The organism is Microbacterium sp. NPDC089321 (genome assembly GCF_040684935.1).
Lineage (GTDB): Bacteria > Actinomycetota > Actinomycetes > Actinomycetales > Microbacteriaceae > Microbacterium.
The window spans coordinates 906,116-961,552 of the sequence record NZ_JBFBGX010000001.1 but is presented as its reverse complement, the minus strand read 5'-3'; the positions used below and the strand labels follow the sequence as shown (position 1 = coordinate 961,552).

Here is a 55,437-nt window from a genome sequence, read left to right as displayed (position 1 = left end):
ATGCGCATCAACGAGTTCCGCCGCGTGGGGTACCCGACGCACCTGCGTGAATCCCGGTTCCGCTGGTTCGGCACCGAGGGCTCGTTCGAGCAGCTCGCACGCACCACGGTCTGGCAGACGCGCGACGGCATCGAGGACATCTCGCACCTCATCGACACCCACGCCTCGGCATCCGTCGACGATCCCGCCCTCGCCCACGTCGCGCCGGCTCTTCGCGACGCTTTCGTCTCGGGCTATGCCGCGATCCACGAGCACGAGCGCCGCCGCATCCCTGCCGAGCTGCAGTCTCTGCACAACGGCCACGAGGGCAGCCACCACTTCCTGGTCGACGACTTCGTGCGCGCGGTGACCGATCAGACGCTGCCGCCGGTCAACGCCTGGCAGGCCGCAAGGTTCACTCTTCCGGGCGTGATCGCGCACGCTTCGGCGCGCCGCGGGGGCGAGCGGCTTATGATTCCCGATATGGGCGAACCGAATGCACGCTGACCGCCGACCGCGGTCGGTGACCCGCGCAGACGTCGCGCGATACGCAGGCGTCAGCACGGCCGTCGTCAGCTACGTGCTCAACGACGGGCCGAAAGCCGTCGCGCCGCTGACCCGCGAGCGGGTGCTCGACGCCGTGCGCGTGCTCGGCTACCGGCCGAATGCCGCCGCTCGCGCGCTGTCGATGGGATCGGCCGACATGTTCGGTCTTCTCGTGCACGACAACCGCAGCCCGTTCTTCGCCCAGCTGTGCCATGCGCTGGATCAGGCGAGCGCCGACAGCGGCCGCTCGCTGCTGATCGTCAACTCCGACCGCGAGCAGGTTCCCACCGCCGAGCAGATCCGCGATCTCGTGTCGCGTCAGATCGGCGGGCTGATCATCGCCGACGTGCTGACCGCGCGCGAGCAGTCGCTGGTCGAGGCGCTGGGCATCCCGACGGTCGTGATCGGCCAGTTCGGCGAGACCGACGGGCTGCACAGCGTCGGCGTCGACTTCGCGATCGGTGCGAACGAGGCCACCGCGCATCTCGTCGGCCACGGCTACCGTGACATCGCCTTCGTCGGCAGCGCCGCGCGCTACGACGAGCGCGAGCGCGGGTGGCGCGAGGCGCTGACCGAAGCCGGCCTGCCGCTGGGCCCGCTGCTGCACGTGCCCTTCACCTACCAGGGCGGATACGAGGCCGCGGTGCAGCTCATGCAGGCCGCTCACCCGCCGCGCGCGGTGCTGGCGGCATCCGACCAGATCGCGATCGGCATGCTCGCGGCATTCGGTCAGCACGGCACGCGCGTGCCCGACGACATCGCGCTCGTCTCTTTCGACGGCACGGTCGCGGCCGACTTCGTCTGGCCGCGGCTGACGACGGCGGCCCAGCCGCTCGAGGCCATGGCGGAAGCCGCCGTGCGCATCCTGCTCGATGCCGGCGACGAGCGCGGACACCGGGCGTTCGCGACCCGGCTGCGCATCCGCGAGTCCTGCGGCTGCACGCCCGAGTGATTCTGCTCGATGCCCTGTGGGCGTCTCGCCGGTCGCCGAGTGCACCACATGTCGTCGAGTGCACCACCTGACGACGCCGGCAACCGGTGCACTCGGCGGGATCCGGTGGCCTCGAGGGCGAGGGGCGCTCAGATCAGCTGCTCGGCCGCCTCACGGGCGCCGCGGCCCCAGCGGAACGGCGACACGGTCGGGTCGCCGGTGATCCAGTAGCGCCAGGGGAAGGCATCCGTCCCCGCGATCCCCGCGACGCCGACGCGCGGCCCCGCCGACACGTCGGCGACCGGCTCGCCCCAGCTGAGCGTGGCGACAGCGCCGTTCTGCTCGGCTCCTGAGACGAAGTCGATGCCGTCGTGCAGCGCATGACGCAGCCCCAGGGCCTGCCCCAGACGACCCGGCCCTCGGGCGAGGTCGCGCAGGGCGGTGCGCGTCAGGGGCGTCACGGCGCCGCGGCGGTGCGCCGCGGCATCGACGCCGTCGATGATCGCGCCCGCGCGCAGCAGGATTCCCCCTGCCGTCCCCTCGGGCCCGCAGACGACGTTGATGCACGAATGGATGCCATGGCTGAGGTAGACGTACAGGTGGCCCGGCTCGCCCCACATGGTGGCGTTGCGGGCGGTTGGTCCCATGCGTGCGTGCGAGCCGGGGTCGGGAACGTCTCCGGTCCCTCGGCCGTGGTACGCCTCGACCTCGGTGATGCGCAGAGCCGTCTCGACGCCGTCGACCACGGTGCGCAGCTCAGCGCCCAGCAGCCGGGGCGCCACCTCGATCGGCAGGTCCAGCAGGTCGGCGCGCTCGATCGTCATCGCGGCGAGCCCGTCACGGCAGCGGGGCGGTGCGGCACCACGAGATGTCGAAGCCGCTCAGGGTGGGCAGCTCGCGATCGCCGACGAGGTCGATGAGGCGGGTGTGCATGGTCGTGGGCAGGGGCAGCAGCAGGTCGTCGTAGTCGTTGTTCGCCAGATCGGGGGCGATGGCGACGGCGACGTACTGGCCGCCGGGCGATGCGCAGGTCTGCAGGATCGAGTCCTCGCCGCTGACCTCGGCGATCACGGTCGCCGCGCCCTTCTCGTCGACCTTGACCACGGCCTGGCCCGTGGGCATGCCGAGCTCGTCGCGCTGGATGACATGACGCAGGGTGCCGCCGGGGAACGCCTCGATGCCCACGGCGTCTCCGTAGTCGGGATCCGATGCCGGCAGCGGCTCCTCGCCGCCACCGGTCAGGTCGAGCACGACCAGGCTGCCGTCGACGCGCTCGACCAGCGCGGTGTACGTGCCGCGGTTGACGCCGAGGATGCTGGCGGCCTTGCCCATGGCCTGCGCGCCGGCATCGCCGGTGGGATCCTCGACGCTCAGCGACCCGTCGAAGTCGATGAACAGCAGCGACGACGAGTCGGGCACGAACCGCCACTCGGCGATGTTCACGTCCTTGTCGCCGATCTGCACGACGCGCGGTTCTCCTGCGCCGCTCAGCGACTGGGTGACGAGCACGCTCGCGCGCCCCGACGTCTCGGTGAGCTCGCGGTCGGAGTAGCTGTATCCGACGAGGCCGCCGCGATCGGACACCTGCACCGAAGACACATAGCCCTCGCCCGGCAGCGGCAGTTCGCGCTCGCCCGTTCCGTCGCGATTCATCACGAGCAGCCGCGAGCCGTCTTCCTCCTCGACGGCGACGACGAGCACGTCTGTCGTCGCGCGGAAGTCGCTGATGCGCGGATGCTCGAACACCACCGCGGCCTTCTCGCCGCTGAGATCGGAGAGGAAGATCTTGTCGACGCCGTCGGCCGAGCGCTGCAGCAGCATGATGTTCGACGCCGGGGTGCGGAAGCTCGTCTCGAGGTCGGCGGCCTTGCCCCCGCCGGTGGCGGTGACGTCTGCGACCGAGACCCGGTAGGTCGTGTCGTCGCGCAGGGGCACGGTGAACCGGATGCCGACGCTGCGGCCGCCCGCATCGACCGTGAACGGCACCGCGGGCTCGACGGTGACCTGGTCGGCGTCGATGCCGTCGAGGCTCTGGTTGGCGGTGAGGATGAGGCGGCTTCCGGATGCCTCGATCGCCTGCGCGGGGTCGACCTGCACGTCGCTGAGTCGGGGCCCCTGCACGAGACTGACGACGGCGAGCACACCCGCGACGAGGGTCAGGATGCCGAGGACCGACAGCAGCGTGAGCGTGAACCGCCGGTCGCGCGGGGCGGCAGGGGTTCGCGCGGGCGCAGGCGCCTCGAGGGGCGTGGGCGCCTCCTCGAAGGTCAGGGCCTCGGACGCCGTCGCTGCCCTCACGGGCGCAGGCACAGCGGATGCAGGCTCGTCAGGTGACGGACGCTTCTCGGGCGCCGGGGCGACATCCGCAGCCTCGGCCACGGGCTCGGCTCTCGGCTCGACTGCGGGCTGAGCAGAGTCGTCTGCGGGCTCAGCAGCGTCGTCGGCGGGCTGAGCAGACTCGTCTGCGGCACGCAGCGCCCGCAGCTGGGCGCGGGTGAGAGGCTGCTCGCCGGATCCGTCAGTACTCATACGGATCCTTGGGCTCGTCGATCTTCTTCACCGTCGCCGATTCGATGCTCAGCTCGCCGGCGTCGCCCGCGCGCACCGTGCCCGTCACCTCGACCCACTGGCCGGTGGCGTAGTCACCGTCGAGTCCGCCGCCGCTGAGCGGAACGGATGCCGGCTGTGCGTCGATCACGCAGTGCGAGATGACCATGCGGGTCAGGTTCACGTCACCGTCCTGAGACGGCGTCACGAAGCCGGTGAGCGTGACGGCCGCGCCGTCGTACTTCTCGGGGCGGGTGGAGTTCGCGAACGCGACCGACCAGTCGCCCACCCCGAAGCTCGTCGTGTCGGCGACGCCGAGCGTCACATCGTCGGCGCCCGCGAACAGCGTCGGCGACTCGCCCGCCCGCGACAGCGCGAGCTGAGCCGAGAGGGATGCCGGCGGCAGAACGAGCCCGGCGATGACGACAGCCGAGGCGATGACGCCACCGCTCACCACCGCGGTGGTCTGCATGCGGTGTCGACGCCGCTGCTGGGCATCCGTCGCCGCAGGCGCATGCGTGTGGTCGTGCTCGCCCTCGGCACCGAGCGGAAGGGTGCACGACCAGACGGCGACGATGAGCGTCACCGCGGCGGCGGCCGCGGCGAACCAGACCGTCTCCGGGCTGATGTAGAGGGTCAGCCGCCCAGTGACGGCGAGCACGAGCGTGACCACCGAGATGACCGCGGCGAGGCCGACGCCCAGCCATCGGGTGGCGAGGGTGCGCAGACGCTCGCGACGGGCATCCGGTGCTGCGGAGGAATGATCAGCCAAGGACGTTCACCCCGATCCCGATCACGCAGGCCGACAGCACGACGACTCCCACGACCGCCGCGAGCACGCGGGCCGTGAAGGTCGTGCGCAGGAGCGCGAGCATCTTCACGTCGACCAGCGGGCCGACGATGAGGAAGGCGATGATCGCACCCGATGAGAACGTCGAGGCGAACGACAGGGCGAAGAACGCGTCGACGTTCGAGCAGATCGCCACGGTCATGGCGAGCGCCACCATCGCGATGATCGACAGCACCGGGTTCGATCCGATCGCCAGCAGCACGTCGCGCGGCACGAGCACCTGCACGGCGCCGGCGAGGGCGGATCCGATCACCAGCGCCGGCATGACGGCGCGCAGCTCGACGAGGAACTGCACGAGGCTGCGGCGGGTGGGGCTGCCCGGCTCGTGGGCGACGTGCTCGCAGGTCTCGACGAACCGCTCGGTCAGCAGCGCCTGCTGATCGCGCCGAAGGCTGAAGAGCCAGCCGAGGAGGTTGGCGATCACGAAGCCGCCGAGCAGGCGCGCGACGAGGATGCCGCCGTCCCACCCGAACGCGGCGTGCGTGGTGAGGATGACGATCGGGTTGACGATGGGAGCCGCGATGAGGAACGTCATGGCCTCGGCCGGCGCGAGACCGCGCATCATCAGACCTCGGGCGAACGGCACGTTGCCGCACTCGCAGACGGGGATGAACATGCCCAGCAGCGACAGCACACCGCGCCTGGCCCACGCATTGCGGGGCAGCCAGCGCTGCACGGCATCCGACGGAAGCCACACCTGCACGACGATCGACAGCACCACGCCCAGGATCACCCAGGGCAGCGCCTCGATCAGCACGCTCAGCGCGAGCGTCAGGCCGTCCTGCGCGCGGTCGGGCAGCGCCTTCGGGAAGAGCGCCGGGGCCAGCAGATCGATCAGCACGAGCACGGCGACGATCCCGGCGCCGATCGCGACGGCCGCTCCCGTCGGCAGCCGTCGCTGCGGCGGCCGGTGCGCGTGCGGCACCGACGCAGGCGCGGTCAGCGTCACTGCGCGGCCCCGGTCGCGGCATCCTGCCGGTTGGCGCACGACGCGCAGAGGCCGAAGATGTCGACGACGTGCTCGGCGTCGCGGAAGCCATGCAGGGATGCCGTGCGCTGAGCCCACTGCTCGACATCCTTCGCCTCGATCTCGACGGTCAGCCCGCACGAGCGGCAGATGAGGTGGTGGTGGTGTCCCTCGGTGGAGCAGGCGCGGTAGAGCGCCTCGCCCTCGGGGCTCTGCAGCGAGTCGGCCTCACCCGAGGCGGCGAGCCCCGCGAGAGCGCGGTAGACCGTGGCGAGACCGATCCCGGTGTTCGCCTGACGCAGGTCTGCGTGCAGCGACTGGGCGCTCACGAAGCCGCGTGCGTCGGCGAGCGCATCGCGCACGCGTTCGCGCTGCCAGGTGTTCCGCTGAGCCATGATCCGAGTCTAGGCCGGGTGCCTGAGCGGGCGGTCAGGACGCCGGACACCGGCGCCCCGACGATCGGCGCCGCCCGTCACACGGCCACCCGGCGCACCCGCCCGCGCATGCGCTGCACGACCCAGCAGGTCGCGTAGATGAGGAAGGAGATGGTGGTGATGTACGGGCTGACCGGAAGGCTCCCCGCGAGCGCCAGCAGGATGCCGCCGACAGCCGACACGAAGCCGAACAGGGCCGCGAGCAGCGGCACCGCGACCGGCCCTGCAGACAACCGCATCGCGGCGGCGGCGGGGGTCACGAGCAGGGCCATCACGAGCAGCGCGCCGATGATGTGCACGCTGACCGCGACGATCAGGCCGAGCAGCACCATGAACGGGAGGCTCACGATCCGGGTCGGCACGCCCCTCGCGGCAGCGGACTCGGGGTCGAGCGAGTCGAAGCGCAGGGGGTGCCACATCACCAGCATCCCGATCAGCACGACCGCGCAGATGCCGATCAGCCAGCTCAGATCCGGGCTCGACACCGACACGATCTGGCCGGTGAGCAGGCCGAACCGGTTGGCGGTCCTGCCCTCGACCAGCGACAGGAACAGGATGCCGAGCCCGAGGCCGAACGGCATCAGCACGCCCACTATGGAGTTGCGGTCGCGGGCTTTCGCTCCGAGCACGCCGATGAGGATCGCGGCGACCAGAGCACCACCGAGCGAGCCGGCCACCACGCTGCCGCCGAAGAGCAGCGCCGCCGCGGCGCCCGCGAATGACAGCTCGCTGACACCGTGCACGGCGAACGCGAGGTCGCGCTGCATGACGAAGACCCCGATGAGACCGCCGACGATGCCGAGGGCGGCGCCGGCGATGATCGAGTTCGACAGCAGGGCGAGCAGCTCGCCGTAGTCCTGGAACGAGAAGACGTCTCCCCAGTCGAGCAGCGGCCTCATGCGTGCGCTCCCGGGTGGCTCTCGTCGCCGGCGTGCTCGTGCGCATGGGTGCCCTCGGCATCCGGTGCGCCGACGACCACCAGCCGGTCACCGGCCCGCAGCACGAACACGGCGGTGCCGTACAGCTCGGTCAGGACGCGGCTCTGCAGCACCTCGTCGGGGGTGCCGAGCACGAACCGCCCGCCGGCGATGTACAGGATGCGATCGACGAGACCGAGGATCGGATTGACGTCGTGGGTGACGAACAGCACGCCGGCGCCCTGCTTGCGCTGCCTGTCGATGATGCCGGTGATGGCACGCTGATTCGCCAGGTCGAGACCCGAGAGGGGCTCGTCGCAGAGCAGCAGCGCGGGGTCGTCGGCGAGCGCCTGACCGACGCGCAGCCGCTGCTGCTCACCGCCCGAGAGCAGCCCGACGGGACGCTCGGCATAGTGCGCAGCGCCGACGCCCTCGAGCAGCGCGTCGACGCGCTCGCGATCGCCGCGGCGCGGGAGCGGAAGGCCGAAGCGCGTGCCGTTCACGCCGAGCGCGACGAGGTCGCGGGCGCGCATGCTCGTGTCGGGCGCCAGCGGACGCTGCTGCGGCACGTAGCCGATCCGGCGGTCGCCCCGCTGGGCGGCGCGGCCGTCGACCCGGATGCTGCCGGCCGAGAGCGGCTGCAGACCCAGGATGCTGCGCAGCAGCGTGGTCTTGCCCGAGCCGGACGGCCCGAGCACGGCCAGGAACTCGCCCTGGGCCACGTCGAGGTCGAGCCCCGACCACAGCTCGCGGTCGCCGCGCTGCAGCGCGGCCCCGCGGATCTCGAGGATGGATGCGCGTTCGGGCGCGTGCTGAGCGCGGCTCATCCGCCGAGAGCGGCGGCGAGGTCGGAGATCGCGGTGCGCATCCACTCAGCGTACGACTGGTCGGCCTCGAGCAGCTCATGGAAGGTGACGACCGGGATGCCGGCGGTCTTCGCCGCGTCCTCGATGCGGCTCGTCTCGCCCCCGCCCGTCTGCGCATTGGCGAGCACCGCCCGCACCTCGCCGTCTTCGACGAGCGAGAGGGCCTCGAGCAGGGTCGCGGGTGCGACCTCGTTGCCCTCTTCGACAGCCGAGGCGAAGCCGTCGGGTGCGACGTCGTCGAGACCGGCGGCCGCGGCGAGCGCGCCGGGCAGCGGCTCGGTGATGAACACGGGCGTGCCCTGGAGCTTCTCGTGCAGAGCGTGCAGCTCGCCCTCGATGCCTTCGAGGTCGGCGGCGAGCTTCTCGGCGGCGGCCGCGTACTCGGCCTTCGCTGCGGGATCGATCTCGGTGAGGTCTGCGGCGATCTGCTCGGCGACATGCGACACGGTGTGCGCGTCGAACCAGACGTGCTCGTTGAAGCCCTCGATATGCGAGTGGCCCTCATGCCCTGCGCCCTCGTCGGCGTGCTCGGTCCCTTCCGCGTGCTCATCACCGTGCTCGTCGGCGTGCTCGTCGTGGTCGTCGACGACGGCGTTCGGGTAGTCGTGAGAGAACTCCGCGGCTGTGATCACCACTGCATCCGATCCCTCGATCAGCTCCTGCATGAAGGCGTCGTAGCCGCCCCCGTTCTCGATGACGAGGTCGGCCTTCTGCACGGCGAGGCGGTCGCGAGCCGTGGCCTCGTAGCCGTGCGGGTCCTTCTCGGCGGAGTCGATGAGGCTGGTGACCTCGACGCGGTCGCCGCCGATCTGCGAAGCGAGCTGACCGTAGACGTTGGTCGACGCCACCACCTGAAGGGCTTCGTCATCGCCGGTGTCCGCGGCGGCTGAGCATCCGGTCAGGGCGAGAGCGGAGACGGCGGCGATGGCGAGGACGGAGAGGCGCTTCTGCATGCGTCCACTCTAAACGTTAATGATAACCGTTCTCAACTTGGTGGGGGACGGACTTATTTTCCGCTGTGTCGCACTTAGATTCTTGCTGCCAGAATCTAAGTCATCCGGCGCAGACGCCGGGGCACGATCAGAGGAGACCGACATGGCGAGCGCATCGCACTTCCTTCTCACTCACGCGCATCCCGACGACGAGAGCTGCGCGACGGGAGGCACGATCGCCCGCCTCGTCGCAGAAGGACACGGCGTGACGGTCGTCACATCCACGCGGGGCGAACAGGGACGGATCGCCGTACCCGAGCTGCAGCACCTGCACGCCGACCACGACGATGCGCTGGGCCCCGAGCGGGCGCGCGAGCTGGGCGCTGCGATAGCCGCCCTCGGAGTGACCGATCACCGCTACCTCGGCGGTGAGGGCCGCTACCGCGACTCCGGGCGGCTGGGCATCGACGCCAACGATCGGCCCGACGCCTTCTGGCAGGCCGACCTCGACGAGGCCGGACTGCTGATGGCCGCGATCATCCGCGAGACCCGCCCGCAGGTCGTGATCACCTACGACCCGAACGGCGGCTACGGGCATCCGGATCACATCCAGACGCACCGTGTGACCATGCGCGGCCTCGAGCTCGCCGCGGATCCGCACGCCGCGCTCGACGCGGAGCCGTGGGACGTGCCCCTCGTGTACTGGACCGCCGTGCCGCGTGATCTGATCGTCGAAGAGCTCACCGAGCTCGACACGCGCGCCGATCAGCTCGGGCTCTGGATCGACCCCGACCCCGCCGCGTACCCCGACGGCGTGCACGATGACGCCGTGATCGACGTCGAGTTCGACGTCTCGCAGCACCTCGCGGCGAAGACCGCCGCCCTCGCGTGCCATCGCACGCAGCTCACGGTGCGCGAGCCGTACTGGATTCTCGCCTCGGGCCGCGGTATGCGCATCCAGGACCGCGAATGGTTCATCAGGGTCAAGGGAGGGCACCGCAGCGGATCGCGGTACGAGACCAGCCTGCTCCCCCTCGCCGCTGAGCAGGACGGGATGCGCTGATGTCCCGTCCCACCCTCGCCCTCGCCGATCGGCGCACGCAGCGCGCGCGCGTCGTCGGAGCCCTGCACGAGCAGCGCAAGAGCCGCTCCGACCTGGTCGAGCAGTTCGGAGTGAGCTCGTCTCTGATCACGCGTCTCGTACGCGGGCTCATCGACGACGGCATCCTGCGCGAGGTCGGTGCGCAGGCTCAGGCCATCGGGCGACCGCCCGTGCGGCTCGAGGTGGTGAGGGATCACGGAGCGCTGCTCTCCGTCTCCTGCACCTCCGAGGGGCTGCGAGCCCGCTGCGTGAACCTGCACGGGGGCATCATCAGCGAGACGAGCGCCGACCCCGTCGACGGAGTGGTGAGCCCCGATTCGATCATCGAGACCATCGCCGCGCTCGTCGAGCGCACCCCGCGCGTGCTGGGCATCGGGGTGGCCGTGCCCGGCGTTGTCGATGCCGACACGGGCGACGTGAGCGCCGCGCCCGACCTCGGCTGGACGACGGAGGTGCCCCTGCGCTCTCTGCTGCGCGAGAGGTTCGGCGTCGTGGTCACGATCGACAACGACGTGAATCTCATGATGGCATCGGAACGCCGCAGCCTCGGCACCAGGGCGGGCCGCAATGCCGTCTACCTGTACCTCGGCGCCCGTGGCATCGGCGCCGGCATCGTGGCAGGCGGGCGCCTCATCGAGGGCGATCACGGCGCTGCGGGCGAGATCGGCCTGTCGCCGCTGAACGCCAACGACCGCACCGACTTCGAGGACACCACCTCGACCCGGGCGATCGCCGCGCGTCTCGAGGCCGCCGGCCACGAGGTCGCCGATCCCGCCATCGAGCGGCTGCTCGTGCTCGCCGACAACGGCGACGATGCGGCCCGGCGCATCAGGGCCGATGTCATCGCCGCGTTCTCGCACGCCATCGCCGTGATCACGGCCCTGCTCGATCCGCACGTGATCCTGCTCGGCGGACATGCGCGAGCGTTCCGCGACGTCGAGCACCGCGAGATGCTCGACCCGCTTCGCGGTGAGCTCCCGTTCCTCCCCGAGGTGCGCTCCGCGCAGCCGAAGCCGGATGCCGTTCTGGACTCCGCCCTCAACCGCTGCTGGCAGCAGCTCCTGGCGGGAGGTCTGTGAGCAGCATCCCATCCATCCGATCCCTCACCCACCAACCCGCGGCACCCGCCGCACGACTTCGACGAGGAAGAAAATGAAGGCATACACCACCCGTCGCCGCCTCCTGGGGCTCGCGACCTTCGCCACGGCCGGCGCACTGGTCCTGAGCGGCTGCGCAGGCGACGTCGAGCCCACTGCGAGCGAGAAGCCCTCGCAGAGCGACTCCGAGCTCAAGCCCAGCGAGAGCCTCACCATCTACACCGGACGCGACAAGGACGAGGTCGCATGGGTCGTCTCCGAGTTCGAGAAGGAGCACCCCGAGTACGCGGGCAAGGTGACCACGGTCATCGCCGGCGCTCAGGAGAACCTCGACCGCATGCGCGCAGAGGCCGGAAACCCGCAGGCCGGCTTCCTCTGGGGCGGCACGCAGCAGCAGTTCGAGCAGGCCGCAGACGAGGACCTGCTGGCGGCGTACGAGCCGAAGAACGGCGACGCCGTCGACGACAAGTACAAGGACCCGGACGGCCGCTGGATCGCAGAGATGCTGCTCCCCGAGGTCATCATCTACAACTCCGACCTGCTCGACGAGAAGTCGGCGCCGCAGGACTGGGCCGACCTCGCCGACCCCGAGTGGAAGGACAAGATCGTCATCCGCGACGTCATGCCGTCGGGGACCATGCGCACGATCTACGCGTCGATGGTCTACTCGGCGTTCGAGAAGGATGGCAAGCCCGATGCGGGCTACGACCTGCTGAAGAAGATCGACGCCAACACCGTCTCGTACGCGGCGACGCCTGATGACATGTACACCCAGCTCGACCAGGGCACGGGTCAGGTCACGGTCTGGAACATGCAGGACGCTCTCATCCAGCCGCTCAAGAACAACCGCCCGTGGGACTACATCATGCCGAAGTCGGGCGCGCCCGTGCTCGTCGACGGGGTCGCCGTGATCAAGAACGAGAAGCAGCAGGCCGCAGGCCAGGCGTTCATGGACTTCCTGATGGAGCCCAAGATGCAGGCCAAGCTCGCCGCCGACTATTACCAGATCCCGGCGATGGAGATCCCCGAGGCCGACCAGCCTGACTGGATGAAGGACTTCGAGCTCAACGAGATGAAGATCGACTGGGCCGTGTTCGCCGAGAACCAGGACCAGTGGATGACGTACTGGGCCGACAACATCAAGGACAAGGGCTGATCTGACACATGGTCTCGGTCACACTGCACCAGCTGCGCAAGTCGTTCGCCCGCTCGGGCACCGTCGTCGACGGCATCGACCTGACGATCGCCGACGGGGAGTTCTTCACCCTGCTCGGTCCGTCGGGGTGCGGCAAGTCGACGACGCTGCGGATGATCGCCGGGTTCGAGGAGCCCGACAGCGGCACGATCCACTTCGACGACCGCGACGTGACGTACGCGCCGGCGAACAAGCGCGACGTGGGTCTGGTCTTCCAGAACTACGCGCTGTTCCCGCACATGTCGGTCACCCGCAACGTCGGATTCGGACTCGACGTGCGCAAAGTGCAGAAGGCCGAGGCCGAGCGTCGCATCCGCGACGTCCTCGCACAGGTGGGGCTCGCCGCACAGGCGGGCGCCCGCGTCGACGAGCTCTCGGGCGGGCAGCAGCAGCGTGTCGCGCTCGCCCGAGCGCTCGTCTTCCGCCCCCAGCTGCTTCTGCTGGACGAGCCGATGTCGAACCTCGACGCGAAGCTGCGCCTCGAGATGCGCGGCGCGCTGCGCGACCTGCACGCCGAAACCGGAATCACCTCGGTCTACGTCACGCATGACCAGGCCGAGGCGCTGGCCATGTCGACGAGGATCGCCGTCATGAATACCGCGATGGTGCACCAGGTCGGCACACCCGACGAGGTGTACAGCCGGCCCCGCACGGCCTTCGTCGCCGGCTTCCTGGGGCGCAACAATCTGCTCGACGCCGTCGTCCGCCGCGTCGACGGCCGACGAGCCGCACTCGAGCTGTCCGACGGCAGCACCCTCGAGGTGCTCGTCGAGAACGCGGCGCCCGGGGTCGCGTTCGAGGTCGGCTCCGCACTCGTCGCGACCGTGCGTGCCGAGAGCGTGCGCCCTGCAGCATCCGACGAGACGCACAACGTCGTCTCGGGAACCGTCGCCGACGTCGACTTCGTCGGCTACTCCCTCTCGTGCGAGCTCGACACGCCCATCGGCCGCATCAAGGTCGACCTCACCGGCACCCACGCGCGTCCGCAGCGAGGCGATGCCCTGCGCGTCGTGCTGCCCGCCGAGTCGGCGTACTGCGTTCCGGCGGAGCAGCGATGACCACTCTCACGAATGCGCAGCGGGTGACCGGCCCCTCGAAGCGCCCGCCGTGGATCCGCCGCCGCTGGTCGACCGTCCTCACGCTCGCCCTGCTGCTGATCGTGCTGCTCGGATACGTGATCGGCCCCATGATCGCCACGGCACGACGCAGCGTCTCGCAGGACAAGGCGGCGGTGCTCGGGTTCTCCTTCAAGGCGTGGAGCGACTTCTTCGCCAACCCCACCCAGACGTCGGCGATCGGCGGATCGATCGTGCTGTCGCTGCTCTCGGTGCTCTGCGCCGGCGTGCTCGGCACACTGGTCGCCATCCTGCTCACCCGCTGGGACTTCCCCGGTCGGCGCATCTGCCAGGTGCTCGCGCTGCTGCCGATCGCGCTTCCTCCCCTCATGGGAGTGTGGTCCTTCAAGCTGCTGTTCGGCGTCGGCGGTCGCATCCCGTTCGCGATGGAGGCGTGGTTCGGCCTCGACCAGCAGGCGTTCTGGCTGCAGGGACTGGGCGGAGTGCTCATCGTGCATGCCATGACGATGTATCCCTACTTCTTCCTCACCGTCTCAGCGGCGCTCACCAACTCCGACGCCTCCCTCGAAGAGGCAGCCGCGTCGATGGGCGCCAGCAAGGCGCGCATCTGGATGAGGGTCATCCTGCCGATGCTCACCCCTGCGCTCGTCGCAGGTTCGCTCATCACCTTCATGTCTGCGATGTCGTCGTACACGGCGCCGCTGCTGTTCCAGTACACCGACGTGATGACGCAGCAGATCGTGATCGCCAAGACCAATGGCGACATGCGTCTGGCATCGATCATCTCGACGGCGCTCGCGATCATCTCGATCGTGTTCCTGGCGATCATCCGGTCGTACGAGCAGCGCAAGGTGTACCGCACCCAGTCCAAGGGCGGCGGACGAAAGCGCTCCACGGTCACCTCGACCCCGGTGAAGGTGCTGTTGCTCGTCATCGCGGTGCCGACCACCCTGTTCCTCGTGCTGCCGATCGTGATGATCGCCGTGCTCTCGTTCACCGCGAAGGGCGGATGGCTGCGCAGCGTGCTGCCCAGCGGCTACACCCTGGAGTGGTGGGCCCAGCTGTTCAGCGGCGCGGAGTTCTGGCGGCCCGTCACCAACTCGCTGCTGATGAGCGTGATCGCCGTGGGCGGAGCGATGATCCTGGGCGCCGGAGCGGCGTACGTCATGAGCCGTCTGCAGTTCCGCGGCAAGCTCGCCCTCGACATCGCCATCATGCTGCCCTGGGCGCTGCCCGGCACGGTCGTCGCGATCAACCTGATCACCGCATTCTCGAGCCCGTCGCCGTTCGCCTTCGGGCAGGTTCTCGTGGGAACGTTCGCGATCCTGCCCCTGGCGTACTTCGTCCGATTCAACCCGCTCATCTTCCGCTCGACGTTCGCATCCTTCTCGCAGCTGGATCCGAACCTCGAAGACGCCGCACGCAGCCTCGGCGCCACCTGGTGGTATGCATTCAGGCGCGTCGTGCTGCCGCTGATCTCCCGCGGAATCATGGCCGGCGCTCTGCTCGCGTTCGTCGACGGTGTCGGCGAGTTCGTCGCCAGCATCCTCATCTACACGCCGGCATGGGTGCCTCTGTCCATCGCCATCAACAACGAGAACTATCAGGGCAACATCGGCACCGGATCGGTATACGGCATGATCCAGGTCCTTCTCGTGCTCGGCGTGCTGATCGTCACGCGCCGGATGGAGGCCAGAGAAGCCACCGCCACCGCGCTCTGATCACCTCCGCCACGACCCGCATTCCGCCACACCACTGAAAGAAGAAGAAGCAATGAACCGCGACGAGATCATCCAGCGCGATGGAGAGACGTTCCCGGGCGAGAGCTACACCACTGCCGTGCTGCGCCCCGCGTACGACCAGGCGAAGCGGATGCTGCTGCCGTCGATGATCCAGATCCACCGCGCGCACCTGGTCATGCTGCACAGCGCCGGCATCCTGAACGACGAGGATGCCGCGGCCATCGCCCGCTCGATCGACGGACTCGACCTGGAGGCGCTCGCAGCGAGCGAGTACGACGGACGGTTCGAAGACCTCTTCTTCACGGTCGAGCACGAGATGATGCGCATCGGCGGCGAGGTCACAGGAAGCCTGCACACCGCCCGCAGCCGCAACGACATGGGCATGACCCTGTACCGCATGGTCATGCGGCGCCAGCTGCTGCAGGTGCTCGACGCGGCCGGCGAGCTCTACGAGACGCTGGTGCGTCTGGGGTCGGAGCACGCGTCGACTCTGTCACTCGAGCACACCCACACCCAGCCCGCTCAGCCCTCGATCCTCGGGCACCGCTTCCTCGCGATCGCCGATGTGCTCGGCCGCGACATCCGCCGTGTTCAGCAGGCCTACGAGAGCCTGGACTACTCCCCCATGGGCGGTGCGGCGCTGACCGGCACCGGCTTCGCGATCGACCGCGACCACATGGCGCGTCTGCTGGGCTTCCGAGGTCTGGTCGAGAACTCGTACGACGCCGTCGCCGCGACCGACTACATCGCGCACTCCGCCATCGCACTTCAGCTGATGGCGATCGACACGGGGCGCAGCTGCGTCGACTTCCTCACGTGGTGCACGGCCGAATTCGGCCTGTACCGGGTCGCCGCCCCCTACGTGCAGATCTCGTCGATCATGCCGCAGAAGCGCAACCCCGTCTCGATCGAGCATTCCCGATCGCTGCTCTCCGCGGCGTCGGCGAGCGCGGCGACCGTGCTGACCATGATGCACAACACGCCCTTCGGCGACATCGTCGACACCGAGGACGACCTGCAGCCCTACGCATGGCGCGCGGTCGAGACCCTCACCGACGTGCTGCACCTGCTCAGCGGGGTGCTCGGCACCATCCAGGTGAACACCGACATCATGCGCGAGCGCGCCCTCGCCTCGTTCGCGAACGCGACGGAGCTCGCCGACACGCTGGTCCGCGACGGCGGGCTCACCTTCACGCAGGCGCACACCGTCGTCTCGCGGATCGTGCGCGAGGCTGACGCCGCGGGCGTGGTCGACGTGCGCACCATCGACCCGCAGCGCGTGCACGATGTCGTCACGGAAGTCGCAGGGAGGGACGTCTCGCTCACGCCCGAGGACTTCGCACGAGCACTGGACGCCGACAACTTCGTGGCCGTCCGCACCTCCACGGGCGGTGCCGCCCCGAGCGAGGTGGCCAGGATGGCGGAGGCACGGCAGAAGACCGCTGGGGAGTTCCGGCAGTGGCGGGTCGACGTCCGCGCTCACCTCGACGGGGTGGCCGACGAGCTTGTCGCGGCCACCGCCGCTCTCAGCGCGTGACATCGGCGGAGGGTGCGCGCATGAACGTCCTCGGCATCGACTTCGGCGGCACGAAGGTCGCACTGCGAGTCGAAGGCGAAGGAGGACGAGCGGAGGAGGATCGCCTGCGGATCGGCCAGGGGGAGCCGGCAGACGCTGTACTCCACCGCACGTTCGAGGCCTCCAGGCGCCTGGTCGATCGGATCGGCGGCGTCGCCTCGGTGGGGGTGTCGACGCCGGGCATCGTGTTCGACGATCGGGTCGACCTCGCGCCCAATGTGGCGGGATGGTCGGAGCTCGATCTCGGCGCGCGCCTGCGCGTCGAGTTCGGCTCGGTGAAGGTCTCCATCGAGAACGACGTCAAGGCGGCTGCCCTCGCGGAGTGCCGCGAGGGCGCGCTGCGCGGATCGTCCGTGGGTCTGTACGTCAACCTCGGCACGGGCATTGCGATCGCGCCCGTGGTGGACGGGCAGCCGCTGCGCGGTGCGCACGGCGCAGCGGGAGAAGTCGGCTACGGGATCGTGGGGGCCGTGGGCCTCTGGGATGCTTCGACGCCGACGCTCGAGGAGTACGCGGGAGGCAGCGGTCTCGAGCGGCGCATCGCCGCGGCCGGTGATATCGCTGCCCATGACGTCGCGGAGCTGGTCGCGGACGCCCGTTCGTCGGCGACGGCGGCGGCGATGTGGCGGGACGCGGTGGACGAGATCGCACGGCACCTGATCACCGCTGCGCTGACCGTCGATCCGTCGCGGATCGCGATCGGCGGCGGGATGACGCGGGCCGGGAGCGCACTTCTGGATCCCCTCTCCACGCGCCTCGCGTCGGCGCTCCCCTACGCCCCTGAGATCGTGCTGTCGCAGTTCGACGCCGACGCCTCCCTGCGCGGCGCGGTGCTGCTGGCGCGCGGGCGGAGCTGACCGGAGCGCGCACTTATTTTCCGGCGTTGACGGCCTGTCCGCAGGCGAGTGGAATGGGTGCAGCACTTATTTCTACTCAGAAATAAAGTCTCCTCTCCCTCTCATCGACGGCCCGGAGCGCGACATCGGCGTGCGCCCGGGCGAAAGGCTGGTCCAACGATGGACGATCGTCACACCCTCTCCGACTACACGCTGACCCGCCGGGGCCTGTTCCGCGCCGGCGGCGCGCTCGGCATCGCCGCTGCCGTCACCGGCGCGCACGTCAGCGGCCTCACGCCCGCGGAGCAGGCGCTCGCGAGCGCCTCGCGCGAGTCCACGAAGCTGAATGTGCTCTTCATCGGCGCCCACCCCGATGACGAAGCCGGCAACCTCGGCGTATTCGGACAGTGGAACGAGTACGAGGGCATGAAGGCCGGAGTCATCACCGTGACCCGCGGCGAGGGCGGCGGCAACGCCGTCGGTCTCGAAGAGGGCCCGCCGCTCGGCATGCTGCGCGAGGCCGAGGAGCGCAAGGCGGTCGGCTACGCGGGCATCGAGAACATCTTCAACCTCGACGGGCTCGACTTCTACTACACCGCCAGCGCACCGCTCTCGTACCAGGTCTGGGACGGCGGCGCGGTGCTCAACCGGATCGTGCGCGTCGTGCGGGCGACGAGGCCCGACGTCATCGTCACGATGAATCCCTCCGCCGTCGAGGGCAACCACGGCAACCACCAGCAGGCGGCGATGTTCGCCGTCGAGGCCTACCTGGCGGCGGGCGACCCCGACCGGTACCCCGAGCACTTCGACGAGGGATTCGAGCCCTGGCAGCCGCGCCGCATCCTCCGCTCCGGAGCGAACGGCTCGGGAGCGACGGGCGAGGGCGGCGTCGCCGCCGGATACGTCCCGACCGTGGCATCCGATGTCGTCTTCGGATGCTGGAACGGAACCCCCAGCGCCCGTCACGGCAAGCGCTGGTCGGAGATGCTCGACCTCGCACGCTGGGCCTACGTGACCCAGGGGTGGGCCGAGTTCGCCGCCGGTCCCACCGACCCCGCGAAGATCTCCAACTCGTGGTTCACGGTCATCCACTCCCGCTCCCCCCTCGCCGACCCTCGCTCCGGCGGCACCGCCGCACTGCGGGGGGCCGCACTGCCGATCGACGGAGGCCTGCCGCTCGGCACACTGATCGATGTGCGCCCCGCGCGCTTCGAGGTCGTCGCAGGCGAGAAGAGCACGGTGCAGGTGACAGTCACCGCTCCGCCGGCGTCGCGCCTCGCCGCCGGACGGCTGAGCCTGACCGTGCCCGACGGCTGGTCGACGAGCGGCGCCGTCGACGTGCCGGCCCTGAACCGCGGGCGTTCGCACACCGCCACCTTCCAGGTCACGGCCGGATCGGGAGATGCCCCCGGAACGCAGGTGCGAGTCGACGCGACCCTCTCGGCAGGAGGGGCGAGCGGCACGACGTTCGCGCAGCTGCGCGTCGCGGGGGCCGTCGAGGCGACCATCCGTCCCCTCGACGAGATCCAGGAGTTCCGCTCGTGGACAGCCGGCCTGGGCATGAAGCACCTCGACGTCCTCGTCCCCGAGCTCTTCGCGGTCGGGCAGGGACGCACACGCAGCCTCGAGGTCGTCGTCGAGAACTTCTCGTCGCAGACCCGATCCGGCTCTGTGTCGCTGACACTGCCGCCGGGATTCACCGCATCGCCGGCGCAGAAGTCGTACTCGGGACTCGCGGCGGGAAAGACCGCGACGATCACCTTCGAGGTGGCGAACACCGACACGTCGATTCCCACCGCCAACCGCGCACCCAACAAGGGCAGCTGGCCTGTGACCGTCTCGGCGACGAGCGAGGCCGGCACGGCCGAGCGCGGCGTCACCATGAACCTGGTCCCGACCTACGCCGTGCAGCGATCGTCCACCGCTCCGGTGGTCGACGGCATCCGCCGGGACGGCGAATACCCCGGGGAGCCCATCCCCGTCGACACCATCTGGGACGGCTCGCCGATGGGCGGCACGACCCCGTCGATCAGCGGGCAGACCTGGATCACGCACGACGATGCGAACTTCTACCTGTTCCTGTCGGTCGTCGACGACGTGCGCGGCACGATTCTGCCGGGCAGCGACAACAAGCGACAGCGGCGCACGGACTCGGTGGAGATCTACATCGATCCGCGCGGTGTCGCCGGCAACACCGCGCAGACCTTCATCGCAGGCATCATGCCCTCGATGGACTCGATGACCGGCGCCCCCGGCGTCGGCCGCGATCGCGACAACTGGCAGGGTGAGGCGGCGATCACCGCACCGGGCATGCAGGTGAAGGTCCGGATGGCAGCGACCGAAGCCGAGTACACCGGCTACGACATGGAGGTGAAGATCCCGTTCGCCGTCCTCCCCGACAACCTCGACCCCGAGCATGTGGGGTTCAACGTCGTGATCAACGATTCCGACACGCAGAACAAGGCTGCGCAGCGGCGCGTCGGCTGGTCGACCTTCCCCGGGATGCGAGCCGATCCGTGGCGCTGGGGGATCATCACCCTCGAGGGCATCACCGACGCGGGGAGCCGGCCGAAGGAGCCGACGCTGCCCGACACCGCCGCCCGTTCGGTGTCTTCCCCGCAGTCGATCCTGCAGTCGGCGAGCGACAACGTCCCCCTCGGCGGGTTCGCCCCGACCAGTCACGAGCTCAAGGTGCTGAAGTCGTCGATCTCGGCCGGGGTGGTCACGGTCGCGCTGCAGACGCCTCGAGCCGGCACCGTGCGCGTCTACCTCTGGGACGGATCGCAGGTGGTCGGCAGCGCCGAGAAGCAGGTGGCGTCGGGGCGCACTGAACTGCGCTTCGGAGCACGCACGGCAGCCACGGGCAACGGCAGCAGCCTCGAGGGCACGAAGGCCTCTCCTGTGCTCGCCGTATCGTTCGAGTCGAAGGGCGGCGTCTACGCCGCCAAGGCCCCGCTGGGCGGCCGGTCGGTCTGACCGCGCCCGGCCGCGGCAACCAGGAACGCACCTCCGACGACGTTCGGAGGTGCGTTCCTGATCTTCAGCGGGTCAGGCCTTGAGCCAGGCGGTGGCCTCGCCCGGCAGGACGCCGTCGCGCAGCGGCTGGGTGGTCAGCACCACGGCATCCGCGTCGGCACCGAGGGCGAACGGCTGGGTGCCGAAGTTCGTCACCACCTGCCAGCCGTTGGGCCGGGCGAAGCGCAGCACGTCGACGCGGTCGGTCTCGAGCCACTCGAGCTTCTCGTCGGTCTGCAGACCACGACGCAGGCCCAGCGCCTCACGGTAGAGGGAGAGGGTGGATGCCGGATCCGCCGCCTCGACATCGACCGCGTACTGCGCGAACCACGAGGGCTGCGGCAGGTGCGCGCCGTTCGACCCGAATCCGAACGACGAGCCCTCGTCCGTCCAGGGCAGAGGCACGCGGCACCCGTCGCGGCCGAGACCGTCGAACTCGCCGCCGCGGAAGAAGGCCGGGTCCTGACGCTGCTCGGGCGTGATCGCGGCGACCTCGTGCAGTCCCAGCTCTTCGCCCTGGTACAGGTACGTGCTGCCGGGCAGCCCGAGCAGCAGCATGGTCGCAGCCTCCGCGCGACGGCGCCCCTGCTCGCGGTCCAGCTGCTCCTCCGGCCCGCCGGCGCGCACCCATTCGACGCCCTGCTTGACCGGTCGGCCGTGGAGCGGCGGCAGCCCGTAGCGGGTCGCGTGGCGCGTGACGTCGTGGTTCGAGAGCACCCATGTCGTCGACGAGCCGCTCAGCGTGGCCTGGGCGAGATTGTCGGCGATGATGCGGCGGAACTCCACCGCATCGAAGTCGGCCACCAGCAGGTCGAAGTTGAAGGCCTGCCCGAGACCCTCAGCCGAGGCGTACTTCGCCCGACGCTCGGGCGTCGACACCCATGCCTCGGCCACGGCGGTGCGCGGCGGGTCGTACGAGTCGAACACCGTGCGCCACTCGGCGTAGATCTCATGCACGTCGTCGCGGTCGATCAGCGGGTGCGTGCCGTCCTGCGGCAGCAGAGCGAGCTCGGCACTGCTGGGCAGCGGCTCGCTGAGGTCTTTCGTGAGCATGTGCGCGACGTCGATGCGGAAGCCGTCGACGCCCCGGTCCGACCAGAAGCGCAGGGTGGTGAGGAAGTCCTCGCGCACCTCGGGGTTGTCCCAGTTCAGGTCGGGCTGCTCGGTGGCGAAGTTGTGGAAGTACCACTGGCCGTCGTCGACCCGCTCCCAGGCGGGGCCGCCGAACACAGAGACCCAGTCGGTCGGCGGCTCGGCGCCGTCGGGACCCGTGCCCTCGCGGAAGATGTAGCGGTCACGAGCCGCCGACCCGCGCCCGGCGGCGAGCGCCTCCTGGAACCACTCGTGCCGATTCGAGGTGTGATTCGGCACGATGTCGATGATCACCTTGATGCCGCGCTCGTGCAGCGCTGCGACCATCGAGTCGAAGTCGTCGAGCGTGCCCAGGCGCGGGTCGACGTCGCGGTAGTCGTCGACGTCGTAGCCGCCGTCGGCGAGCGCCGACGGATAGAACGGGCTCAGCCAGACCGCGTCGATTCCCAGCTCGGCCAGGTAGTCGACGCGCGACAGGATGCCCGGCACGTCGCCGATCCCGTCGCCCGTCGCGTCCGCGAAGCTGCGGGGGTAGATCTGGTAGACCGCAGCCTGGCGCCACCAGGCTGCGTCGTCGGCGGAGCGGGGGTCGAGCTCGACGGGGGTGGTCATGAGTCTCCTTTTCTGGGGGATCCGGCTTCGGTCCTGTGCCGCGTCAGCCCTTGACGGCGCCCTGCGTGACGCCTTCCATCACCCAGCGCTGGGTGAACAGATAGGCGACGATAGCGGGGGCCATCGCCATGAGGTACGAGGCGAAGGCGACGTTGTAGTTGTTGCTGAACTGGTTCTGGAAGAGGTTCTGCCGAACGGGAAGCGTCTGCAGGTTGGGATCGGAGATGATCAGCGACGGCATCATGAAGTCGTTCCATGCGTAGAGGAAGGCGAAGATGCCGACGGTGGCGCTCATCGGAGCGAGCAGGGGGAAGATCAGCTTCCAGAAGGTCTGCCAGGTCGTCGCGCCGTCGATGCGTGCGCTCTCCTCGAGCTCGAGCGGGATCGACCGCAGGAACGCGGTGAAGAGCAGCACGCTGAAGCTGAGCTGGAACATCGTGGCCAGGATGACCACGCCCAACGGGTTGTCGAGCCCGACGCGGCCCGTCAGCTGGATCTGCGGCAGCGCCACCACCGGGAACGGGATGAACATCGCCGCGAGGAGGTAGAAGAACGAGTACCGGAAGAACCGCCGGTCCCAGTTGCGCACGATGGCGTACGAGGCGAAAGCCGCGAGCACGATCGTCGCAACGACGGTGCCGGCGGTGACCAGCATCGAGATGCCCGCCCCGACCGGGAACCTGGTGAGGTTCCACGCCTGCACGAAGCCCTCGACGCTGAACGGCGCCGGCAGCGAGAATGCGTTGCCGTCGACGGCCTGACCGGTGGTCTTGAACGCCATCGAGATCGTGACGTACAGCGGCAGCAGCACCGTGACCGCGCACAGGATGAGGATGACGGTGCCCGACCAGTTGACGCGCTCCATGCGGATGCGGGGCCGGCGTCCACCGGGGGCGGGGGCTGTGGTGAGTGTCTGCGTCGACATCAGAGTGCGTTCCTTCCGCGCGTCAGCGAGAGCTGGAGGAGGGAGATGAGCACCGCGACGACGAAGAAGACCGTGGCGTTGGCCATCTGGTAGGCGTAGTCGCCTCCGTTGAAGCCGGCGATGATCGTCATCGCGACGCTGCGCGTCGAGGTGCCGGGACCGCCGTTGGTGAGGCCCACGATGATGTCGTAGGCGTTCAGGAAGCCCTTGAACCCGAGGATCACATTGATCACCACGTAGCCGGCGACCAGCGGGATGGTGATGCGGGTCAGCTGCTGCATCCTGGTGGCCCCGTCGATCGACGCGGCTTCGTAGACGTCGCCTGGCACCGAGAGCAGCCCGGCGATGTAGATGAGCATGGTGCCGGGGATGGCCTGCCACGCGGTGACGATGACGATCGCCACCCAGGCGAGGTCGGGATTCGCCAGCAGGCTCGTCTCGAGCCACGGGATGCCTGCGGCGGCGCCCGCCGCCGGGATCGAGTTCGAGAACAGGAAGTTGAAGACGTAGGCGATGATGATGCCCGAGATCACCATCGGGATCACGAAGATCGTCCGGAGCCCCGTCTTGAAGCGGATGCGGGAGGTGAGGCCGACCGCGAGCAGGAACGCCACGACGTTGACGACGAGGACCGTCGCGATCGAGAACCCGAAGGTGAACAGATAGCTCTGCAGGATCGCGGGGTCGCTGAACATCGCGATGTAGTTCGTGAACCCGTTGAAGCTCCAGTCGCCGATGCCGATCGAGTCGGTGAAGCTGAAGAAGATGCCGATCACGCCGGGAAGCGTGATGGCCAGCGTGAACAGCACGAGTGTGGGGACGAGGAAGAGGTAGTAGATCGGCTCGACCCTGCGGCTGCTGCGGCGCCGGGCGCCGTCGCCCTGCGTGACGATCGTCGATGTGCTGCTCATTCTGCCGACTCCTTCGTCTGGCTGGTGGGCGCGGGGGCGCGGAAGGCGATGCGCGCCCAGTCGGCGTCCATGGTGCGCAGGATGCCCGAGGGCTCGGCTCCGAGAACCATGGCCTGCGCGTAGTTGAAGACCGGAATCGTCTTGGGCACCAGCACCGACGGCCCCTGGTAGATGCGGCCCTCGTCGTAGTACGGGATCATGCCCGCGATGCGCGGGTCGTCTGGCGGAGTCGCGTTCTCGAGCGGGGTGAATCCCAGCTGCGAGGCGTTGTACTCCTCGATGCGCTCGGGCTCGTAGAGGTACTCGAGGAAGTCCTGCGCCGCCTCCTTGTGACGTGACTCCTCGGGGATCATCGCGGCGAGGTCCATGTTGACCCGCACGGCGAGGTCGTCGGGGTCGTCGGTCATCGGCAGCGGGAAGGTGCCGAGCTCGAGGTCGGGCGCGGTCTTGGCGATCTCGGTGAACGCCCATGGCCCCTGGAGGTACATGGCCGCCTCGCCCTTGGCGAAGGCGAGGTTGCCGTCGCCGTATCCGCGGCTCGGCGCGTCTTCGTTCGTGTAGTCGGCCGCGAGGGTGAGCATCCGCTCCATCGGCTCGGCGAAGTCTTTCTGGAACGAGACCTTCGAGTCGGGGCCGACCTCGGTGCCCTCCTGAGCGAGCGCGTCGAAGAAGTCGAGCACATCGACCGAGCCGCCCGCCGAGTAGTCGTACCAGCCCTGACCGACCGTCCAATCGTCTTTGAACGTGCCGTAGAACGGGGTGATTCCGGCGTCTTTCAGCTTGTCCCCCACCTGCAGCAGCTCATCCCACGTGCGCGGCACCTCGAGGCCCTGCTCGTCGAAGATCTGCTTGTTGTAGATGACCGAGGCGGCCATCACCGAGTAGGGCAGGGCGCTCACTCGTCCTTCGCACGACCCGTACTGCTCCATGAGGGGCTGCAGGTCGTCTCGCACGTTCTTCGCCGCATCGGTGTCGCTCAGGTCGGTGAGCGCACAGCGCTGCACGAACCGCGCGATCTCGTAGTTGTAGTTCGCGAGCATGACGTCGGGCGGATTGCCTCGCACGAAGCTCGCGGAGACGACGTCGACGCCAGAGGTGTCGATCTCGACCCGCACGGAGTCCTGAGAGGCGTTGTAGTCGGCGACGACGTTCGTCATGAACTCGATCGCCTCGCGTTTGCTGAACGTGAAGCGGATGGTCTCGCGGCCGTCGGCCGAGCAGCCGACCAGGGCGGAGCCGGCAAGGGCCAGCACCGCCGCGCCGGCCGCCACCCGCGCCGCATAGGGAGATTTCGAAGACACCGTCGTCCTTTCGATCATCAGATCCGGAGATTAAATCTAGTCAGTAGATTTACTCGCTTGCCGGTACTCTCTCAGAAGCGAGGGAAGAGGTCAAGAGCTGTGAGCGACATCTCCGCAGATCTCGGCACAGGCCGGGCGAGCGTAGGAGCGGTGCTCGACTACGCATGGACGGCCGGAGAGTTCACGGCCACGGATGCCATGGCATCCACCGCCCTCACCCGCTCCACCGCGATCGACGCGCTTGCGACGCTGGTCGATGCGGAGATCCTGCGCGAGCTGCCCAATGCCAGAGCGGCGGGCGCCTACCGCGCCGGGCGGCCTGCGCGGCGCTTCGCGCTCTCTGCCGACCTGGGTGTCGTCGCCGGGATCGACGCCGGCGACACGCATCTCGCCGTGACGATCGCCGATCCGCTCGAGACCACACTCGCCGAGCTGCGCAGCGATATCGATCCCGACGAGACACCGGCGGAGCGCCGGGCGATCATCCTCGATCGGCTGCAGCAGGCGCTGGCTGCTGCCGGCCGCACCCGCGACGACCTGCTCGCGATCTGCGTCGGCGTCGCTGCGCCCGTGAACCGCCACGGCGCCTCGCCGCCTCATCCGGAGGGGTTCTGGGAACGCACCAACCCCGGGCTCACCGATGCTCTTCGCGGCTGGGCGCCGGTCGTCGAGGTCAAGAACGACGCGGCGCTCGCGGCCGTCGCCGAGGGCGCGGTCGGCGCCGCTGCGGGCTGCAGCGACTACGTCGCCCTGCTCGCGGGCGAGCGGTTCGGCGGCGGGGTCGTCATCGACGGACACCTGCTGCACGGGGCCCACGGCGGTGTCGGCGAGGGTGTCGTCTTCGAGCACATCATCGGCGTCGGCGCGGCCTTCGGTCTCGTGCCCAGCCTGCATCATCAGCTGCTTGCCGCCGTCGAATCCGGCGAGGTCGACGCAGGCAGTCCCGTCGGCCGGCTGGTGGATGCCGATCGAATCGATCCGCGCGCGGTGCTGGAGCTCGCCTCGGCCGGTGACGCCGACGCCCTGCTGGTCACCGGCCAGCTCGGTGAGGTTCTGGCGCGCGTCGTCGGGGTGCTGGGCAGCATGTACGACCCGACCCACGTGATCATCTGCGGCGGCGTGGCCGAGAGCATCGAACCCGTGCTCGCCGCCGCTCGAGCCGTGCTGCCGGAGCAGCTGCACCTGCCCGCACCCGAGCTGCTCGCCTCCACCCTGGGTGCGGAGGTCGTCTCGCTCGGCGCCGTGGCCACAGCCCGGCGCGCAGCGCGCGAGCACGCCGTGCCCCTGCTGGCGGAGCAGCGGCTCTCGCGGGGCTGAGAGGTCAGAAAAGCACCGGAACGCGTCGCTTCCGGTGCTTTCTCGACCTCTCGGCCGCCGCGGCCCGGGCGGGGCGGGGCGGCCGGGCGGCGCGGGCGGGGCGGGCGGCTACGCTGGCGTGCAGGGCTCTGGGTCGCAGAGCCCGCTACGAGGGAACGAGGACCACGATGCAGGCACTGATGATCGGCAGCTGGGCTCTGCAGATCCTCGCGTTCGCCGGGGTCCTGTACGCGATCATCCGGTTCGCGATCGTCCATGCGCTCCGCCAGGCACGACACGAGGCGCGGATCGAGCAGCACGTGCCGAAGGCGGCGACCTGGCTCAAGGGCGAGGAACGCCGCCTGCTCGACGTCTCGAACTCCTCGCACGAGAAGGTCTGACTCGCGGCGCGCGCTGCAGCATCCGCCGAGAAGTCAAAAGGGCACCGGAACGCGTCGCTTCCGGTGCTTTTCTGACCTCTCGGCAGGTCAGTGCAGCGCGGCGTCGGCAGCCGTCGTGCGCCAGGCGTGGAACGGGACGGTCAGCCCGGCGCGAGTGGGTGCGCAGACCAGCGGACCGGCTTCGGCCCGCGCCTCGGCCGGGAACGGCACCACCCGCACCAGGCGCAGCTCGCCGCCGTCGACGGATGCCCGGATCGTGAGCGCATCGCCCGATCTGCTGACCCGCACGAGCACGCGGCGATCCAGCCACTCGGGCACCGGCGCGACCGACCAGTCGGATCGGCCGGCGGTGACCACGGCCCCGAGCTGAGGCTGCCCGTCGGCGTACTCCACCCCGGCCTTGACCCAGTGCTCGTCGTCGATGCGCACGAAGATCCCGGCCTGATCGAACTGCTGCGAGAACACTGCGGTGAACTCGACCTCGACCGCGGTGTCCTGCGCGAAGGGCGCGAGCAGCGCGTGCTCGGTGGCATGCACGAAACCGTACGAGGTGAGGCGCCAGGCGTCGCTGCCCTCTTCGGCCGTGACGACGAGGTCGTCCCCGTGCTCGACGGCCGCGACAGGCGGATGCGTCCAGCGCCCCTCGTGCCAGGCGATGCAGTCGGCGTTCATGCGAATCCCTTCCGTGCGCCGCAGGCGTCAGTCGACGAGCAGCGCGGGCTCCTCGAGGATCGACGCGACGTCGGCGATGAAGCGGCTCATGCCGTCGCCGTCGATCACGCGGTGGTCGAACGAGCCCGACACGGTCGTGACCCAGCGGGGACGCACCTCGCCGTCGACGACCCACGGCTTCTGGGCGATCGTGCCCATGGCGACGATGCCGGCCTCGCCGGGGTTGATGATCGGGGTGCCCGCATCCATGCCGAAGACGCCGATGTTCGTGATCGTGATGGTGCCGCCCTGCTGATCCGCGGGGGTCGTCTTGCCCTCGCGGGCCGTGAGGGTCAGGCGGTTCAGCGACCGCGCGAGGTCCTTCATGCTGAGGTCCTGCGCGTCCTTGATGTTCGGCACCAGCAGCCCGCGCGGCGTCGCGGCGGCGATGCCGAGGTTCACGTAGTGACGCACGACGATCTCGGCTCCCGAATCGGTGTCGACCCACGCGGCGTTGACCATCGGGGTGCGGCGGGCGGCCCAGATCACGGCGCGTGCCATGATCAGCAGCGGCGAGACGCGGATGTCAGCGTAGTCGGGCGACGCCTTCAGCCGCTTGACGAGCTCCATCGTGCGGGTCGCGTCGATCTCCTTCCACACCGTGACGTGCGGGGCCGAGTACGCGCTCTGCACCATCGCCGACGAGGTGGCCTTGCGCACGCCCTTGACCGGGATCGACTCGGAGCGGCCCTCGTCGGCCTTCGGCGCGACCGGCAGCTTCTCCTCGCGCACAGCGCCCCACTCGGGAGTCTGGATGTTGCGGAAGACGCTCGCCTGCTCGGCATGCTTCACGACGTCGTCGCGCGTGACCTCGCCGTCGGCACCGGTCGGAGTGACCTCGGTCAGCTCGACGTTCAGGTCGCGGGCGAGCTTGCGGATCGGCGGCTTCGCGATCACGCCGACCGACGAGCGCACAGGGCGTTCGGCCGGCTTGCGGCGGCGCGAGGTCGCCCCTCCCCCGGTGCCGTAGCCGACGAGCACCGAGCCGCCGCCCTCGTCGGTCGCGGGCGGTGCCGCGGGATCGGTCGGGTTCACCGCGATACCGGCATCCGCCGCGTCCGCCTCGGCGACGAAGGTGATGATCGGCGAGCCGACCTCCACCGTGACCCCCTCGGCGACGAGCAGCTCGCCGACCACCCCGGCGTGCGGCGAGGGCAGCTCGACCAGCGACTTCGCGGTCTCGATCTCGCAGATGACGTCGTTGATCGCCACGGTGTCGCCCGGCGCGACCTTCCATGCGACGAGCTCGGCTTCGGTGAGGCCCTCCCCGACGTCGGGAAGGGTGAAGGTCTGAGTGGTCATTGCGAGTCCTTTCGGCCGGAGCGGCGTTCGCAACTCAGGAAGGAGGTGCCGGAACGCCCGCTCTGGTGCATGGTGCGAGCAGATCGCGCGGATTCTTCCTGAATTGCGAACATGAAGAGTCAGTAGGCGAGGGAGCGGTCGACGGCTTCGAGGATGCGGTCGGCATCCGGCAGGTACGTGCCCTCGAGCTTGGCGGGCGGGAAGGGTGTGTCGAACCCCGAGACCCGAAGAACGGGCGCCTCGAGCGCGTAGAACGCGCGCTCCATGACGGTCGCGGCGATCTCGCTGCCGACGCTGGTGTGCCCAGGGGCCTCCTGCGCATAGACCATGCGCCCGGTGGAGCGCACCGAGTCGAGGATCGGACCGTAGTCGACGGGCGAGAGCGAGCGCACGTCGACGACCTCGCAGCTCGTGCCCTCGGCCTCGGCGAGCGCGGCCGCCTGCAGCAGGGTGGTGACCATCGCGCCGTGGCCGACGAGCGTCACGTCGGTGCCGCGACGGACGATGCGCGAGGCGTGCAGCGGCAGGGCGGATGCCTCGAGCTCGACCTCGCCCTTCTGCCAGTAGCGGCTCTTCGGCTCGAGGAAGATCACGGGATCGTTCGAGCGGATCGCCTCCTGGATCATCCAGTACGCGTCGTTCGGGGTCGACGGCGAGACGACCCGCAGGCCCGGCGTGTGCGTGAAGTACGCCTCGGGGCTCTCCTGGTGGTGCTCGACGGCTCCGATGTGCCCGCCGTAGGGGATGCGGATGACGACCGGCATCGACAGCGCGCCCTCGTGGCGGTTGGTCAGCTTCGCGAGCTGCGAGGTGATCTGGTCGAACGCCGGGAAGACGAAGCCGTCGAACTGGATCTCGATGACCGGACGGAATCCGGCCATGGCGAGTCCGATCGCGGTGCCCACGATGCCGGATTCGGCGAGCGGGGTGTCGAGCACGCGGCGGTCGCCGAAGTCGCGCTGCAGGTGCTCGGTGATGCGGAACACGCCGCCGAGGCGACCGATGTCCTCGCCCATCAGCAGCACGCGGGGGTCGTCTTCCATCGCCTTGCGGAGTCCGGCGTTCAGCGCCTTCGACATGGGCATCGTCTCGATGGTCATCAGCGCGTCCCTCCGTCGAACGAGGCCTCGTAGTCGTTGAGCCACGCCTTCTGCTCGGCCATCAGCGGATGCGGATCGCTGTACACGTGGTCGAAGATCAGCGAGCGCTCGGGCGAGGTGAGGGTGATGGCTCGGCTGCGCAGGTCTTCTGCTGCGTCGGCGGCCTCGGCATCCGTCTCGTCGAAGAGGGATGCCGGAGCACCGCGTCCTTCGAGGAATGCCCGCATGCGGGCGATCGGGTCGCGCTGCGCCCACCGCTGCTCCTCGTCGGAGCCGCGGTACTTGGTCGGGTCGTCGCTGGTCGTGTGGGCGCCCATCCGGTAGGTGACCGCCTCGACCGCACGCGGGCCGAGTCCGCTGCGCGTCTCGTCGAGCAGCGTGCGCGAGACGGCGTAGCTGGCGAGCACGTCGTTGCCGTCGACGCGCACCGACGGGATGCCGTACCCAGCGCCACGGCTCACGAGAGGCACCTTCGACTGAGTCTCGACGGGAACCGAGATCGCCCAGTGGTTGTTCTGCAGGAAGAACAGCACGGGGGCGGCGTAGCTCGCGGCGAAGACCATGGCCTCGTGCACGTCTCCCTGGCTGGAGGCTCCGTCGCCGTAGTAGACGACGACGGCTTCGTCGCGCTCGGGGTCGCCGGTGCCCGTGCGGCCGTCGAAGGCGAGGCCCATCGCGTAGCCGGCGGCGTGCAGGGTCTGTGAGCCGAGCACGAGCGTGTAGATGCGGGTGTTGCCGTTCTGGGGGTCGGTGGGGTTCCAGCCGCCGTGCGAGGTGCCGCGCATGACCTTGAGGATGTCGACCGGGTCGACGCCCCGGATGCGGGTGACGGCGTGTTCGCGGTACGACGGGAACAGCGTGTCGTGGGCGCGGGCGGCGCGGGCGGATCCGACCTGCGCGGCCTCCTGTCCGCGGCTCGGCGGCCACAGGGCGAGCTGGCCCTGGCGCTGCAGGTTGGTGGCCTGGGTGTCGATCGCGCGGATGACGACCATGTCTCGGTAGAACTGCTCGAGTTCGGCGTCGGTCAGCGCGTCGATGAGGGGCAGGTAGCGCTCGGCGTCAGCCGATGGTGCGTAGCTGCCGTCGTCGGCGAGGACGCGAACGAGAGGGGCTTCGATCGGGGTCACCTGACCCACGCTACCCACGCCGGCATGCCAGGTCACGCATACCTAGGGGCCCCTACTAAGTGCCCGGAACCTGGACTTTTCGCGTCAGAGGGGCGGTCAGAGCAGGGACTTCGCGACGGCGAGCACCCGTTCGATCGACTGCTCCTCGCCCACCGAGATGCGGATGCCGTCGCCGGGGAACGGGCGCACGATCAGGTCGGCGGCGTCGAACGCGGCTGCCGCCTCGGAGGTGTGCTCCTTGGTGCGCAGCCAGACGAAGTTGCCCTGGGCGTCGGGCACCTTCCAGCCGAGTTCGCGCAGGCCCGCGGCCAGGCGGTCGCGACGCTCGACGATCACGGCGACGCGCTCGAGCAGTTCGCTCTCGGCGTCGAGGCTGGCGATCGCGGCGCGTTCGGCGGCCGAGGTCACCGACAGCGGGATCGCGGTCGTGCGGGCGGCGTCGAGCACGCGCGGGTCGCCGATCGCGTAGCCGACGCGCAGCCCGGCGAGCCCGTAGGCCTTCGAGAAGGTGCGCAGCACGACGACGTTCGGGTGCTTCTCGAACACGCGCTCGGCGAGGCCGTCGACGGCGTCGGGGGCGGTGACGAACTCGGCGTACGCCTCGTCGAGCACGATCAGCACATCCTGCGGCACCTTCTCGACGAACGCGGCGAACTCGGCGCTCGTGACGATGGGACCGGTGGGGTTGTTCGGCGTGCAGACGATGACCACGCGGGTGCGGTCGGTGATGGCATCCGCCATCGCGTCGAGGTCGTGACGGGCGCCGGATGCCAGCGGGACCTGCACCGCGGTCGCCCCGGCGACCAGCGGAAGGCTCGGGTACGCCTCGAACGAGCGCCATGCGAAGACGACCTCGTCGCCGATCGACGAGGTCGCGAGCACGAGCTGATGAAGGATCGCGACGCTGCCGGATGCGACGTGCACGGCGTCGGCGGAGACGCCGTACTTCTCGCCCAGCCGGGCGCGGAGGGCGGCGGCGGAGGCATCCGGATAGCGGTTGACCGGAGTGGTGTGCTGCAGCGCCTCGACGACCGAGGGAAGCGGGTCGAACGGGTTCTCGTTGCTCGAGAGCTTGAACGCGTCCGGCCCTGCCTGCTTGCCCTGTCGGTACGGCGGCAGGGCGGCGATCTCGGGGCGGATGCGGGGCAGGATCGGCTCAGTCACGGCATCAGTCTATGAGCCGCTCGGTCATCCCCGTCCTGGCGCCGTCCTCGAGACCGAACGGGCCGGGCACGCGGCGTCGCGGGACCGACCGTCACGTGACAGGATCAGCAGATGCGATTCCTCATCCGTGTCGTCATCAACGCCTTCGCCATCTGGGTCGTCACGCTCATCCCGCTGCTCGGGATCGGCATCCGCCCGTTCGAACCGGGCGGCGACCTGCAGATCGCCCTGACCTTCCTCGCGGTCGGAGCGGTGTTCGCACTGGTGAACTCCATCATCGGCACGGTGATCCGGATCGTCGCCTTCCCGCTGTACATCCTGACTCTCGGGCTGATCTCGTTCATCGTGAACGGGCTGCTGCTGTGGATCACGGCGTGGATCACCAGCGCGTTCAGCTGGGGTCTGACGGTCGAGTCGTTCTGGTGGGGTGTCGTCGCCGCCTTCCTCATCTCGATCATCAACGCGATCTTCGGCGCCGTGCTGCGACCGCAGGAGAAGAAGAAGCGCCGCTGACGCGCACGGGGCTGCCGACTCACGGCCGGGTCGCCCGGTACTCGGTGCGCTCGACCGAGACGATGTCGGCCGCCTCGGCCTCGAGGCGCTCTCGCAGCGCCACGACGCGGGCGTCGCCCGACTCGTCGGCGAGGTCGAGGGTCTGGTCATAGGCGTCGCGGAGGTGGGACTGCACCGATGTCGCATCCCTGTGCGTGGAGTACTCGCGCGAGATGGTGACGCTCTCGGCGGATCCGGTGGCGGCGGCCGGCCCGCCTCCGCTGAGACCGGCTCCGACCGGATCGTCGGTGTGGAACGCGCGGATCAGCGTCTGATCCTCGTCGAGAACGGGCACCGTCGGGCTGCCGACGATCATCACCCGCGAGGTCTCGTAGACGCCGCTCATGGCGACCGCTCCGGCGATGGCCGCGCCCTGCGAGTATCCGACCACGTCGACGCGCGCTCCCGGCTCGGCGCCCGCCAGCGTCAGCGCCTCGAGCGTCGCCGCGTATGCCGCGCTCTGCTCACCGGCCGCGTACAGGTCCCAGTTCGATCCCATGTCCCACGGATCGTCGCCGGCGAATGTGAGGCTGCGTGTGCCGTCGATATAGGCGACGAAAGAGACCGAACCGTCGCCGTGCGTGCGCTTCTCGACCGCGACCTGCGCCTCACCGCCGGGCAGGCGCTGCACCAGCTGCGTGAGCGTCGTCGCCGATCCGCCGACGCTCGACCGCGACACCTGCGCCACCGCGACAGGCGGGGGCCCGCCCGTGAGCCGCTTTCCGGGGAGGACCGAGCCGGCCGCCTCCGTCGCGTCTCCCAGCATCCGGGTGAGCACGTGCATGGGCACGAGAGCCGACAGCCTCATCGTGCCCAGCGCGAAGGTGTCGAGCCACCGATCGAGCATGCCCTCCTGCGACCGCCTCTCCCACGCCGTCGTGATCGAGGCCGCCATCGCGTCGAGTCCGGGATACGACGCGATGAGCTCGTCGATGCGGTCCTGCAGCCGCTCGGCTGCGGCGGGATGCTCGATCGAGAGCATCTGCTGTCGCGACCGCAGGTCGGCGAGCTCGAAGGCATCCGCCATGATGCCGGTGCCCACGGCATCCGACGCGAGCGCATCTGCGTGGTCACTGAGCGCCTCGGCTGCGCCCCACAGGGCGGACAGGTCGACGTGCACAGACCCGCTCCCGCCCGACGACAGGGTCTGGTGCGCGCGCCGCACGTTCTCGCCGGCGTCAGCGAGCCGCGCGGCAGCAGCCGACATGCGGTCGGCGACGGCGCGCATCTGCTCGGGGTCGACCGAGATCGCCCCGCCGCTCGTGATCTCGAGCTCACCGCTCATGAGATCGCTGCCTGGCAGGCGCTGCGCTGGGACTCGATCGCGACGCAGTGCTCGGTGACCGCCGCCACGCGCTCGAGCAGCGAGGCGCGCAGGACCTCGACCGCCTGCGACCGCCAATGGGAGTCGGCGATCAGCCGCCACAGTTCGATCTGCACCTGCGTGAGAGTGTCGATCGCGTCGTCGAGTCGGCGCACGCCGTCTATCAGTGCGGCGACCTGTTCGGCTGACGGCGATGCGGGGTGAAGGGCGGTGAGCATGCCACCAGGATGCGGGCGACCGGACATCCGCCCTCACCCCGTTCCCACGCGATGTGCACAACTCGATGCACGACGCGATTGGGGACGGAAGTCGATGCGGGCAGAATGGTGAGATGACCGACCCGGATCCCTTCCGCGTCATCTTCGTCTGCACGGGCAACATCTGCCGCTCTCCGATGGCCGAAGTGGTGCTGCGTGCGCTCTCAGAACAGCGCGGGCTCGGCTCGCGCGTCGTCTCGAGAAGCGCCGGAACCGGCGACTGGCACGTCGGCGAGCGCGCCGACGAGCGCACCCTCGACGCGCTCAACCGGCGCGGCCTCGACGGATCGCTGCACCGCGCCAAGCAGTTCAGCGCGGCGTCGTTCGCCGAGAACGACCTGATCATCGCGCTCGACCGCACCCACGAGCGCATCCTGCGCGCTTGGGCCCGCACGGAGGACGACGAGGGCAAGGTCATCCTGCTGCGCGCCTACGACCCGACTGCGTCGAGCATGGACGTGCCCGATCCCTACTACGCAGGGCCCACGATGTTCGATTCGGTGCTCGGTATGATTGAGACCGCCACCCGCGGCCTCTTCGCACAGCTCGAACCGGCTGTGCGGGCATCCCATCGCCGTCCCGCGTGACGCGGGACCCTGAGCAGGAGGACCTGCCCTGACTTCTCTGCCCTCGCTCCCGACCCAGCCGCTCAGCCCCCTCGACGGCCGCTACCAGGCCGCCGTCTCAGGCCTCGCCGACTACCTCTCGGAGGCAGGGCTCAACCGCGCCCGCGTCGAGGTCGAGGTCGAGTGGCTGATCGCCCTCACCGACCGTTCGCTGTTCGAGACGTCGCCGCTGGCGGATGCCGACAAGCAGCGTCTGCGTGCGCTGTACCGCGACTTCGGTCAGGCCGAGATCGACTGGCTCGCCGAGAAGGAAGCCGTCACGCAGCACGATGTGAAGGCCATCGAGTACCTGGTGCGCGACCGGCTCCAGCCCCTGGGGCTGGATGCCATCGCCGAGCTCACGCACTTCGCCTGCACGAGCGAGGACATCAACTCGGCTTCGTACGCCCTCACGGTGAAGCGCGCGGTCGAAGAGGTGTGGCTGCCGGCCCTCGACGTCGTGATCGCCAAGCTGCGCGAGCTCGCGGTCGAGCACGCCGATGCGGCGATGCTGTCGCGCACGCACGGGCAGCCGGCGACGCCGTCGACCATGGGCAAGGAGCTCGCCGTCTTCGCGTGGCGTCTCGAGCGCGTGCGAGGGCAGATCGCGGCATCCGACTACCTGGCGAAGTTCTCGGGCGCGACCGGCACCTGGTCGGCGCACCTGTCGGCCGACCCCGACGCCGACTGGCCGACGATCGCCCGCGAGTACATCGAGGGCATGGGCCTCGGCTTCAACATCCTCACCACCCAGATCGAGTCGCACGACTGGCAGGTCGAGCTGTACGACCGCGTGCGTCACGCCGGCGGCATCCTGCACAACCTCGCGACCGACATCTGGACGTACATCTCGCTGGGCTACTTCGCGCAGATCCCCGTCGCCGGCGCGACCGGATCGTCGACGATGCCGCACAAGATCAACCCGATCCGGTTCGAGAACGCCGAGGCGAACCTCGAGCTCTCGGGCGCGCTGCTCAACTCGCTGTCGCAGACTCTCGTCACCTCGCGCCTGCAGCGCGACCTGACCGACTCGACGACGCAGCGCAACATCGGCGTCGCGTTCGGGCACTCGCTGCTCGCCCTCGACAACCTGCGCCGCGGCCTGAACGCGATCTCGCTGCGCCGCGATGTGCTGCTCGACGACCTCGACCAGAACTGGGAGGTGCTGGCCGAGGCGATCCAGACCGTGATCCGCGCCGAGGTCGTCGCCGGCCGCTCGACGATCAGCGACCCCTACGCGCTGCTGAAGGAGCTCACCCGCGGACACCGCGTCGGCGGTGCGGAGCTGGCGGAGTTCGTCGAGAAGCTCGAGATCGGGGATGCCGCGAAGCAGCGTCTTCTCGCGCTGACCCCCGCCACGTACACCGGCATCGCCGAGCGCCTCGCACGCTGACCCGGCGCGCGCTGCCCGAACGCGCGCTGCCCGAGATCACCACTTCACGTCGAGTGCACCATCTGCCGGCGACGGCAGGTGGTGCGCTCGGCGGTATGCGGTGACCTCGCCGCCCCGCGAGGTCGGACCCGGGGCTGGCTCAGCGGCCCGAAGTGGCGGATGCTTGAGGGCACACGCCTGAGAGGAGCAGCGTCATGAGACGGATCGTCGCACCCGCCCTGCTGGTCGGCGCGCTCCTGCTCTCCGGATGCTCGGGCCCCGGCAACCCGACGCCCGCGATGACCCCGCCGGCCGACACGGCGCAGGGCGAGCCGATCACGCTCGCGAGCGGGCTGAAGGCGCCGTGGTCGGTGGTGCGGCTCGACGGCGGCGGTGCGCTGATCTCGCAGCGCGACGGCGGCGAGGTGCTGGAGCTGACGGCATCGGGCCAGCTGCGCGAAGCGGGCGTCGTGCCCGGCGTCGTCTCCGGAGGCGAGTCGGGGCTGCACGGCCTCGCGGTGCTCGACGACGGCGACGCACGCTGGCTGTACGCGTACCACGGCGCCGAGGAGGACAACCGGGTGGTGCGGATGCCCCTGACCGGCGACCCCGGTTCCCTGGCCCTCGACGTCTCGGCTCTCGAGGTCGTGATCGAGGGGATCCCGCGCGCATCGAACCACGACGGCGGTCGAATCGCCTTCGGCCCCGACGGCATGCTGTACATCGCCACGGGCGACGCCGGCCAGCGCGACCGCGCCCGCGACCGGGACTTCCTCGGCGGGAAGATCCTGCGGGTGACCGAGACCGGCGACCCCGCGCCCGGCAATCCGTTCGGCACCGCCGTCTACAGCCTCGGCCACCGCAACGTGCAGGGCCTCGCGTGGACGGCCGACGGCACGCTGTGGGCGAGCGAGTTCGGCCAGAACACGTGGGACGAGCTGAACCGCATCGAGGCGGGTGGCGACTTCGGCTGGCCCGACCACGAGGGGTTCGCGCGGGTCGACGACGCGATCGACCCTGTCGCGGTGTGGGCGCCCGATGAGGCGAGTCCCAGCGGCATCGCCGTGATCGACGACGTCGTGCTCGTCGCCGGCCTGCGCGGAGAGCGGCTCTGGGTATACGACACGAAGACGCCGAGCGTCGAGCCGTGGGCGGTCTACACCGGCGAGTTCGGCCGGCTGCGCGACGTCATCCCTGGCCCCGACGACACTTTCTGGGTGCTGACGAACAACACCGACGGACGCGGATCACCCGGCGCCGACGATGACCGGCTGCTGCAGCTGACGCTGCCGGAGGGCTAGAAGCCAGGCCTGTCAGGATGCGGGCGCGCGGTCGCCACCGGCATCCCGCCCGTCACCGGCGTTGCGGCCGTCGGCGTTCGACGCACCCGGCTGCGACGGCGCCTGAGGCTCGTCATGGTCGAACAGCACCGGCCGGTCGATGGTCTTGGTGACATCGGCGGGATCGACCGCGAGCATGAGCATCGCGAGGCCCAGCAGCGTGACGATGAACGAGGCGCCTCCGATGACGAGACCGAGACCGAGCGGGGTCAGGCCCTCGTAGGTGCCCTTCGCGATCGAGAGGTTGACGCGCTGGGTGAAGGCGCCGGTCGAGACGAGGGTCACGATGGTCGCGAAGATGCCGGCGGCGAGGGCGATGCCCACGAGGTGCAGCGGGCGCAGGATCTCTTTGCGCGTCGGCTTGTGGTCGGTCATGCCTCTCCTCCGTGGTCGGCCAGGCGGTCGGCCCCGGCAGTCGTCTCGCCGTTCGCCTCAGCGCCCTTCGGGGCGGGCGCAAGGCCCGCGATGCCGAGGAACACCGCGACGATGGCCGCATAGCCGCCGAACAGTCCGACGCCGATGATGATGCCGGTGAGCGAGAAGGCGCGTCCCTCGACGGCGTAGTTCTGCACGAACCCGACGGGGATCACGAGCAGCAGCAGCGCCAGCAGCAGGCCGAGCGCTCCGATGGTGATCGCGTCGCGCGAGCCCTCCTGGCCGCGCGTGCGGATGCCCCAGATCAGCTCGACGAGACCGGTGAGAGCCGCCCATGCGATGACGAGCACGAAGAACAGCGCGTCGGTGCGCCAGGCGGGGATGCTCGCGGCCATGCCGAACACGAGGGTGATCGCGCCCATCAGCACCGCGGGCCAGCGCTGGCCCGCCCGGTGCACGACGATCGAGGCCACGATCAGCACGAGCGAGGTCACGATCGCGAAACCGCCGAACACCGACAGGCCGACAGCCGCGGAGTGGTCGGGCGAGAAGGTGATCATGAGCGCGGCGACGGCCGCCATGAGGGCGCGCGCCAGCTGCACCGAGCGCACGGTGAAGGGTCGCCCCGTTGACGGGCGCGCGGTGCGCGAGGCGGAAGCGGCGGGCATGACAGTCCTCAGATAGGTGACCCGTCCAGTCTACCCGCGCCGCCTCTGCGAAGCCCCGGCGGCGTCTGGGCCGCCCGTGCCTCCGACATCCGTTCCGCACGGCCTCTGCGAAGACGGAGAATCTACTGTGCCCTCTCGTGTTCGCTGGATGCGCCTGCGCTCGCAGGAGCTCGCCCTCATCGCCATCACCGCCGTCTGGGGCAGCACCTTCCTGCTCGTTCACGTGGCGATGCAGCACTCCGGCCCGTGGTTCTTCGTCGGCCTGCGGTTCGTCGTGGCCGGCGCGATCAGCATCCTGATCTTCCGTCGGTCGCTGCGGGGCATGACCTGGGCCGACATCGGTGCCGGTGCCGCGATCGGGGCGATGATCTACGGCGGCTACGGACTGCAGACCCTCGGACTGCAGACGATCGACTCGAGCACGTCGGCGTTCCTCACCGCGCTCTACGTGCCGATGGTGCCGTTCGCGCAGTGGCTGTTCTTCCGCAGGCGTCCACCCGCGCTGGCCTTTCTCGGAGCGGGGCTCGCGTTCGCGGGTCTGCTGCTCATCGCCGGCCCCGCGGCGCTCACCTTCTCTCTGGGCGTCGGCGAGACCGCGACGCTCATCAGCACGCTGCCGATCGTGGGCGAGATCATCCTGATCAGCCTCTTCGCTAACCGCATCGACCTCGGCCGCATCACCGTCGTGCAGCTGGTGACCGCCGGTCTGCTGGGCTTCGCGACGATGCCGTTCACGGGCGAGACGGTGCCCGAGTTCTCGTGGGTGTGGGTCGCGGCCGGCGTCGGGCTGGGAGCGGCGAGCTGCCTGATCCAGCTGACGATGAACTGGGCCCAGAAGTCGGTCTCGCCGACCAGGGCGACGATCATCTACGCCGGCGAGCCGGTGTGGGCCGCGGCCATCGGACGCATCGCGGGTGAGCGTCTTCCGGCCGCGGCCCTGCTGGGCGGGATGCTGGTGGTGCTGGGCATCGTCGCCAGCGAGCTGCGGATCGTCAGGCGCTCGCGAGCGCGCGCCGGTGACTGATGCGGTGCCCGACCCAGAAGCCGATCGCGATCAGACCGGCGAGGCCCAGACCCAGCATCCAGGGGAGCATCGACGGCGCCGCCTTCGCGGTCGCCGATGCGAGCTGAACCGAGCCGGCGGCCAGCTTGCCGTTGCCGTCGCTGAGCTTCGACGCGCCACCCGACAGCTCGCCACCCCCTGCGGCGAGCTTCGCGGTGCCCTCGTCGACGGCGGTCGCGCCGTCTGAGAGCGCGCCGATTCCGGTGCTGAGCTCGGATGCCCCGGTGCTGAGCTTCGACGTGCCCGCGGCGAGCTCACCGGCGCCCGTCTCGAGCGTGGTCGCGCCCGCGCTGAGCGTCTGCGCGCCCGTGCTCAGGCGTCCGGCACCCGACGACAGCTCCATGAGCCCCGCGGTGAGGTCGGCGGCCCCGGCGGCGAGCTTGGCGGTTCCGTCGCGCAGGTCGCCCGACCCGGATGCCAGGGTGCTGAGCCCACCGGAGAGGGTGGCCGCACCGGCGGAGAGCCGGGCGTTGCCTGCGTGGAGGTCGGCCGCCCCTGCTGCCAGGTCGCCTGCACCGGCCGACAGCGTCGTCGCGCCGTCCGAGAGAGCCATCGAGCCGTTGTGCACCTCGGTGGCGCCGGCTGCCAGCGTGCCCGCGCCGGCCGACAGGTCGCCGGCGCCCGCCGAGACAGCACCCGCACCCGCCGACAGCGTTCCCGCGCCCGCGGAGAGGCTGCCCGCGCCGGTGGACACGCTGTCTGCACCCGCCGACACCTTCGCGACACCTGCCGCCAGAGCCTCGGCTCCGGTGGACAGATCCGCCGCACCGACCTTCAGCCCGCCCGTTCCCGGCCAGCCGAGCTTCGCGTCGCCCTGAACGAGGGTGGTCGCGCCCCCGGCGACGGCGTGAGCGCCGGCCGATGCGGCCATCAGACCCTCGGCGAGCGACGGCGCAGCCGCAGTCGGTGCCGCCATGCCCTGAACCTGCTGCTTCAGAGCGATCGACACCTGCACGAGGTTCGCCAGCTCGGTGTTGGAGGGATCGGCCGCCGCGAGCTTCGCCAGGTCGTCTGCGAGCTTCTGCGCCGTGCTGGGAGCGGCGGTGGCGAGTCCGGTGAGCTGACTCTTGGTCGCGGGGTCGGCGAGCATGCGCACCTGATCGGTGACGCCGCCCGAGAGCTTGGCGTCGAGATCGGCAGCGCCGGCGAGCAGCTTCGACGAGATGTCGTGAGCCGCAGCCACACCGGCCGAGAGGCCGGCCGCGCCGGCCGAGATCCTCGCAGCGCCCGCACTGGCCTCGCCCGCCCCGGTCGCGAGCGCCGACGCACCGGACGAGAGCGAGGTGGCGCCGGTCGCGAGGTCGGACGCTCCTGTCGCGAGGGTCGATGCGCCGGTCGCGAGCGAGGTCGCCCCCGTCGAGAGCCTCGCGGCCCCTCCGGCCACCTGCGCCGAGCCGTCTTCCAGGGCGCCGGCTCCGCCGGCGACCTTCCGTGCTCCGTCCGCGAGGGCCGCGGCACCGCCCGAGACGAGCTTCGAGCCCGCCGCTGCGGCCTGCGCACCCACGGCGAGCTGGTCGGCGCCGCCGGATGCCTTGGCCGCCCCGTCGGCGAGCTTGCGGGCTCCGGCGCTGGCGGATCCTGCGCCTCCCGTCACCTTGAGCGAGCCGGCGTACGCCTTCGAGGCGCCGCCGTCGAGCTTCGCCGCCCCATCGGCAGCCGTCGACGCGCCGGCGCTGAGCGTGGTCGCTCCCTCGGCGAGCTTCAGTGCGCCCGCGGCCGCGCTCGTGGCGCCGTCGCTGAGCCTGCTCGCGCCGTCACGGGCATCCGTCGCCCCCTCGGCGAGAGCGGAGGTGCCATCGGCGAGCTCGCCCGCACCGTCGGCGAGCGACGTCGCACCGGTGGCGAGCTGCGTCGAGCCGTCGTGCGCGGCCGACGATCCGTCGGCGAGCTCGGCGGCGCCGGCGGCGATGCGCCCGGTCGTCGCGAAGTAGAGGAAGACCATCGCGGCCAGCATGATGCTGAGCACGACGACGAAGATGCGCATGCCGATTCCGTGCGCGTGAGGGGTACCACTCGTCATTGAGCACTCCAGGGTCGGGGGGCGTCGTCGCCCGGAGCGAGCGTAGGGACGAACCGGCACAGCGGGTGGGACTTGGGCCGCCGAAACCAAGTTCCGGAAGACATGACACTCGGTTTCTGTACGTTGTCGACAAAATGCTTGTCGCCACGGCTGGGTGAAGATGGAGGGGTCCGAATCGAGCAAGGGAGCCTCCGATGACCCGCGCCGCCACCGCAGCGACCACCGCCGTCCGCGAGATGCGCGACTTCCTCTTCGCGAACGGAGTCGATTACGACCGAGCCGTCGCCGGGTTCTCGTGGCCGCAGGTCGACTCGTTCAACTTCGCCCTCGAGTGGTTCGACGTCGTCGCCGCCGACAGGCCCGACCGGCCGGCCGTGCAGATCGTGTCGGCCGATCTGTCGGTGCGCACCTGGACGTACGGCGAGCTCTCGGCCCGGTCGGATCAGGTCGCCTGCTGGCTCAGCGACCTCGGCATCCGGCGAGGCGACCACCTGATCGTGATGCTGAACAACACGATCGAGCTGTGGGAGATCATGCTCGCGATCACCAAGATCGGCGCCGTCGCGATCCCCACCTCGACCCTGCTCTCGGCCTCCGACCTCGCGTATCGCATCGCCCACGGCCGCGCCCGCGGCGTGGTCGCGCTGGGCGGGCTGGCCGAGCGGGTGGCGGATGCCGCGGACTCGGCCGCCGCGGACCTCGTGCGCATCGCCGTCGGCCAGGCGCCCGCCGGCTGGCACGACTTCGCTGCCTCGCACCGCGCGAGCAGCGCATTCGAGCCCGATGGTCCCACCCCGGCATCCGACACCGCCCTGCTCTACTTCACCAGCGGCACCACCAGCCGGCCGAAGCTCGTGCAGCACACCCACGTCTCGTACCCGGTCGGTCACCTCTCGACCATGTGGTGGCTGGGCGTGCGGCCCGACGACGTGCACCTGAACATCTCGTCGCCCGGCTGGGCGAAGCACGCCTGGTCGAGCTTCTACTCGCCGTTCCTCGCAGAGGCGACCGTCTTCGTCTACAACTACGAGCGCTTCGATGCGAACACCCTGATGCAGGTGATGGACACGCATCGCGTGTCGACCTTCTGCGCGCCGCCGACGGTGTGGCGGATGCTGATCCAGGCCGACCTCGACCGGCTGAGCCACCCGCCGCGCGAGCTCGTGGGTGCGGGTGAGCCGCTGAACCCCGAGGTCATCAGCCGCGTGCGCGACGCCTGGGGCTCGACCATCCGCGACGGCTTCGGCCAGACCGAGATGACCGCCTGCATCGGCAACTCCCCCGGCCAGCTGGTGAAGGACGGCTCGATGGGCCGGCCGCTGCCCGGATATCCCGTGGTGCTGCTCGACCCGGTCACCGGGCGGCCGACCGATCGCGAGGGGGAGATCGCGCTCGACCTCGCCGAGCAGCCACTGGGCCTGATGGCCGGGTACTACGACGACCCCGAGAAGACGGCCGAGTCGCGCGCAGGCGGCTACCACCACACCGGCGACATCGCCGTGCGCGACCACGACGGCTACCTCACCTACATCGGCCGCGCCGACGATGTCTTCAAGGCGTCGGACTACAAGATCTCGCCGTTCGAGCTCGAGTCCGTGCTGCTCGAGCACGACCTCGTCGTCGAGGCCGCGGTCGTGCCGAGCCCCGACGAGACGCGGCTCGCCGTGCCGAAGGCGTACGTCTGCCTGCACGGTGACGCCGGCACCGGGGCTGACGCCGAGCATGACGCCGCGGCCCAGATCTTCGCATTCGCGCGCGAGCGCCTGTCATCGCACCTGTGGGTGCGCATCATCGAGTTCGTGCCCGAGCTGCCGAAGACCATCTCGGGCAAGATCCGCCGGGTCGAGCTGCGCGCGCGTGAGGCCGAGCGCGTGGCATCCGGAGATGTCGCCGGGCAGCAGTTCGACCGCGACCACCGGTAGCGATCGTCCGACCCGACTCGTGGGTCAGGAGGCGACGCGGACGGTCTCGGTGATCGCCCGTGCGGGGATGCTGCGCGCCGGGGTGCGAGGCGCGCCGGCGCGCGGCGACGCGTCTGCCGGCGGTGCCACCGGCACCTGCGCTGCGGCCTTCGCCGGCACCTGCGCCGGCACGGTGGTGCGGGTCAGGGCGACGCCGCGGAACAGCCGCCGGAGCACGGCGCCGACGACGAACGCCGCGACGAGAGCGCCCGCGGCGACGAAGAACGGGGTCCAGAGCATGGCGAACGACGCGCACAGGCTGAGCAGCGCGCCCACGATCCACACGCCGGCACCGCCGCCCGCGAGACCCGCCGCGCCCCGCGCGAGCGCGAAGGTCGTGATGAGCGCGCACACGACGGCGATCACCGCCCCGGCGATGCCGATCGGCACCAGGAACGACGCCAGCGTGTTGGTCACTGCGAGAGTGGACATTCTCGACCCCCCGGTCATCCGCACACCGCCCCCCGGCGTGCTTCTGGCATCAAGGTTACGCGGGGAGATCCGATCCGTGCGTCAGTCCACGGAACGATTCAGCATCATCCTGAGGGATGACGCGTGAACGGCGCATTACGAGGCCCGCGCTGCCCCGCGAGGTCAGCGCGGGCGCCGCGGGAGGCGCGGCAGCCGCAGGGCGCTGAGACGCGGAGCGACCACGGGGACCGGGGCCGTGAACACCGCATCCACCATGCGCGACCCCTCGGCGGGGCCGATGACGGCGATCGGCGTCGTCAGGGTCGCCTCGACCGGCTCCACAGGCATGCGAGCGAAGCCACGGTGCGCCGCGATGTACGCCGGCACGAGGATCGCGACGGCGCCGACCCAGGCGAGCGGATTGCTCATCGCGACCCCCGCGAAGTCGAGCATCGCGCCGAGAACGATCGCCGCGACCACGCGGGCGATCAGCTCGATCACCCCCGTCACCGTCGGCACGAGCACCTTGCCGACTCCCTGCAGCACACCGCGCAGCACGAACAGCACCCCGAGCACCCAGTACGTCACACCGTTGATGATCAGCATCTGGTGCGCGAGATCGACCACGTCATCCGAGCCGTCGCCGACGAACAGCCGCACGACCGCCTGACCGAAGGCGATCATGATCACGCCCAGCACGGCGGAGGTGATCACGGCCATCCACAGCGCCTGGATCGTGCCGCGCCGGATGCGGTCGGGTCGACGGGCGCCGAGGTTCTGCGCCGCGTACATCGATGCGGCAAGGCCCAGCGACGCGAGGAAGGCCACGGCGAGACTGTCGACGCGCGACGCCGCGGTGTATGCGGCCACGGCCTCGGCCCCGAGCATGTTCAGCGCCACCTGCACGACGAGTGCGCCGATCGCGATGATCGACGCCTGGAAGCCCATCGGCAGACCCAGCCGCAGGTGCTCGGCGACCTCGGCGCGGCTGATCCTCCAGTCGGCGCGGTGCACGTGCAGCACGGGCAGCCGGCGCCACAGGTAGCCCAGGCACAGCAGCACGGAGATGGCCTGCGCGATGACCGTCGCCCACGCCGCGCCGGCCACGCCCCAGCCCAGCGGGCCGACCATGAGGATCACGAGGCCGACATTGAGCCCGCAGGAGATCACGAGGAACACCAGGGGCGTCGTCGAGTCGCCGATCGAGCGGATGATCGCCGCGAGGTAGTTGAAGAACATGATCGTGCTGCCGCCGATGAAGGTCACCTGCGTGAAGACGGTGGCCTCGGCGAGCAGCTCCGGAGGGGTCTGCAGCAGCTCGAGGCACGGCTGCGCGATGAGCGGGCCGAGCACCGTGAGGATCACGCTGGTGGCGGCGGTCAGCAGGGTGCCGGTGGCGACCGAGCGGCTCACGCCACGGGCATCCCCCGCGCCGAACGCCTGCGCGGTCGGGATCGCGAACCCGCTCGCGAGACCCCACGCGAAGCCGATGATGAGGAAGATGAGGCTGCCGGTCGCGCCGACAGCGGCGAGCGAGTCGACGCCGAGCCAGCGGCCCACGACGATCGTGTCGACGAACTGGTACAGCTGCTGCACGACGTTGCCGATGAGCAGGGGCACGGAGAACAGCAGGATGACGCGCCAGGGGCGGCCCGTGATGAGGGTGGTGGCCATGATGATCCGGAGAGAGGCTGAGGGGGATGAGCCGAGAGTGCCGGCAAAAAGACGGCGGCACCGTGGATCGTCACGGCGCCGCTCCCCACATACTATCGAAACGATTCGACGAGGTCGAGGAGGAGTCGCCTATTTCTTTCGCCTCCTCGGCGCCAGGGGCTTGCCCGCAGTCGGCATCGTCGGATAGTCCGGATGCCATGACCCGACTGCGTCGAAGCGACCCGCACTCCCCCGGCATCCGGCGCGTGCGGCACGGGCGCGGGTACCGGTTCCTCGGCGCCGACGACGCCCCCATCGACGACCCGGAGCTGCTCGAGCGTCTGCGCGCCCTCGTCGTGCCACCCGCCTGGAACGACGTGTGGATGTGTCCCTACGCGAACGGGCACATCCTCGCGACGGGGATCGACGCCGCCGGACGCCGCCAGTACATCTACCACCCCGCGTGGCATGAGCGGATGGCGCGCGAGAAGTTCGACCGCATGCTGCAGCTCGCCGAGGTGCTCCCGGCAGCCAGAGGAGGCGTGACCCGCGACCTGCGCACCGACGGGTTCGGCCGGCCTCGGCTGCTGGCCGGGGCGTTCCGGATGCTCGACTCCGCCCTGCTGCGCGTCGGGTCCGAGCAGTATGCGAAAGCCCACGGCAGCATCGGCCTGGTCACCCTGCGCGGCTCGCACGCCCGCGTGCGCGGCGGCCGGTTCGTCGAGCTGCGCTTTCCCGGCAAGAGCGGGCAGCCGTGGGAATCGGAGGTCGACGACACCGACCTCGCCGTGCTCATCACCGGACTCAAGCGCCGCGGCGGACGGTCGCTGCTGCTGAGCTGGCAGGACGACGCACGGGCCGACTGGCATCCGCTCCGCGCGGCCGACATCAACGACGACGTGCGGATGCGCACCGGCGGCGACTTCACCGCCAAGGACTTCCGCACGCTGCACGGCACCATCTCAGCCGCCGTCGCGCTCGCCGAGATCGGCCTCAAGCCGTCGGCTGCGGCGCGCTCGCGCGCGGCATCGCAGGCGGTTCGGGTCGCGGCATCCGCTCTGGGCAACACCCCCACCGTCGCCCGCGCGAGTTACATCGACCCCCGCGTGTTCGACCTGTACGACGAGGGCGTCGTCGTCGACCCGTCGCGGCGCGTCGAAGGGCAGCTGATTGAGCTGCTCAGCTGATCCTGTCAACCCGGTCGGCCGAACCGGATGCCCTGGTCTAGCGTCGCCTGACACGACGAAGGAGGAGCGATGCGCGACGACACGTCAGCCGACGAGCTCGGCACGGAGGAGAACGACGGGGCCGACGGCCGCGACGAGGGTCTGCAGACGACCGAGACCAGCGGCCGATCGGGCGGCGGCGACCACCCGAGCCAGGCCGAGGGCGAGGATCCGAACGACCCGCCTCAGCGACCCGACCCCGACACCGACGGGCATCCGTCGCAGGCGGAGGGCGAGGGCACGGATTCCTCCCGGTCATAACTCAGGAGATCCGCTGCGGAACCGGGCCCGCGGGCGCCGAATCGGCGGCCTCCGGCCCGGCTCTCCTGAGTGATGAGCGGGCCTCCGCGCTCGGCCAGCCGGCGCAGGAGGAAGATGGTGGTGTGGTCGACATCCTCTCCGCACTCACCAAGATGCCCGAGCCCCAGTTCATCGAGGTCGGCGACGGCGTGGGCCTCGCGACGTACTCGTGGGGCGATCCGGACGGACCGACGGTCGTGCTCGTGCACGGATTCGCGTCGAGCACCGCCGACACCTGGGTGCACACGGCGTGGGTGCGGATGCTGGAGCGCGAGGGCTTCCGCATCATCGGCATCGACCAGCGAGGCCACGGCGCCAGCCAGAAGCCGCACGACGCGGCCGGCTACACGGTGCGCAACCTCGCGCGCGACGTCGAGGCGGTGCTCGACACGTTCCTCGTCGACGAGGCGCTGTACGTCGGATACTCGCTGGGCGCCCGCGTCGGCTGGCAGGTGGCGCTCGATCTCGCCGACCGCGTGCCGCGGGCAGTGCTCGGCGGAGTGCCGGACGGCATCCCGCTCGACCGGCTGAACACCGATCAGGTGCGCCGGTACGCCGACGACGGCACTCCGGTCACCGACCCGGTCACCCAGAACTACATCGCGCTGGCCGAGCGGGTGCCGGGCAACGACCTGTACGCGCTGCTGGCCCTTGCGGAGGGCATGCGGGACTCGCGGTCGATCGACCCCGATCCCGCCCACGCCCCGCAGCAGCCCGTGCTGTTCGCGACCGGTTCGGAAGACGCCGTGCTCGACGGCTCGCGGCGGCTCGCCGACGCCGCGGCGCAGGCGTCGTTCTTCGAGATCCCCGGGCGCCACCACTTCAACGCACCAGGTGCGAAGGCGTTCCGGATGGCGGCGCTGGAGTTCCTGAAGGGCTGACCGCGTTTCCTGCGGCTCGCGCCGCGCGTCTAACGTGTGTAGGTGACCTTCGACGGCCCGCTCTCGGCATCCGCGTACGAGCTGCTCGGCGTGGCGGCGAGCGCCGACGACGACGAGCTGCGCCGCGCGTACCGCCTGCGGCTGCGGCAGACCCACCCCGACACCGGCGGCGACGCCGCGCTGTTCATCCGCGTGCAGCGGGCGTGGGAGCTCATCGGCACGCCGGAGGCCCGTGCTCGATACGACCGCGCGAGCGGATCGTGGGCTGCGCCGTCGGCATCCGGCCGCCGCTCGGGCACGCGGCCGGGAACCCGGTCATACGGCACCGCGGGTGCGTGGCACCGGCTGCGGTACCTGCAGCTGCTGACCGATCACCTGGGCCGCGCCGTCACCGCGCGCGAGGCGGTCGACCCCGCCGTCGTGCGAGCGGCGCCCTGGCAGGCGAGGCGGATGCTGGCCGAGGCCCTCTCCGAGGAGGCCACCGCGTCGACGATCGACGACCTCGGCATCGGGTTCACCGCCTGGCACGATCTGGTGGCGGGGGCGGATGCCGCGCAGAAGCTGTCGCACGCGGTGCTGGGCCCTGCCGGGCTGTACGGCCTCGCGTCGGAGGACTTCGGCGACGCCGTGCGCTTCCGCCAGGGCGAGGTGATCGGCGCGACGGTCGGCGGCGAGACGCCGGTCGCCGATCTGCTGGCGCGGGTGCGTGCGATCTCGCGCGCCGCCCGGGTGCGGTTCGCCGGTGCGATCCTGATCCTTCCCGACGAGCAGCTCGACGAGGCCGTGACCGTGCTCGGGTCGGTGCGCGGCGTGCTCGTCGCGGTCGTTCGGCGCAGCGCGCTGCGCACTGTGCTGCGCGGCGGGATCCCGGGCGCCCGGCCGCTCGGCGCGGTCGAGGCGTTCGATGTGCGCACCCGCCTTCCGCAGGCTGCCCGTGTGCTGGTGCCATGACGATGCTGTGCCGCTGGTGACGTGTCGGATGCCCGTGCTTTGATGTGCGCATGACCACCGCGACCTCTGCAGACGGCACCCCCATCGCATTCCACACGCGAGGCGACGGGCCCACCGTCGTCATCGTGAACGGCGCGCTGTCGACGGCCGCCGACGCCGCGCCCCTGGCCGATGCCCTCGTCGATGCGGGCTTCCGCGCCGTCACGTGGGATCGGCGAGCGCGTGGCGGCAGCGGCGACCGCGACGGTTCCGGTCCGGATGACGAGGTCGCCGACCTGGCCGCGGTGATCGCCGCCGCCGGCGGGGCGGATGCTGTGCTCGGGCACTCGTCCGGTGCGGTGCTGGCGCTGTACGCCGCATCGCAGGGTGTGCCGACGGGGGCCCTGTTCCTCTCCGAGCCGCCGATCGACTTCGACGGCTCGGGGTACGGTCCCGACCTCGCCGACCGCCTGCAGGCGCTCGTCGACGGCGGACGACCGGGCGATGCGGTCGCGACCTTCCAGCTCGATGCCATCGGACTGCCGAGCGAGATGGTCGAGGCGGGCCGGGCGAACGGGATGCTGGATGCCCTCGCTCCCCTCGGGCAGTCGACCGTGTACGACGTGCGCCTCACGACGCGGGTGCGACAGCCGGGCGCCGAGCTGCTCGACGTCGACGGGCCGGTCACGGTGCTGCGCGGCGCGCAGACCTTCCCCTTCCTGGTCGGGTCGTCTGATCGGCTGGCCGCCGAGATCACGGGTGCCGAACGGGTGATCGTGCCCGAGTCGGTCATGCACCGCCCCGACCCGGCGGCGACGGCGCGGGTGGTCGCCGAGCGGCTCTGACCGCATCGGGGGTTACGGTGAGAGCGTGGATGCCACCGACCCGCTGCCCGATCACCCCGCCCCCGACGCCCCGCAGGGCAAGCTCGTGCTGCTGCGTCACGGCGAGACCGAGTGGTCGCGCACCGGCAGGCACACCGGGCTCACCGACATCCCGCTGACCGAGCACGGCGAGGATCTCGCGCGCGCCGCGGGTGAGCTGGTGAAGGACTACGACTTCGGCCTCGTTCTGAGCTCGCCGCTGCAGCGTGCCAGGCGCACGGCCGAGCTCGCAGGGCTCGACGCCGGAATCGACCCGCTGCTCGTCGAGTGGGACTACGGCGGGTACGAGGGTCGGACGACCAAGGAGATCCGCGAAGAGCTCGGCTACAACTGGACCACCTTCGCCCACGGCGTGATCCGCGGCGAGACCCCGGGCGAGACCGTCGAAGAGGTCGCAGCCCGGGCATCCCGCGTGCTCACCAGGGTGCTGCCCGCCATGGCATCCGGAGATGTGGCGCTCGTCGCGCACGGCCACTACCTGCGCATCCTCACCGCCGTGTTCCTGCGGCAGGCACCGCGGTTCGCCGCGTCGATCTCACTCGACGCCGGGTCGGTGTCGGTGCTCGGGTTCGCACGTGAGCAGCCGGCGATCCTCGCGTGGAACCACGGGCCGCAGCTGCCCATGCAGCCTGCGGAGTCGTGACGCCAGCCCCTGCCTGAGTTCTCGAGGCGCTGATACTGTTCGGGCATCGCCGACCCGAAGGATCACCATGAGCGACCTCACTCCCCCGCCTCCTCCGCCTGAGCCCGCTCGTGCTCCTTCCGGATCACCGGACCCTGCGGCGCCGCTGATGCAGCCGCCGGCCGCTGATCCTTCGGCGCCTGTCGCCCCTCCCGTCTATGCGCCGCCGCCAGCACCGCCGAGCGCGCCGCTGTACGGCGAGCCGACCTACCCGCAGCCGTCGGTGCCGGTCTACGGAGACCCCGGGTATCCCCAGATCCCGACGCCGGCGTACGGGGCGCCGCCGCAGAATCCCGGGCAGTACGCGTACGCCGCCGGCGCACCGCAGCCGATCGGTCTGCGCCCCCTGCGCGGGATCGGCGCGGCGACGCGCTGGCTGATCGCGGCGACCGCCATCGCGACCCTGATCACGATGGCCGTCGAGCTGTGGGGCATCTCGCTGCTCGACTCGTTCGCCTCGGGATCCGTCGGGCCCGGGGCCCTGCAGGCCTACGACTCCGCGTCGCTCGCGCTAGCGGGTCTCACCGGTCTCATCACGATCGCGGCGGGCGTCTGCTGGCTGATCTGGCAGCACCGAGCGGCCTCGTCGGTGCCGCCGGCCTCATTGCGGCGGTCGCCCGGCTGGCACGTCGGGTCGTGGTTCATCCCGGTGGTGGCCTGGTGGTTCCCGTTCCAGAACATGAAGGACATCGTGCGTGGATCTCGCGCCGCGGTTAGCAGCGGGATGCTCGGCGGATGGTGGGCGCTGTGGATCTCGACGGGCGTGGCCTCGCTCGTCTCGGCGAGGATGACGACGGCGGCCGACTCCGTGCCCTCGTTGACCGCGGCGATCGGGGTGTCGATCGTCGGGGACGTGCTGTGGATCGCGGCGGCGGCGTTCGCCTGGGTGATCGTCTCGCGCATCACGAAGACGATCGACCCCGGGTTGGGGTGATGACCGCTGCCTTCGAGGGCGGCGACGGCGCACTCTGCAGCATTCGCGCCACGCGGTCAACCACCCGGACGGGCGGTGTGAGCGCCGCATAGGCTCGCCGCATGGCCCTGTTCCGCCGAGATCGCCCGCAACGCGTCCTGATCGAGTCTCCGACCGTCGACCCCCGCGCGACCCGCCCGCCGTGGAGCCTCTGGGCCGACGGGTTCGGGCGGCTCGGCATCCGCTCGATCCAGATCATCGTCATCGTGGCGGTCGCTGCGGCGATCGTCTTCGTCATCCAGTACCTCACCCTGGTGACCATCCCGCTCGCGATCGCGCTGATCCTCGCGTGCGCTTTCGCGCCTGCCATGAACTGGCTGCGTCGGCGACACGTGCCGGATCTGCCGGCGACGATCATCACCCTCTTCGCCATCGTCGCCGTGCTCAGCGGCCTGAGCTGGCTCATCGTCTGGGCCGTGCGCAATCAGTGGGACGACCTGTACGCGCAGGCGCAGCAGGGCATCCAGCACCTGATCGAGTGGACCGAGACGCTGCCCTTCCAGCTCTTCACCTCCGAGCAGCTGGAGGAGTGGACGGCGACGCTGACCGACTTCGTCACCAGCGCCCAGTTCGGGTCGGGCGCGCTGGCCGGCGTGGGCGCCGTGGCGAGCTTCGTGACCGGCTTCGTGCTGCTGGTCACCATCCTCTTCTTCTTCCTCAAGGACGGCCCGCAGATGTGGGAGTTCCTGCTGCGTCCGTTCCACGGCGAGCACGAGCGGCGCGCGCGCCGCATCGGCCACAAGACCGTCGGGGTGCTGGGCTCGTACGTCCGCGGCACGGCGACGGTCGCTCTGGTCGACGCCGTCGGCATCCTGATCGGCCTGCTGTTCCTGCAGGTGCCGCTGGCCATCCCGCTCGCGGTGCTCGTCTTCCTGCTGGCGTTCATCCCGATCGTGGGTGCGACGCTCGCCGGAGTGCTCGCCGCTCTCGTCGCGCTGGTCGCGAACGGCTGGGTCAACGCCCTGCTGGTCGTCGGCGTGGTCGTGCTCGTGAATCAGCTCGAGGGCAACCTGCTGCAGCCCTTCCTGATGGGTCGGACGATGAAGCTGCACGCGTTCGTGATCCTGGTCGCCCTCGCCGTCGGCACTGCCCTCAGCGGTCTCATCGGAGCGGTGCTCGCGGTGCCTGTCACAGCTGCCGTATGGGGCATCATCCAGGTGTGGGACGGCGACGATCTGCCGGTGAGCTGGGCGCGGAGGAAGCGGCGTGAACCCGACCCGTCGAAGAGCACTGCGGTCGAGGTGGCCTGAGCGGTCCTTCGACCGCGGGGGTTTCACCTGGGGGCGGAAGCCCGCTCAGTTGAAGTCGCCGCCGCCTCCGCCGAAGTCACCCGGCGCCATGTCCATGAACCGCGAGTAGTGGCCCTGGAAGGCGACGGTGATCGTCGCGGTGGGACCGTTACGGTGCTTGGCCACGATCAGGTCGGCCTCGCCCGGGCGGATGTCCTTGTCGTAGGCGGCCTCACGATGCAGCAGGATCACCATGTCGGCGTCCTGCTCGATCGAGCCCGACTCACGCAGGTCGCTGATCGCCGGCTTCTTGTCTGAGCGCTGCTCGGCGCCGCGGTTCAGCTGCGACAGCGCGATCACGGGCACCTGCAGCTCTTTCGCGAGCAGCTTGAGGGCACGCGAGAACTCCGAGACCTCCTGCTGACGCGACTCGACGCGCTTGCCGCTCGTCATCAGCTGCAGGTAGTCGATCACGACGAGGCGCAGACCGGCGCGCTGCTTCAGCCGCCGGCACTTGGCGCGGATCTCGACGAGCGTCATGTTCGGGCTGTCGTCGATGTAGAGCGGCGCGTCGTTGATGCGACCTCGGGTGGCGGCGACGGTGGTCCAGTCGCGCGGGTCGAGGGTTCCCTTGCGCATGTTCTGCAGCGGGATCGCGCCCTCGGCGCTGAGCAGGCGCATGGCGATCTCGCTCTTGCCCATCTCGAGCGAGAAGAAGATCGACGGCTCGTTGTGGCCGATCGACGCCGCGCGGGCGAAGTCGAGCGCGAGCGTCGACTTTCCCATCGCGGGCCGGGCGGCGACGACGATCATCTGACCGCCGTGAAGGCCGTTGGTCAGCTCGTCGAGCTCGCGGAAGCCGGTCGGGATGCCGGTCATCGTGCCGTCACGGCCGTTGGCCGCCTCGATCTCTTCGACGGCGGCGTCGACGGCGACGGTGAGCGGCACGTAGTCTTCGGCGGTCTCTGAACCGGTGACCGAGTAGATCTCGGCCTGCGCGTTGTTGACGATGTCGGCGGCGTCGCCCTCGCCCGCATAGCCGAGCTGGACGATGCGCGTGCCGGCGTCGACCAGTCGACGCAGGATCGCACGCTCGGAGACGATGCCCGCGTAGTAGCCGGCGTTCGCCGCGGTCGGCACGATCGAGGTGAGCGTGTGCAGGTAGTCGGCACCGCCCGCGCGACCCAGCTCACCCGTCTTGATGAGCTCGTCGGTGACGGCGACCACGTCGGTCGGCTCACCGTGCGAGTACAGCGAGAGGATCGCCTCGAAGATGAGCTCGTGCTTCGGCACGTAGAAGTCGGCGCCCTTGAGCGTCTCGATCACATCGGCGACGGCGTCTTTCGAGAGGAGCATGCCACCCAGGGCGCTCTGCTCTGCGAGAAGGTCGTGCGGAGGGGTCCGCTCAGGGGCGCGCGTTCCGCCCAGACGCTCGTCTGAGATATCTGCGATCGACACCGTGCTCCTCCCCGGTCGGCGCGACTCGCCGCCCGTCACCGACCCCTGCGACCGGCTGGGTCATCGGCTGCAGGCACAAGCAGAGCACCCACCACCGACATCCGGTCTCCCCAAAGCTAGAAGCCGAGTTATCCCCATGCAACCAGCCCTGTGGATAACTCTGTGGAGAGGATGCGGAGAACTCTGGTGTGTCTGTGCAGAACGACTGTGGACAACCCGGTGGAGAGTTTCACTTTCCAAGGGTTTTTTATTGCTTGATCGGGTTTTCTCTGGTCCCCCACCCTGTGGATGAGATTCCGCTTAAACGTGAGATTTAAGGTTTGCTCAGCCGGTGAGCCGATGTGAAGAACCTGGGGAAAGTCAAGTGCGAATACGTCCCGGGCGCGGCGCGGTTCGCACCCTCGCACTGGCATGTGGACTTCTCGCCACCGCCGCGGTAGATTCTCCCGGTCGAGCAACGTCCGCCCGCCCAGGGACGACTCATTGGGGAGATGTTCCGTGCGATTCGCATCTGCAGATCGCCGCAGCCTGTGGCTGTGGTGTGTTCTCGGTGTCTTCGCGTGGCTGATGCTCGCGTCGATCCTCGGGGCTGCGCAGGCGTCGGCCGCCGAACGACCGGATGCTGCACCCGGTGCGTCCGCATCCGCTGCGGCGCAGCAGCGGGCGCCTCACAGCGACGAGGGCGCCCGTGCGCCCGGCGAACGCGCCGCGCGCACGGTCGAC

General features: G+C 70.1%; 52 protein-coding genes (2 of these 52 only partly in view). 27 read left to right on the top strand and 25 right to left on the bottom strand.

Annotated features, from left to right (window positions below; translation table 11 throughout):
• Positions 1 to 486 carry the final stretch of a Gfo/Idh/MocA family oxidoreductase gene (locus AB0N59_RS04490; RefSeq protein WP_363479315.1) on the top strand. 723 nt of this gene lie to the left of the window's left edge, so the window shows 486 of its 1,209 coding nt (coding positions 724–1,209); the start codon falls outside the window, past its left edge; its stop codon occupies positions 484 to 486.
• The gene (locus tag AB0N59_RS04485; RefSeq protein WP_363479312.1) at positions 476 to 1,477 is read left to right on the top strand and encodes a LacI family DNA-binding transcriptional regulator; all 1,002 of its coding nucleotides are present in this window, start codon (positions 476 to 478) and stop codon (positions 1,475 to 1,477) included. Before AB0N59_RS04490 ends, AB0N59_RS04485 begins: the two co-directional genes overlap by 11 nt.
• 128 nt (positions 1,478 to 1,605) lie before the next feature.
• On the opposite strand, the gene AB0N59_RS04480 is transcribed toward AB0N59_RS04485, so the two are convergent.
• The 8 genes from AB0N59_RS04480 to AB0N59_RS04445 form a co-directional block, all read right to left on the bottom strand.
• The gene (locus AB0N59_RS04480; protein ID WP_363479309.1) at positions 1,606 to 2,280 is read right to left on the bottom strand and encodes a DNA-3-methyladenine glycosylase; all 675 of its coding nucleotides are present in this window, start codon (positions 2,278 to 2,280) and stop codon (positions 1,606 to 1,608) included.
• A gap of 13 nt (positions 2,281 to 2,293) precedes the next feature.
• Positions 2,294 to 3,985, bottom strand: coding sequence for a hypothetical protein (locus AB0N59_RS04475; protein ID WP_363479306.1), 1,692 nt, complete (start codon positions 3,983 to 3,985; stop codon positions 2,294 to 2,296).
• A complete protein-coding gene (locus AB0N59_RS04470; RefSeq protein ID WP_363479303.1) occupies positions 3,975 to 4,775 on the bottom strand; it encodes a TIGR03943 family protein in 801 nt (266 codons plus the stop codon). The genes AB0N59_RS04475 and AB0N59_RS04470 overlap by 11 nt, the downstream gene beginning before the upstream one ends.
• On the bottom strand, positions 4,768 to 5,745 hold the full coding sequence (locus AB0N59_RS04465) for a permease (protein WP_363481198.1): 978 nt from the start codon (positions 5,743 to 5,745) through the stop codon (positions 4,768 to 4,770). The genes AB0N59_RS04470 and AB0N59_RS04465 overlap by 8 nt, the downstream gene beginning before the upstream one ends.
• A gap of 53 nt (positions 5,746 to 5,798) precedes the next feature.
• Positions 5,799 to 6,215 carry a transcriptional repressor gene (locus AB0N59_RS04460; RefSeq protein ID WP_363479300.1) on the bottom strand — a complete coding sequence of 139 codons (417 nt, stop codon included), beginning with the start codon at positions 6,213 to 6,215 and terminating at the stop codon, positions 5,799 to 5,801.
• A 77-nt stretch (positions 6,216 to 6,292) separates the two neighbouring features.
• The gene (locus AB0N59_RS04455; RefSeq protein ID WP_363479297.1) at positions 6,293 to 7,153 is read right to left on the bottom strand and encodes a metal ABC transporter permease; all 861 of its coding nucleotides are present in this window, start codon (positions 7,151 to 7,153) and stop codon (positions 6,293 to 6,295) included.
• Complete coding sequence (locus AB0N59_RS04450; RefSeq protein WP_363479294.1) at positions 7,150 to 7,998, bottom strand: metal ABC transporter ATP-binding protein; 849 nt, start codon at positions 7,996 to 7,998, stop codon at positions 7,150 to 7,152. The genes AB0N59_RS04455 and AB0N59_RS04450 overlap by 4 nt, the downstream gene beginning before the upstream one ends.
• Entirely contained in the window at positions 7,995 to 8,990 is a 996-nt protein-coding gene (locus AB0N59_RS04445; protein WP_363479291.1) for a zinc ABC transporter substrate-binding protein, read from the bottom strand. Before AB0N59_RS04445 ends, AB0N59_RS04450 begins: the two co-directional genes overlap by 4 nt.
• Before the next feature lie 142 nt (positions 8,991 to 9,132).
• Here AB0N59_RS04445 and mshB point away from each other — a divergent pair, with 142 nt between their 5' ends.
• The 8 genes from mshB (at position 9,133) to AB0N59_RS04405 (ending at position 20,569) form a co-directional block, all read left to right on the top strand.
• Positions 9,133 to 10,032, top strand: coding sequence for an N-acetyl-1-D-myo-inositol-2-amino-2-deoxy-alpha-D-glucopyranoside deacetylase (mshB, locus tag AB0N59_RS04440; RefSeq protein ID WP_363479288.1), 900 nt, complete (start codon positions 9,133 to 9,135; stop codon positions 10,030 to 10,032).
• Positions 10,032 to 11,150 (top strand): ROK family protein, encoded by a 1,119-nt coding sequence (locus AB0N59_RS04435; RefSeq protein WP_363479286.1) that lies wholly within the window; start codon positions 10,032 to 10,034, stop codon positions 11,148 to 11,150. Before mshB ends, AB0N59_RS04435 begins: the two co-directional genes overlap by 1 nt.
• A gap of 73 nt (positions 11,151 to 11,223) precedes the next feature.
• Complete coding sequence (locus AB0N59_RS04430) at positions 11,224 to 12,324, top strand: extracellular solute-binding protein (RefSeq protein ID WP_363479283.1); 1,101 nt, start codon at positions 11,224 to 11,226, stop codon at positions 12,322 to 12,324.
• An 8-nt stretch (positions 12,325 to 12,332) separates the two neighbouring features.
• A complete protein-coding gene (locus tag AB0N59_RS04425) occupies positions 12,333 to 13,421 on the top strand; it encodes an ABC transporter ATP-binding protein (protein WP_363479280.1) in 1,089 nt (362 codons plus the stop codon).
• Positions 13,418 to 15,160, top strand: coding sequence for an iron ABC transporter permease (locus tag AB0N59_RS04420; RefSeq protein ID WP_363479277.1), 1,743 nt, complete (start codon positions 13,418 to 13,420; stop codon positions 15,158 to 15,160). The genes AB0N59_RS04425 and AB0N59_RS04420 overlap by 4 nt, the downstream gene beginning before the upstream one ends.
• Before the next feature lie 52 nt (positions 15,161 to 15,212).
• On the top strand, positions 15,213 to 16,718 hold the full coding sequence (gene argH / locus AB0N59_RS04415) for an argininosuccinate lyase (protein WP_363479274.1): 1,506 nt from the start codon (positions 15,213 to 15,215) through the stop codon (positions 16,716 to 16,718).
• Positions 16,719 to 16,738: 20 nt separating this feature from the next.
• On the top strand, positions 16,739 to 17,614 hold the full coding sequence (locus tag AB0N59_RS04410) for an ROK family protein (RefSeq protein WP_363479271.1): 876 nt from the start codon (positions 16,739 to 16,741) through the stop codon (positions 17,612 to 17,614).
• A 159-nt stretch (positions 17,615 to 17,773) separates the two neighbouring features.
• A complete protein-coding gene (locus AB0N59_RS04405) occupies positions 17,774 to 20,569 on the top strand; it encodes a PIG-L family deacetylase (protein ID WP_363479268.1) in 2,796 nt (931 codons plus the stop codon).
• Between the two features lie 72 nt (positions 20,570 to 20,641).
• On the opposite strand, the gene AB0N59_RS04400 is transcribed toward AB0N59_RS04405, so the two are convergent.
• The 4 genes from AB0N59_RS04400 to AB0N59_RS04385 are packed head-to-tail and all read right to left on the bottom strand — an operon-like array spanning position 20,642 to position 25,449.
• Entirely contained in the window at positions 20,642 to 22,312 is a 1,671-nt protein-coding gene (locus tag AB0N59_RS04400) for a glycoside hydrolase family 13 protein (protein ID WP_363479265.1), read from the bottom strand.
• 43 nt (positions 22,313 to 22,355) lie between these two features.
• Entirely contained in the window at positions 22,356 to 23,237 is an 882-nt protein-coding gene (locus AB0N59_RS04395) for a carbohydrate ABC transporter permease (RefSeq protein WP_363479262.1), read from the bottom strand.
• Positions 23,237 to 24,148: a sugar ABC transporter permease gene (locus AB0N59_RS04390; protein WP_363479259.1), complete on the bottom strand. Its 912-nt coding sequence runs from the start codon at positions 24,146 to 24,148 to the stop codon at positions 23,237 to 23,239. Before AB0N59_RS04390 ends, AB0N59_RS04395 begins: the two co-directional genes overlap by 1 nt.
• Positions 24,145 to 25,449: an extracellular solute-binding protein gene (locus tag AB0N59_RS04385; protein WP_363479256.1), complete on the bottom strand. Its 1,305-nt coding sequence runs from the start codon at positions 25,447 to 25,449 to the stop codon at positions 24,145 to 24,147. The genes AB0N59_RS04390 and AB0N59_RS04385 overlap by 4 nt, the downstream gene beginning before the upstream one ends.
• Before the next feature lie 99 nt (positions 25,450 to 25,548).
• Here AB0N59_RS04385 and AB0N59_RS04380 point away from each other — a divergent pair, with 99 nt between their 5' ends.
• Positions 25,549 to 26,766: an ROK family protein gene (locus AB0N59_RS04380; protein WP_363479253.1), complete on the top strand. Its 1,218-nt coding sequence runs from the start codon at positions 25,549 to 25,551 to the stop codon at positions 26,764 to 26,766.
• 167 nt (positions 26,767 to 26,933) lie between these two features.
• Positions 26,934 to 27,146 (top strand): hypothetical protein, encoded by a 213-nt coding sequence (locus AB0N59_RS04375; protein ID WP_363479250.1) that lies wholly within the window; start codon positions 26,934 to 26,936, stop codon positions 27,144 to 27,146.
• A gap of 87 nt (positions 27,147 to 27,233) precedes the next feature.
• On the opposite strand, the gene AB0N59_RS04370 is transcribed toward AB0N59_RS04375, so the two are convergent.
• From AB0N59_RS04370 to AB0N59_RS04350, 5 genes are all read right to left on the bottom strand, one after another.
• On the bottom strand, positions 27,234 to 27,818 hold the full coding sequence (locus AB0N59_RS04370; RefSeq protein ID WP_363479247.1) for a DUF1349 domain-containing protein: 585 nt from the start codon (positions 27,816 to 27,818) through the stop codon (positions 27,234 to 27,236).
• A 27-nt stretch (positions 27,819 to 27,845) separates the two neighbouring features.
• Positions 27,846 to 29,159 (bottom strand): dihydrolipoamide acetyltransferase family protein, encoded by a 1,314-nt coding sequence (locus tag AB0N59_RS04365; RefSeq protein WP_363479245.1) that lies wholly within the window; start codon positions 29,157 to 29,159, stop codon positions 27,846 to 27,848.
• Positions 29,160 to 29,278: 119 nt separating this feature from the next.
• Complete coding sequence (locus AB0N59_RS04360) at positions 29,279 to 30,259, bottom strand: alpha-ketoacid dehydrogenase subunit beta (protein WP_363479242.1); 981 nt, start codon at positions 30,257 to 30,259, stop codon at positions 29,279 to 29,281.
• Positions 30,259 to 31,386, bottom strand: a complete 1,128-nt coding sequence (locus AB0N59_RS04355; protein ID WP_363479239.1) for a thiamine pyrophosphate-dependent enzyme — start codon at positions 31,384 to 31,386, stop codon at positions 30,259 to 30,261. The genes AB0N59_RS04360 and AB0N59_RS04355 overlap by 1 nt, the downstream gene beginning before the upstream one ends.
• A 96-nt stretch (positions 31,387 to 31,482) precedes the next feature.
• Positions 31,483 to 32,550, bottom strand: a complete 1,068-nt coding sequence (locus AB0N59_RS04350; RefSeq protein ID WP_363479236.1) for a histidinol-phosphate transaminase — start codon at positions 32,548 to 32,550, stop codon at positions 31,483 to 31,485.
• 111 nt (positions 32,551 to 32,661) lie between these two features.
• On the opposite strand from AB0N59_RS04350, the gene AB0N59_RS04345 reads away from it, so the two are divergent.
• Positions 32,662 to 33,063, top strand: a complete 402-nt coding sequence (locus AB0N59_RS04345; protein WP_363479233.1) for a phage holin family protein — start codon at positions 32,662 to 32,664, stop codon at positions 33,061 to 33,063.
• 19 nt (positions 33,064 to 33,082) lie between these two features.
• Here AB0N59_RS04345 and AB0N59_RS04340 read toward each other — a convergent pair whose 3' ends face one another.
• Entirely contained in the window at positions 33,083 to 34,387 is a 1,305-nt protein-coding gene (locus AB0N59_RS04340; RefSeq protein ID WP_363479230.1) for a hypothetical protein, read from the bottom strand.
• Positions 34,384 to 34,644, bottom strand: coding sequence for a hypothetical protein (locus AB0N59_RS04335; protein WP_363479227.1), 261 nt, complete (start codon positions 34,642 to 34,644; stop codon positions 34,384 to 34,386). The genes AB0N59_RS04340 and AB0N59_RS04335 overlap by 4 nt, the downstream gene beginning before the upstream one ends.
• A gap of 113 nt (positions 34,645 to 34,757) precedes the next feature.
• Between AB0N59_RS04335 and AB0N59_RS04330 the strand changes: the two genes are divergently transcribed.
• From AB0N59_RS04330 to AB0N59_RS04320, 3 genes are all read left to right on the top strand, one after another.
• The gene (locus AB0N59_RS04330) at positions 34,758 to 35,270 is read left to right on the top strand and encodes a low molecular weight protein-tyrosine-phosphatase (RefSeq protein ID WP_363479224.1); all 513 of its coding nucleotides are present in this window, start codon (positions 34,758 to 34,760) and stop codon (positions 35,268 to 35,270) included.
• A gap of 37 nt (positions 35,271 to 35,307) precedes the next feature.
• Positions 35,308 to 36,681: an adenylosuccinate lyase gene (gene purB, locus AB0N59_RS04325; protein WP_363481195.1), complete on the top strand. Its 1,374-nt coding sequence runs from the start codon at positions 35,308 to 35,310 to the stop codon at positions 36,679 to 36,681.
• Positions 36,682 to 36,875: 194 nt separating this feature from the next.
• The gene (locus AB0N59_RS04320) at positions 36,876 to 37,961 is read left to right on the top strand and encodes a PQQ-dependent sugar dehydrogenase (protein WP_363479221.1); all 1,086 of its coding nucleotides are present in this window, start codon (positions 36,876 to 36,878) and stop codon (positions 37,959 to 37,961) included.
• A gap of 12 nt (positions 37,962 to 37,973) precedes the next feature.
• Here the strand turns inward: AB0N59_RS04320 and AB0N59_RS04315 are convergent, their stop codons facing one another.
• Both AB0N59_RS04315 and AB0N59_RS04310 read right to left on the bottom strand, forming a co-directional pair.
• The gene (locus AB0N59_RS04315; RefSeq protein WP_363479218.1) at positions 37,974 to 38,375 is read right to left on the bottom strand and encodes a hypothetical protein; all 402 of its coding nucleotides are present in this window, start codon (positions 38,373 to 38,375) and stop codon (positions 37,974 to 37,976) included.
• A complete protein-coding gene (locus AB0N59_RS04310) occupies positions 38,372 to 39,043 on the bottom strand; it encodes an acyl-CoA synthetase (RefSeq protein WP_363479215.1) in 672 nt (223 codons plus the stop codon). The genes AB0N59_RS04315 and AB0N59_RS04310 overlap by 4 nt, the downstream gene beginning before the upstream one ends.
• 127 nt (positions 39,044 to 39,170) lie before the next feature.
• Here AB0N59_RS04310 and AB0N59_RS04305 point away from each other — a divergent pair, with 127 nt between their 5' ends.
• Positions 39,171 to 40,067 (top strand): DMT family transporter, encoded by an 897-nt coding sequence (locus AB0N59_RS04305; protein ID WP_363479212.1) that lies wholly within the window; start codon positions 39,171 to 39,173, stop codon positions 40,065 to 40,067.
• On the opposite strand, the gene AB0N59_RS04300 is transcribed toward AB0N59_RS04305, so the two are convergent.
• Positions 40,036 to 42,090 carry a hypothetical protein gene (locus tag AB0N59_RS04300; protein ID WP_363479209.1) on the bottom strand — a complete coding sequence of 685 codons (2,055 nt, stop codon included), beginning with the start codon at positions 42,088 to 42,090 and terminating at the stop codon, positions 40,036 to 40,038. The genes AB0N59_RS04305 and AB0N59_RS04300 overlap by 32 nt on opposite strands.
• A 230-nt stretch (positions 42,091 to 42,320) precedes the next feature.
• Between AB0N59_RS04300 and AB0N59_RS04295 the strand changes: the two genes are divergently transcribed.
• Positions 42,321 to 44,048 carry an AMP-binding protein gene (locus AB0N59_RS04295; RefSeq protein ID WP_363479206.1) on the top strand — a complete coding sequence of 576 codons (1,728 nt, stop codon included), beginning with the start codon at positions 42,321 to 42,323 and terminating at the stop codon, positions 44,046 to 44,048.
• Positions 44,049 to 44,072: 24 nt separating this feature from the next.
• On the opposite strand, the gene AB0N59_RS04290 is transcribed toward AB0N59_RS04295, so the two are convergent.
• On the bottom strand, positions 44,073 to 44,504 hold the full coding sequence (locus AB0N59_RS04290; RefSeq protein ID WP_363479203.1) for a hypothetical protein: 432 nt from the start codon (positions 44,502 to 44,504) through the stop codon (positions 44,073 to 44,075).
• Between the two features lie 177 nt (positions 44,505 to 44,681).
• The gene (locus AB0N59_RS04285; RefSeq protein WP_363479200.1) at positions 44,682 to 46,172 is read right to left on the bottom strand and encodes an MATE family efflux transporter; all 1,491 of its coding nucleotides are present in this window, start codon (positions 46,170 to 46,172) and stop codon (positions 44,682 to 44,684) included.
• A gap of 197 nt (positions 46,173 to 46,369) precedes the next feature.
• On the opposite strand from AB0N59_RS04285, the gene AB0N59_RS04280 reads away from it, so the two are divergent.
• The 8 genes from AB0N59_RS04280 (at position 46,370) to AB0N59_RS04245 (ending at position 53,277) form a co-directional block, all read left to right on the top strand.
• Positions 46,370 to 47,338, top strand: coding sequence for a DNA topoisomerase IB (locus tag AB0N59_RS04280; RefSeq protein ID WP_363479197.1), 969 nt, complete (start codon positions 46,370 to 46,372; stop codon positions 47,336 to 47,338).
• Positions 47,339 to 47,407: 69 nt separating this feature from the next.
• Positions 47,408 to 47,638 (top strand): hypothetical protein, encoded by a 231-nt coding sequence (locus tag AB0N59_RS04275; RefSeq protein ID WP_363479194.1) that lies wholly within the window; start codon positions 47,408 to 47,410, stop codon positions 47,636 to 47,638.
• Positions 47,639 to 47,790: 152 nt separating this feature from the next.
• Positions 47,791 to 48,558, top strand: coding sequence for an alpha/beta fold hydrolase (locus AB0N59_RS04270; RefSeq protein WP_363481192.1), 768 nt, complete (start codon positions 47,791 to 47,793; stop codon positions 48,556 to 48,558).
• 42 nt (positions 48,559 to 48,600) lie between these two features.
• Complete coding sequence (locus AB0N59_RS04265; RefSeq protein ID WP_363479191.1) at positions 48,601 to 49,509, top strand: J domain-containing protein; 909 nt, start codon at positions 48,601 to 48,603, stop codon at positions 49,507 to 49,509.
• 50 nt (positions 49,510 to 49,559) lie between these two features.
• Positions 49,560 to 50,333 (top strand): alpha/beta fold hydrolase, encoded by a 774-nt coding sequence (locus AB0N59_RS04260; RefSeq protein WP_363479188.1) that lies wholly within the window; start codon positions 49,560 to 49,562, stop codon positions 50,331 to 50,333.
• A 25-nt stretch (positions 50,334 to 50,358) separates the two neighbouring features.
• Positions 50,359 to 51,015, top strand: a complete 657-nt coding sequence (locus AB0N59_RS04255; RefSeq protein WP_363479185.1) for a histidine phosphatase family protein — start codon at positions 50,359 to 50,361, stop codon at positions 51,013 to 51,015.
• 67 nt (positions 51,016 to 51,082) lie between these two features.
• The gene (locus AB0N59_RS04250; RefSeq protein ID WP_363479182.1) at positions 51,083 to 51,988 is read left to right on the top strand and encodes a DUF4328 domain-containing protein; all 906 of its coding nucleotides are present in this window, start codon (positions 51,083 to 51,085) and stop codon (positions 51,986 to 51,988) included.
• Positions 51,989 to 52,089: 101 nt separating this feature from the next.
• Positions 52,090 to 53,277 carry an AI-2E family transporter gene (locus AB0N59_RS04245; protein WP_363479179.1) on the top strand — a complete coding sequence of 396 codons (1,188 nt, stop codon included), beginning with the start codon at positions 52,090 to 52,092 and terminating at the stop codon, positions 53,275 to 53,277.
• Positions 53,278 to 53,322: 45 nt separating this feature from the next.
• On the opposite strand, the gene dnaB is transcribed toward AB0N59_RS04245, so the two are convergent.
• A complete protein-coding gene (dnaB, locus tag AB0N59_RS04240) occupies positions 53,323 to 54,714 on the bottom strand; it encodes a replicative DNA helicase (protein WP_099194692.1) in 1,392 nt (463 codons plus the stop codon).
• Between the two features lie 498 nt (positions 54,715 to 55,212).
• On the opposite strand from dnaB, the gene AB0N59_RS04235 reads away from it, so the two are divergent.
• Positions 55,213 to 55,437 carry the 5' end (the start) of a hypothetical protein gene (locus AB0N59_RS04235; RefSeq protein WP_363479172.1) on the top strand. Its footprint extends 864 nt past the window's final position, so only the first 225 of its 1,089 coding nucleotides appear in the window; the start codon lies at positions 55,213 to 55,215; its stop codon lies beyond the right edge, outside the window.

What these genes read in the sequence shown, in the direction of transcription:
- AB0N59_RS04430 (WP_363479283.1), top strand. Translation starts at nt 11,224, where the DNA reads ATGAAGGCATACACCACCCGTCGCCGCCTCCTGGGGCTCGCGACCTTC.
- AB0N59_RS04315 (WP_363479218.1), bottom strand. Translation starts at nt 38,375, where the DNA reads ATGACCGACCACAAGCCGACGCGCAAAGAGATCCTGCGCCCGCTGCAC.
- AB0N59_RS04395 (WP_363479262.1), bottom strand. Translation starts at nt 23,237, where the DNA reads ATGTCGACGCAGACACTCACCACAGCCCCCGCCCCCGGTGGACGCCGG.
- AB0N59_RS04275 (WP_363479194.1), top strand. Translation starts at nt 47,408, where the DNA reads ATGCGCGACGACACGTCAGCCGACGAGCTCGGCACGGAGGAGAACGAC.
- AB0N59_RS04285 (WP_363479200.1), bottom strand. Translation starts at nt 46,172, where the DNA reads ATGGCCACCACCCTCATCACGGGCCGCCCCTGGCGCGTCATCCTGCTG.
- AB0N59_RS04260 (WP_363479188.1), top strand. Translation starts at nt 49,560, where the DNA reads ATGACCACCGCGACCTCTGCAGACGGCACCCCCATCGCATTCCACACG.
- AB0N59_RS04435 (WP_363479286.1), top strand. Translation starts at nt 10,032, where the DNA reads ATGTCCCGTCCCACCCTCGCCCTCGCCGATCGGCGCACGCAGCGCGCG.
- AB0N59_RS04250 (WP_363479182.1), top strand. Translation starts at nt 51,083, where the DNA reads ATGAGCGACCTCACTCCCCCGCCTCCTCCGCCTGAGCCCGCTCGTGCT.
- AB0N59_RS04320 (WP_363479221.1), top strand. Translation starts at nt 36,876, where the DNA reads ATGAGACGGATCGTCGCACCCGCCCTGCTGGTCGGCGCGCTCCTGCTC.
- AB0N59_RS04455 (WP_363479297.1), bottom strand. Translation starts at nt 7,153, where the DNA reads ATGAGGCCGCTGCTCGACTGGGGAGACGTCTTCTCGTTCCAGGACTAC.
- AB0N59_RS04420 (WP_363479277.1), top strand. Translation starts at nt 13,418, where the DNA reads ATGACCACTCTCACGAATGCGCAGCGGGTGACCGGCCCCTCGAAGCGC.
- AB0N59_RS04400 (WP_363479265.1), bottom strand. Translation starts at nt 22,312, where the DNA reads ATGACCACCCCCGTCGAGCTCGACCCCCGCTCCGCCGACGACGCAGCC.
- AB0N59_RS04405 (WP_363479268.1), top strand. Translation starts at nt 17,774, where the DNA reads ATGGACGATCGTCACACCCTCTCCGACTACACGCTGACCCGCCGGGGC.
- AB0N59_RS04425 (WP_363479280.1), top strand. Translation starts at nt 12,333, where the DNA reads ATGGTCTCGGTCACACTGCACCAGCTGCGCAAGTCGTTCGCCCGCTCG.
- AB0N59_RS04310 (WP_363479215.1), bottom strand. Translation starts at nt 39,043, where the DNA reads ATGCCCGCCGCTTCCGCCTCGCGCACCGCGCGCCCGTCAACGGGGCGA.
- AB0N59_RS04480 (WP_363479309.1), bottom strand. Translation starts at nt 2,280, where the DNA reads ATGACGATCGAGCGCGCCGACCTGCTGGACCTGCCGATCGAGGTGGCG.
- mshB (WP_363479288.1), top strand. Translation starts at nt 9,133, where the DNA reads ATGGCGAGCGCATCGCACTTCCTTCTCACTCACGCGCATCCCGACGAC.
- AB0N59_RS04450 (WP_363479294.1), bottom strand. Translation starts at nt 7,998, where the DNA reads ATGAGCCGCGCTCAGCACGCGCCCGAACGCGCATCCATCCTCGAGATC.
- AB0N59_RS04445 (WP_363479291.1), bottom strand. Translation starts at nt 8,990, where the DNA reads ATGCAGAAGCGCCTCTCCGTCCTCGCCATCGCCGCCGTCTCCGCTCTC.
- AB0N59_RS04270 (WP_363481192.1), top strand. Translation starts at nt 47,791, where the DNA reads ATGCCCGAGCCCCAGTTCATCGAGGTCGGCGACGGCGTGGGCCTCGCG.
- AB0N59_RS04475 (WP_363479306.1), bottom strand. Translation starts at nt 3,985, where the DNA reads ATGAGTACTGACGGATCCGGCGAGCAGCCTCTCACCCGCGCCCAGCTG.
- AB0N59_RS04330 (WP_363479224.1), top strand. Translation starts at nt 34,758, where the DNA reads ATGACCGACCCGGATCCCTTCCGCGTCATCTTCGTCTGCACGGGCAAC.
- AB0N59_RS04335 (WP_363479227.1), bottom strand. Translation starts at nt 34,644, where the DNA reads ATGCTCACCGCCCTTCACCCCGCATCGCCGTCAGCCGAACAGGTCGCC.
- AB0N59_RS04370 (WP_363479247.1), bottom strand. Translation starts at nt 27,818, where the DNA reads ATGAACGCCGACTGCATCGCCTGGCACGAGGGGCGCTGGACGCATCCG.
- AB0N59_RS04280 (WP_363479197.1), top strand. Translation starts at nt 46,370, where the DNA reads ATGACCCGACTGCGTCGAAGCGACCCGCACTCCCCCGGCATCCGGCGC.
- AB0N59_RS04375 (WP_363479250.1), top strand. Translation starts at nt 26,934, where the DNA reads ATGCAGGCACTGATGATCGGCAGCTGGGCTCTGCAGATCCTCGCGTTC.
- AB0N59_RS04485 (WP_363479312.1), top strand. Translation starts at nt 476, where the DNA reads ATGCACGCTGACCGCCGACCGCGGTCGGTGACCCGCGCAGACGTCGCG.
- AB0N59_RS04410 (WP_363479271.1), top strand. Translation starts at nt 16,739, where the DNA reads ATGAACGTCCTCGGCATCGACTTCGGCGGCACGAAGGTCGCACTGCGA.
- AB0N59_RS04340 (WP_363479230.1), bottom strand. Translation starts at nt 34,387, where the DNA reads ATGAGCGGTGAGCTCGAGATCACGAGCGGCGGGGCGATCTCGGTCGAC.
- AB0N59_RS04245 (WP_363479179.1), top strand. Translation starts at nt 52,090, where the DNA reads ATGGCCCTGTTCCGCCGAGATCGCCCGCAACGCGTCCTGATCGAGTCT.
- AB0N59_RS04345 (WP_363479233.1), top strand. Translation starts at nt 32,662, where the DNA reads ATGCGATTCCTCATCCGTGTCGTCATCAACGCCTTCGCCATCTGGGTC.
- AB0N59_RS04300 (WP_363479209.1), bottom strand. Translation starts at nt 42,090, where the DNA reads ATGCGCATCTTCGTCGTCGTGCTCAGCATCATGCTGGCCGCGATGGTC.
- AB0N59_RS04460 (WP_363479300.1), bottom strand. Translation starts at nt 6,215, where the DNA reads ATGGCTCAGCGGAACACCTGGCAGCGCGAACGCGTGCGCGATGCGCTC.
- AB0N59_RS04295 (WP_363479206.1), top strand. Translation starts at nt 42,321, where the DNA reads ATGACCCGCGCCGCCACCGCAGCGACCACCGCCGTCCGCGAGATGCGC.
- AB0N59_RS04365 (WP_363479245.1), bottom strand. Translation starts at nt 29,159, where the DNA reads ATGACCACTCAGACCTTCACCCTTCCCGACGTCGGGGAGGGCCTCACC.
- argH (WP_363479274.1), top strand. Translation starts at nt 15,213, where the DNA reads ATGAACCGCGACGAGATCATCCAGCGCGATGGAGAGACGTTCCCGGGC.
- AB0N59_RS04390 (WP_363479259.1), bottom strand. Translation starts at nt 24,148, where the DNA reads ATGAGCAGCACATCGACGATCGTCACGCAGGGCGACGGCGCCCGGCGC.
- AB0N59_RS04360 (WP_363479242.1), bottom strand. Translation starts at nt 30,259, where the DNA reads ATGACCATCGAGACGATGCCCATGTCGAAGGCGCTGAACGCCGGACTC.